Below are 57132 nucleotides of genomic sequence, written 5' to 3' on the forward strand. Positions count from 1 at the left end.
GTGCTCGATCTCCCAGCAAAACGTCGGCAAAGGCTTCCCCCAGCCAGCAGGCCGGTCGCGCAGAAGGCCGCCGGGCCGCGACCTCGGGCGGCCGGTGGTTCGGCGCTTGCCTCGTGGTTGGTCGCCACGGGGTGGATCACCGCCTCGAAGTCGGCCAGTGAGCCGTCCGCCATCATCAGGATGGCGCTGATGCCGACCTCCTTCGGCTGCAGCGTGGTGGACGTCATCGGAAGACCCTTTCCGTGCAGAAGTTCCGGCGGATGTCGTGAGCATCACTTTCCGGCCCGTTTCCAGGCGGCACATCGGTGACGGACTGCCTATTTCTGCAGGCTCGACTGCCCACTCGTGGCCGTACCACCGGCCGGGACGTCGTACCGTATTCGGATGCCCGAAAAGCTGGTCAGCGCCGTCGAAGGAGCTGAGGTGGTGTTCCGCCTCGGCGATCCGGGGCATGCCCTGCCCGGCGTTCGGCTGTGGGAGGAGCTCGGCCTGGCCGCCGAGTTGCTGGAGTTCAAGCCGGTCGACTACGGCTGGGAGTTGCGCCTGCCGCGACCGTCCGTGCACCGGATGGAGTACCTGTTCGACATCCCCGAGGCCGGCATGCGGACCGACCCGACCAACCCGAGGGTGGTCGGCGGCGCCTTCGGCGAGCACTCCTGGTTGCCTCTGCCCGGGTACGTCGAGCCCGCCTGGATCTCGGTCGAGTCGATCGCGTCGAGCCTGACCCCGCTGCCGGTGGACCCGACGCCGGTCGGCCCGGTGGGCGTGCAGGTCTGGGCGCCGGACGGGATCGCGCCGGGCTTCGAGCTGCCGTTGCTACTGGCCCACGACGGCTCGGAGTTCGCCTCGTACGCCGGCCTCACGCACTACGCCGGCGCGATGGTTGCCGACGGCACCTTACCGCCGTTCCGCCTCGCGCTGATCCGCCCCGGCTCGAGGAACCTCTGGTACGCCGCCAACCCGCAGTACGCGGAGGGTCTGACGGGTCACGTGCTGCCGGCGGTCACCGCGCAGTACAAGAGCAGGCTGCCGGTCCTGATGGGCGCGAGCCTCGGTGCACTCGCCGCCCTGTACGCCGAATGGAACCACCCCGGCACGTTCGCCGGGCTCTTCCTGCAGTCCGGGTCGTTCTTCACGCTGGAGACGGATCCGCAGGAGGCGAAGTTCGAGTACTACGCCGAGGTGACCGGCTTCGTCCAGCAGGTGCTGAAGGCAACGGAGTCGCCGTCCCAGCCGGCCATCGTCATCACCGCGGGAACTCCTGAGGAGAACGTCCACAACAACCGGGTGATGGCCGCCCACCTGGCCGAGCTCGGCCTCGACGTGGCGTTCGACGAGACCCCCGACATGCACAACTTCACCGCCTGGCGCGACGTCCTCGACCCCTGCCTGACCGGATTGCTGAACCGCGTCTGGGCTTAGGGTCGACCGGGTGCTCAGAACACTCGGTGGATTCGCCGCCTTCGGTCTCTTCTGGGGTGCGTGGGGCGCGATCCTGCCTGCGGTGAAGTCGGAAGCAGGGGTCAGCGACGGGCAACTCGGCGCCGCACTGCTGATGGTCGGCCTCGGCGCGCTCGTCTCGATGCGGCTGACCGGCTACCTGATCGACCGGTACGGCGGTGTCGTGCTGCCGGTGGTCTTGGTGCTGTTCGGGCTGTGCGGCGTACTCCCAGCTCTGGCCGGCTCTGCCGTCGCCCTGGGCGCAGCGCTGTTCCTGCTGGGAGTCACCTCGGGTGCGGCCGACGTCGCGATCAACGCGACCGGCTCCACCGCAGAGGCGGACACAGGCAAGCCGTTGATGAACCTGGCCCACGGCCTGTTCTCTATCGCGGTAGTGGCAGCAAGCCTCAGTACTGCGGCATTACGCGCGACCGGAGCCGGTGCACTCCCTGTACTGGGTGGTGTCTTCGTCCTGATCCTCCTCATCACCACCGTGCTCCTCGCGCCGGGCTCAGGAGCCATCACCCCGCGAGTGGAGAAGGACAAGCCACAGCGCAAGCTGGAACCGGCTTTGCTGGTCTTCGGCGGCCTCTGTGCTCTTGCCTATGTCGTGGAGAACGCCTGGCAGAGCTGGGGCGCCGTCCACCTCGACACGTCGCTCCACGCGGCCCCCGCCCTCGCCTCAAGCGCCCCCGCCGTCTTCGCGGCGGCTGCAGCAACCGGGCGGATCAGCGGCAACGCAATGCTCAAGCGAGTCCGTCCGGCTCAGCTACTGGTCGCCGGAGGAGCCGTCGCCGCCGTCGGGACGGTCATCGCGGCTGCTGCGGGAAACGCCTGGCTCGCACTCATCGGGATCGGCATAGCCGGCCTCGGTACGTCGGTCTGCGCGCCGACCATCATCGGCATGGCAGGCGCGTGGGCCGGGCCCGACCGGCGAGCCGGGGCGATCTCCACCGTCACCACCATCGCCTACCTGGGCTTCCTGCTCGGCCCGGCCGCCGTAGGTGCCGCCTCAAGCGCCTGGTCGTTGCCCGCGGCACTTGGCGGCGTCGCAGTACTGGCTGTGCTCGTCGCGGCCCTCGGGCCGGTGGCGGGACGCGCACAGACGAGGCAGACAACGTAAAGACATGTAAGGGTGGCCGCGAGACACTAGTGCCCCGCACTAGGACAGGGGTGAGGCTGGATGGAGCGTGAGCAGGTCGAACTGGAGGCTCCCGGGTTGGACCGACCCGGCACGCTGATCCGCTATGGCCATTACGGTCGTCCGGTCCTGGTGTTCCCCAGCGAGCAGGGCCGTGCCTGGGACTACGAGAACAACGGCATGGTCGGAGCCGTCGCCGATCTGATCGAGGCAGGCCGGGTCAAGCTGTACTGCGTCGACTCCTACGACCACCAGAGCTGGTCCGACCGCAGCATCCCGCTGGAGGACCGGGCTCGTCACCACGGCCGCTACGAGTCTTGGATCCTCAACCAGGTCGTCCCGGCGATCGGCAGCGACACCCCGGGCGCCTCCGACATCATCACCACCGGCTGCAGCCTCGGGGCGTTCCACGCGCTCAACTTCGCGCTGAAGCGGGCCGACCTGTTCCCGATCGCGATCTGCCAGTCGGGCAACTACGACGCGTCCGCCTGGCACGCCTGGGGCGAGCGTGGCGACGCGATGTACTTCAACAACCCGGCGGACTACCTGCCCAACCTGGACGGCGACCACCTGGAGTGGCTGCGCAGCCGCGTCTTCCTGCTGCTCACAGTCGGCCAGGGCGACTGGGAGACCAACCCGACCGGTTCCCTGCCGTCCGCCCGAGCCACGGCCGCAGCACTGGCTGCCAAGGGCATACCGCACGAGCTGGACCTCTGGGGACACGATGTAGCTCACGACTGGCCCTGGTGGCGCAAGCAGCTTGCCCACCACCTTCCCCGCTTCTGTTAGGAGTCCCACCGTGGCTGACCGCTCACAGCATCTGATCGGCTTGTTGCTCGGCGCCGAGGAGGACTGGCCGCAGGCGTTCGAGGCGCTGCTGCGGCAGGTCGGCCCGGTCAAGGACGCCGCCGGCACCACGCACGAGTTCGGCACCGAGCGGCTCACCATCGAGCCGTTCGACCTGAACGACCCGGTCCGGGTCGGCCTGGTGATCGACCGGCTGGCGTACTGGTACTACCACCCGCGCGAGTGGCTGAAGAAGGCCGCGCTGATGAACGGCACCTACCTGCTGAACTCACCGTTCACCTTCCAGGCGATGGAGAAGCACAGCGCGTACTGCGCGATGCTCCGGCTCGGCCTGAAGATCCCCCGGACGGTGCTGGTGCCGTACAAGAACCCGGTGGACAACGTGCGCTGGGCGTACACGTCGGCGAAGTACAACAAGCCCTTCGACCTCGACGCGATCGCGGACGACCTCGGCTACCCGATGTACATGAAGCCGTTCGACGGCGGCGGCTGGCGCGGAGTGTCGCGGATCAACAACCGCGACGACCTGCACCAGGCCTACGACGAGTCCGGCGAGATGCTGATGCACCTGCAGGCCACGGTCGAGTACGAGAAGTTCGCCCGGGCGCTGTCGATCGGCGCCGAGACGATGGTGATGGACTTCCAGCCGGACGAGCCGATGCACAACCGGTACGCCGTCTCGCACGACTTCCTCAGCCCGTCCGCCGGTCACCAGGCGGTCGCGATCAGCCGGATCGTGAACGCCTTCTTCGGCTGGGAGTTCAACTCCTGCGAGATGCTGGTGAACGGCGATTCGGTGCACCCGATCGACTACGCGAACGCCTGCCCCGACGTCGCGGTCACCTCGCTGCACTACTACTTCCCGTGGGCCATCGGCGCCTTGGTGAAATGGTCGATCTTCTCCCTCGCCACCGGCCGCCGGACCAAGGTCGACCTCCACACCGAGCGGTACTTCGCGGTCGCGGACGACGACTCCCTCGACTACGACGCCAAGATCGAGGCCTACCTGGCCCTGGCCGACGAGTACTTCGAGACCGCCAGGTACCAGGAGTGGTGCGCCACCAACCTGCCCGACTTCGACGAGCAACTCGTCGCCTGGGTCTCCGGCCCGGACTTCGACCGCATCCTCACCGAGACGGTCGCGGCCACCTACCCGGCCCACGAGCAGGACAAGTTCCTGGCCCACTTCCGCGGCCTCACCGGCCTCTGGGTCACCGACCAGTCGAAGTAGGCAGCGTCAAAGGAGTACTGCCACGAGGGCGGCGGCGATCACCAGTTGGAGGGTGGCTGAGAAGGCGGGAGCTGAGGGCGTTTCGAGCTGAGCCAGGTGAGGTGGGGCCAGGCTCGGCCGGTGAGGGCGACTGCCACGGCGAACAGGCCGAGGCCGATCAGCCAGAGCCACGGCGGGAACTCGTGCCAGTCGACCGTAGTACGGGCGAAGAGCAGGAAGAGGACGCCGGCCGCCAGCACGATCAGGAGGTCGAGGCGGTCGCGGAGCCGCTTCGTGGAGATCTGCAGCGGATAGGCGATCACCAGCGCCGGCAGGATGATGTCCCTCATGACGCCGCCAGCAGTTCCTGGGCGAAGTCGTCGACGTCGGCAGCGACATCCGACAGCACGACCACCGCTCGTTTGCGTTCCAGGTCGAGGCCGACGAAGGAGCGGTAGTCGCCGGTGCCGCCGTTGTGCCAGACCATCGCGTGGTCGGTCCCGCGCAGCGGGCTGGTGATCCAGAACATGCCGATCTTGTCGCCGCCCTCGAAGTCCCGTTTGGGCGCCAGCGCCTCGACGCCGATTCCGCGCAGTCGTGACTGCAGCAGCAGCACGGCCACCGCGACCAGGACGGCGATCAGTTTCATGCTTACCTCTCCAGGGCCACCAGGATCGCCAGCAGGGCGACGACCCGGGTCGGGGGTACAGCGAAGCTGCCCCGACCCGGACTGTGCAACCAGCCCTCGGCGGTCAGCTGCCGAAGATGGTGGTAGATCTGCCCGCTCGTGCCAAGACCTTCGACCGCACTGAGCGCGCTGACCGTGGTCCGGCCGTGCACGATCTCCCGCAGCAGCGTCAGCCGCACCGGGTTGCCGAGCGCCGCCAGGGCCGAAGCCCGCTGGGACCAGTCCGCCTCCAGTACTTCGGGCGTCGTGCGGCCGTACTGCCAATCGATCTGCCGGTCGTTCGGCAGGGTCACGCTGCCGGTGTAGAGCACAGCGCCGGGCGGCGGCACTCGCTCCTTCAGCGCCGCGAGCGCGAAGAAGGCCTCAGGATCGAGGCCGGCCGGCAGTACCTCCCCGTCGTCGGGTCGAAGGCGTGGCCCGGCCGCGGACTCCAGAGCGGCGATCCGCCGCTCCAGCTCCTCGAGCCGGTTATCCACAGCTTCTTCCACATTGAGGATAGTACGTAGTTACGTAGCTATTGCAAGTACCAAAGCTCTCTAAAGTAGGCGGGTGCGTGATGACGAGGTGCCGGGCTGGTGGCAGCGGTTGGGGTTGAGCGGACTCGTGGACGTGCACGTCCACTTCCTGCCGGACTCCGTGATGAACGCCGTCTGGTCGTACTTCGACCAGGCCGAGGAGCACTACGACGTCGCCTGGCCGGTGAATTACCGGACGCCGGTGGCTGATCGGCTCGCCACGCTCGAGGCGTTGGGCGTCCGGGCCTTCCCGGCGCTGGTGTACCCGCACAAGCCGGACATGGCCGCATGGCTCAACACCTGGGCCCGGGACTTCGCCGCGCAGACACCCGGCTGTGTTCCGAGCGGGACGTTCTACCCGGAGCCGGGCGCCTCGCAGTACGTGAAGGAGGCGTTGGAGCTCGGGACGCGGATCTTCAAGGTGCACGTCCAGGTCGGGGGCTACGACCCGCGCGACGAGGAGCTCGACGCGGTGTGGGGCCAGCTGGCCGAGGCCGGAGTACCGGTGGTGGTGCACTGCGGGTCCGGGCCGATCCCCGGTCGCCATACCGGTCCCGGGCCGATGGGCGAGGTACTACGGAAGCACCCGCGCCTGACCGCGGTGATCGCGCACCTGGGGATGCCGGAGTACGCCGAGCACCTGGCGCTGGCCGAGACCTATCCCAACGTCCACCTGGACACCACGATGGCCTGCACGCCGTTCACCGAGGCGATGGCGCCGATGCCGCGCGACCTGCTCCCGCGCTACGCAGCCCTGCAGGACCGGGTCGTGCTCGGCTCGGACTTCCCGAACATCCCGTACGAGTACGCGGTACAGCTGGAGTCTCTGGAACGGCTGGACCTGGGTGACGAGTGGTTGCGAGCCGTCTGCTGGGAGAACGGAGTACGGCTACTCGGCGGGTAGCTGCGCGGCGAACCAGGCCAGGGTGAGTCCGGTGAGGATCGCGTCGCGGTCGAGGTCCAGGTTGACCAGCTGGGCGTTCCAGGCGAGCAGTGCGGTGCTCAGGACCAGCGCAGACACCCGCTGACCCTCGTTGAACGCGGTGAGGTTCTCGTTGAACCAGCGCACCTCGGCCAGCTCCGACGCGTCGAGCCCACGCTGCTCGGCCCGCGCCTCGGTGACCTCCGTGTACGCCGGGGTCGCGCTGACGCCGAACCGGTCGTCGCCGACCTGGTAGTCGTCGTACCCGAGGCGGCGCATCAGCTCGTCCCAGCCGGCAGCGCTGCGCTGGCTCGGTGAACCTTCGGGCGGTCCGGCCAGAGCGGTCCAGGCGATCGAGGGGATGACCAGGTGGAAGGTCCCCTGCGCCTCATACGGCACCGCGGCGTCGAGGACGTCCATTACGCCGCTGGGCCAGGCGTGGGTGAGCAGCACCGGCCTGGCGTCGGGGTCGGCCGAGCGGAGGTGCAGGAAGTGCAGGAACTGCCCGGCGATCTCGGTGGTGTAGTGGTCGTAGGTGTTCAGCCGGGCCTCGTGCTCGCGCCAGTCGTAACCGTTGAGCCAGTAGTCGAGCAGATCGTCGGCGTACACAGCGGGCACGATCCGATCCAGGCCGGCCGCGATGTAGTCGCCACCGTCCCGGAACGCGCGCAGCCGCTGGTACAACGCTTCGAGATCCCCTTGCGGCACGCGCAACCGCAGCTCGCGTATCTCTGCCGTCTGCTCAATCCCCACGCATCGACCTCGCACTCCCCCGCCTCGACCCCGGCACGCCGACCGCGCCGTCTCCCAGCATGACGCCTCCGACCGACGGTTTGTTCTGGGTCTCAGGCAATCTGTCGACGATTTGCAGCTTGTTGCAACGAACAAAGCTCGCGAACCCTCTCGCCAGGTGACGAACGGGACGGGCCCCGGGTTACGCGGCCGGCTTGGCAACAAGGCGACATCTGGTCTGCACCAGAGTTCAGCAGAGTCCGCGAGAGCCCGTCCGAGGCTTGGCCAGGACCATTGCTGGCGCTCATTCCAACGTTGTACTGTCGTCTGCGACCGCATCCCTCCACCTCTCGGGAGTCCTCGATGCCCAGCACCCCGCCCAGCTCGCAACCTCGCTCCGAGCACCCCCGGCCGCAGTTCGTCCGGCCCGACTGGCTCTGCCTGAACGGCGAGTGGCAGTTCGAGATCGACCGGTCCGACTCCGGGCTGGAGCGCGGTGTGGCGAATCGCGAGCTGCAGCAGCGGATCGTCGTGCCGTTCGCACCCGAGACCGAGCTGTCCGGGATCGCGAACGTCGACTTCCTCGAGGCCGTCTGGTACCGGACGACGGTGACCATCCCGGCCGGCTGGGCCGGCAACCACGCGATCCTGCACTTCCAGGCCGTCGACCAGGACGCCACAGTCTGGGTCAACGGCGTCGAGGTGGTCCGGCACCGCGGCGGCTTCACCCCGTTCAGCGCCGACCTGTCCGGCGTCGCGTCACCGGGCGAGGAGGCCACGATCGTGGTCCGCGCCCGCGACAGCCGGTACGGCGTACAGGCGCGGGGCAAGCAGACCACCAAGTACTTCAACTCCGGGTGCCACTACACCCGGACGACCGGCATCTGGCAGACCGTCTGGCTCGAGGCGGTGCCGGAGGTCCACTTGCTGCGCCCGCGGATCACCCCGGACGTGGCCGGCTCGACCTTCCACGTCTCCATGCCGATCTCGGCCAACAAGCCCGGCTGGAAGGTCCGGGCGATCATCTCCGACGGCACCGGCGAGGTTGCCACCGCCGAGGTCCGCGCCGACCTCGATCTCGCGCCGCGCCTGGTGCTGCCGATCCCCGCCGACCGCGTTCGCCTGTGGGACACGACGGACCCGCACCTGTACGGCGTACGACTTGAACTGGTGGATGCCGACGGCTCCGTGGTGGACGCGGCCGACAGCTATGCCGGGCTGCGGTCCGTGTCGATCAACGGCCAGGCCGTGCTGATCAACGGCAAGCACGTGTTCCAGCGGCTCGTGCTGGACCAGGGCTACTGGCCGGAGAGCTTGATGACGGCTCCTTCGGAGGAGGCGCTGGTCGCGGACATCGAGCTCAGCCTGGCCGCCGGGTTCAACGGCGCGCGGCTGCACCAGAAGGTGTTCGAGGAGCGGTACCTGTACCACGCGGACCGGCTGGGCTACCTGGTCTGGGGCGAGTTCGGCGACTGGGGCGGGAACGTTGCCGAGGGCACCCAAGAGGACAACCAGCAGCCGACCGCGTCCTTCGTGACCCAGTGGCTGGAGGCGGTCGAGCGCGACTACAACCACCCGTCGATCATCGGCTGGTGCCCGCTGAACGAGACGCACCAGTTGCTGCATGACCGGATCACCCAGCTGGACGACGTGACCCGGGCGATGTTCCTGGCCACCAAGGCGGCGGACGCCACCCGGCCAGTGCTCGACGCGTCCGGCTACTCGCACCGAGTGCCGGAGACGGACATCTGGGACTCGCACAACTACGAGCAGGACCCCGTCGAGTTCGGCAAGCAGATGGCGGGCCTCGCCGACGGTACGCCGTACGGGAACACGGGTTGTTCGGAGGATCGGCCTATCTCGCAGGTGTACAACGGGCAGCCGTACTTCTGCAGCGAGTTCGGCGGCATCTGGTGGAACCCGGAGGCAGCCGCGGCGGCCGCCGGCAACAACACGAACGAGTCGTGGGGCTACGGCCAGCGGGTCAAGGACGAGGGTGACTTCTACGAGCGCTTCACCGGGCTGGTCGACGTACTGCTCGACAACCCGCTGATGTTCGGCTACTGCTACACCCAGCTGACGGACGTCTTCCAGGAAGAGAACGGCATCTACCGCTTCGACCGCTCCAACAAGCTGGACGTGCCTCGCATCCAGAGCATCCAGACGCGGGCTGCGGCGTACGAGAAGGACTGAAGCTCTAGACGGTCCCGGTCGCCCACTGCAGGCCCAGGCTGCTGAGGGCGACCGAGACCCAGAGGATCGCGCCGAGCAGGACTGGACGGAAGCCCGCGGCGCGGAGTTCGGCCGGGCGGAGGGAGAGGCCGATCGCGACCAGGGCCGAGGTGATCAGGAAGGTGCCGAGCAGCGAGAGGTTCTCCTGCCAGCCGTCCGGGACCAGGCCCGCGCTGCGCAGACCCGCGGCGGCGATGAAGCCGATCAGGAACAGCGGGACCATCCGGCGCCACGGCAGGCGCTTCTGCACGCCCACACCCGCTGAGGACGCCGAGGTCGCCGCGAGCGCCGCGGCCGCGCGGGCTTCGCGGCGGGACTTGAGGATCACCAGGCCGAGCACGATCGGGACCAGCATCAGCGATCGGGTCAGCTTGACGACCAGCGCCTGATCCCCCGCCTCCTGGCTGTACGCGTAGCCGGCGGCGACCACCGATGAGGTGTCGTTGATAGCGGTTCCGGCCCACAGACCGAAGGACTCGGCGCTCAGTCCGAGCAAGTGGCCGAGCGGCGGGAACAGCAGCACGGCGGCCACGTTGAAGGTGAAGATCGTGGCCAGCGCATAGGCCACCGAGGACCGCTTCGCCCCGATAGCTGCCGTCGCTGCGGCGATCGCCGAGGCCCCGCAGATCGCAGTACCGACTCCGATGAGGGTCTGGGTGTCGCCACGCACACCCAGCAGGCGGCCGAACAGCCAGGCGCCGCCGAGAGCCACGGTCAGAGTGCCGAGCATGACCGGCAGCGAGCTACCGCCAACGCGGACCACCTGCTGCAAGGACAGGCCGGTACCGAGTACGACGATCGACAACTGCAGGAGACTCTTCGAGGCGAAGTCATAGCCGGGCCGGCAAGCATCCGCTCGCAGCGGGCGGACGAGCAGGCCGGCGAGCACGCCCAGCACGATCCCGAACACAGGACCGCCGATCACGGGAACCAGGCGGCCGAGCGGAACAGCCACGGCGGCCAGCGCCAGCACGATCAGCAGACCGGGAACCCGAGCGAGAAGGCGTTCAGCGAAGCTCGGAGCCTTGTCTACGTGCGCCGTGACAGCAGTGGAGGGCACACCTGGTGACCTAACCTCTGTGTGCAGCACGCGCCGGACCCCCTCGAGACTAAATGTGCGTACATTTAAGTTAAGAGATGACCGGACATTTGGCAAGACGGGCAGGATCCGACTCGACGCAAGGACCCCGATGAGCGAGCGCAAGCTGGACCGCACCGGTGGACAGCCGCTGTGGAAGCAGTTGCAGCAGGAACTGGTACGCCGCTTGCGCGCGGGCGAGTTCGACGACCTCTTCCCCGGGGAGCTCGCGCTGGTCGAGGAGTACCAGGTCAGTCGGCACACGGTCCGGCAGGCGCTCAGCAAACTCCGGGCCGACGGCCTGATCGTCGCGGAGCGCGGGCGGCAGCCGCGGGTCGCCACCTCGCCGGAGATCCGCCAGCCGATGGGAGCGCTGTACAGCCTCTTCTCCTCGGTGGAGGCGTCGGGCCTGACACAGCACAGCGTCGTACGGGCGCTGGACGTGCGGGCGGACGGGGTCATCGCCACCCGGCTGGATCTGGAGGCGTCGAGCCCGCTGGTCTATCTGGAGCGAGTGCGATTCGCGGGAGACGAGCCGCTGGCGATCGACCGGGTCTGGTTGCCCGCATCACTCGCCGAGGGCCTGCTGGACGCGGACTTCAGTCACACCAGCCTCTACAACGAGCTGGCCGAGCGGACCGGGCTCCGGCTCGACCACGGGCGCGAGGACATTCGCGCGGTGAACCCGACCCCGGCGGAGCGCGCGTTGCTGCACTGCCCGGCGGACGCCGCCGCGTTCTCGATCAACCGCGTCGGGCACTCGCAGGGACGCAAGATCGAGTGGCGGCACACGATCGTCCGCGGCGACCGGTTCGCGCTGGCCGCCGAGTTCTCTGCGCACGAGGGCTACCGCCTGGCGCCCGCGTCGACCGGTACCGCGCTTTCCTAGCCCTCGCACTCCCAGGACAAGGGGAGCCTTCTTCAGCCAGGTCGCGCGACGGAGAGTCGGAGCAGCCTGCAGATCGATCGGTCCGCCGGTGGCAAGCGAACTAGGAGAAGTTGCAGATGACCACGACTGTTCCCGGCGGCGCCCTCACGCTCGCGGACAACCTCACCATCGGCCGGATGGGCTACGGCGCCATGCAACTGGCCGGCCGCGGCGTCTTCGGTCCACCGAAGGACCACGCCCAGGCTCTCGCCGTACTCCGCGCGGCGGTCGAGCTCGGCATCACCCACATCGACACCAGCGACTTCTACGGCCCGGCCGTTACGAACGAGCTGATCAGGGAAGCCCTGCACCCCTACCCGGCCGACCTGCGCATCGTCACCAAGGTCGGCGCCCGGCGCGGTGCCGACGCCAGCTGGATCCCGTCGCTGGATCCTGTCGATTTGAAGGCGCAGGTTCGCGAGAACCTCGAGCACCTCGGCCTGGAGACGCTGGACGTGGTCAATCTCCGCGCCCCGGGACACGAGGAGACTTCTGACGTGTCCATCGCCGAGCAGTTCAGCGCGCTCGCCGAGTTGCAGGAGGAAGGGCTGATCAGGCACCTCGGCCTGAGCGGCGTCTCCGACACCCAGCTGACCGAGGCGCTGACCATCGCGCCGGTCGTCACCGTGCAGAACCTCTACAACCTGGCCAACCGCCAGGACGACGCGCTCGTGGATCGCTGCGCCGCGGAGAACATCGCCTTCGCGCCCTTCTTCCCGCTCGGCGGCTTCACGCCGCTGCAGTCCGAGACGCTGACGAAGGTCGCGACCCGGGTGAACGCCTCGGCGCAGCAGGTCGCCCTGGCGTGGTTGCTGCAGCGCTCTTCGACCATCGTGCTGATCCCCGGCACTTCCTCGGTGGAGCACCTTCGGGAGAACGTCGCCGCGGCCGAGCTGGTGCTGCCTGAGGATGCCGTCGCGGAGCTGGACACCATCGGCCGGTAGGGACGCTCAGTTCAGAGGGTGGTGGATTGCAGGTGGTCGACCACGACGAAGGACGAACCGGCAGCGGTGGCTGAGGCGCGGAGCTTGGTGAGACCGCCCCAGTCGACCGCCGGCTTGTCCAGCGGCTGATCGAAGTCGTCCCAGTGCGTGGCGATCACCGTCTTCACCGGCTTGATCGTCTGAAGCAGCCGGTCCGTGACTCCCGGCTCGCCGCCCGGCGCCGCCAGCACCACGTCCACCTGCAGGTCCTTGAGAGCCACCGGGTCGAAGCCCGCAGTACTGAGACTGAGGATGCGCAGGCCGCCGATGGTGATCACGTACGCGAGCGTGCCGCCCTCCACCAGGTCGTCGATCGTCCGCGGCTTCGGCGGTACTGCGCCCGGCCGGGTGCCGGGGTAGGCGAACTGGTGCCGCGTCCCGCCACACGAGTGCAGCGACCTGAACACCTCGATCGTGAAGCCCTCGAAGGGCAGGTACTCGCCGCCCGTCACCTGGGACAACTGGTCCGACGGCGCGCGCAGTGCCCGCAACAGGTTGAGGTGGGTCTCGTTGCCGAGCACGGTCGCCTTGGTCTTCCGGGCGATGTACGGCACGTCTGGCAGGTGGTCGTAGTGGCCGTGGTGCACGAGGATCGCGTCCGCGGTGGTGACGTAGCGGTCGATGACCGACGGCTTGCTGATGATCTTCGTCTTCGGATCGGCGCCTTCCGCCGTGTAGGTGCCGGTGTGGAACCGGGTCAGCCACGGATCGGTCAGCACTACCTTGCCGCCGCTGCGGATCTGCCAAGCGTGGTTGCCCCACCAGGTGAACTCCACCGGCTGCCGCTCGGCTCCAGCCTCTGCTTGTGCGCCTGCTTGTGCAGCCCCTGTTTGTGCGGCATCGGCTGAGCCGGCTGCGCGCAGACCGACGGCTCCGGCAGCGCCGACCGCTGCCGCCGTTGCTCCCGCGAGCACTCCTCGTCGACTCAAGGTCACGTTGTCTCCCTCGTCTGGTACGCCGGTCGCGCGACCGGCCTGGTCGCCCAGTCAAGGCGAGGCGCATCCGCCATGTCGAATATGCTCTTACATATGAGTCGATCCTCTGGTGATATCGCCGCAGGTCAGCGGGGTTCTACGCCGTGCTGACCGAGCGATACCTGCAGATCTTCGTGGCGCTCGCCGACGAGCAGCACTTCGGCGACGCCGCCCGAGTCATCGGAATCACCCAGCCTCCGCTCTCCCAGGGACTCCGTCGGTTGGAGGCTCTTGTCGGCGCGAAGCTGTTCGAGCGAGGGCCCGGCCGGGTGGAGCTCACCCCGGCCGGCAAGGCCCTGCTTCCGCACGCCCGGCGAGCTCTGAACGCGATCGACGAGTTCCACCACGCCGCGAGCGCGCAGGACCCCGAAGGCGTGGAGATCCGGCTCGGACTCGCTCCCGAGGTGCCCGCCGCCGTCGGCGCCGCAGTGGCAGCCGCCTGCAGCGCAGCAGTACGCGGTAGCAGGGTTTCGGTGATCTCTGCGCCGACCAGTTCGCTCGTGCAGCAGGTATCAGCCGGGCGGCTGGGGCTGGCCGCAGTACTGCATCCGGCCGTGCTCGACGGGCTCGAGGCTGGGCCGGTCACGTTGATGCCTACCTCGGCGTTAGTGCCTACTGCGCTCTATCCGGACGACGGCGCTGCTTTGCCGCTCGGCAAGCTGCAGGGGCTGCCGATAGCCGTACGGCCGCGTGCGGAGGCTCCTGCAGCTCGGGACCTCTTCCTGGACACGCTTGCTCTGCACCGCCCGGGTGGCGGCACAGTGATCGTCACCGACGAGCGGGCCGGCCTTGCGATGGCTGCGGCCGGTCAGGCGATCGTCGTGACGCCCGAGCCGTCCTTGGCGGCCGCAGGAGTTGGCAGGCACCCCTTGATCGACGACCCGCTGCCAGTGCGGCTACGGCTCGTCTGGCCGCAGTCCCGTACTCCGAACGCGTTGCCGGCTGAGGTCATCGCGCAGCTCAGCCGGGCCCTGGAGACGCCGTGAACGCCCGGATCCGCGCGGTCTTCGACGACGCGGGTGCTCGAGGCTGGCTGCATGCGATCTCGCTGGACCGCCCGGAGGACAGCGTCGAACTGGACGCGGACGTGGTCGTGCCGATCGCGTCGGTCTACAAGTTGCCGCTGCTCGCCGGGTTCTGCCGGCTGGTCGACGCCGGCGAGCTCGATCCGTGCGAGCAACTCACGCTCTCCCCGGAGTCCCGCATCCCCGGGCCGACCGGGCTGTCGATCCTGGCCGATCCGGTCACCATGTCGTTGCGCGATCTGGCCGTCACGATGATGAGCGTGTCCGACAACGCGTCCGCGGACGCGTTGCTGAACAAGGTCGGGCCCGGTCGGCTGGCGGAGCTCCTGCAGTCCGTCGGGTTGGAGCACACCCGGGTACGGCGAGGGGCTGCGGGCAACCTCGTCGAACTCGTCCGGCGGACCGGGGCGAGTGACCCGGACGCGGCGTTCGCAGTACTGGCTGATAACGATCAGACGGATCCGGCCGGGGTGTATGACGCGGCGAATCTGTCGGCCGGCTCTGCTCGGGACATGACGTTGCTGCTGCGCGAGGTATGGGGCGGGCGGTTGTTGTCGGAGGGGCAGACGGCGTTCGTGCGGAGGGCCATGGAGCAGCAGGTGTTCACGCAGCGGATCGCGGCGGGCTTTCCGCATGACGGGGTGCGGATCGCGGGGAAGACGGGGACGTTCGGAGCCCTGCGGCACGAGGTCGCCGTGGTGACGTTGCCAGGCGGCGACGCCTACGCGGTGGCCGTCTTCACCCACGCGGCCCGAGGTGATCGACGGCTTCCTCGCGTCGACGCCGCCATCGGCGAGGCCGCCCGCCTGGCCGTCGACCACCTCCGCTGAACGCCTTCCGTTGGACGCTTCCCGCTGAGGCTTGGCCGGCCTCTCGGTCTCAGTCCACGACGACCGCGTAGGCCTCGATCTCGAGGAGAGCGTCGGGGCTGAAGAGGGCGACCACCTGCACCGCAGTACTGGCCGGTGGGTTGGCAGTGTCGACGTACGCGTCGCGGGCCGTGCGGACGGCGGGCAGGATGCCGATGTCGGTGACGTAGAAGTTCAGCTTCACCACGTCCGCGAAGGTCGCGCCGGCGGCGGTCAGGCAGCGGTCGAGGTTCGCGAAGACCTGCTGGGCCTGGGCCGCAGGGTCCCCGAGACCGACGAACTTGCCGTCGGCGTCGAGCGACACCTGGCCGGCGATCGCGACCCAGCGACCGGGCCCGGTCGCGACATGGCTATAACCGTTGCCCGGGGCAACACCTTCGGGCGACGGATGGGAGATCGGACTCACAACACACCTCCAGTGATCAGACCCCCATCCTCCCCCGCCCCCGGTCCACCATCTCTTCCGCCCTTGACTTCGCAGGCGCCCCGTGACGCTGCACGAGTCAACACTTTCCGCGACCTCCGGCTGGTGCTAGGTCAGCGGTAGGCGTCTCGGTGCGGAAGCTCTCGCCGAGCTGCGACCCGAGCGCGAAGTAGTGGCGGAAGTTGTAGATCAACGGCGACCAGGCGCCCGGATCGACGTACGACGTGCCCGGTACGACGACGCGGTGGTCGGCGTGGACGCGGAGGACCTTCGCCTGCACGATCAGGAAGTTGCCCTCGGCATCTAGATCGGCATGGACGGCGTGTGCCTCGAACTGCAACGGGCACTCGGCGACCCTCGGCGGACGGACCAGCTCAGACTCCACCGGCGTCAGCCCGGCGGCCTCGAACTTGGCCGGCTCGTGGCGGAACCTCGCCCGCTTGTGCTCGGGAACGGGGTCACGCCCAGTCACGCCGGCGATCCGCTCGACCGACTCCCAGAGTTCTGGCGAGGGGAAGTTGATCACCAGGTCCGGCCGCCGCTGCAGGTTGTACGCCGTCTGGCCCTCCGCGCCGAATCCCAGCACCACCACGTCCCCGAGGGCCCACGCGGACGACATCGGCGCGAGGTTGAAGGTGCCGTCGCCGTTCTCGGTGGAGATCAGCTCGACCGGCGTTCCGACGTACAGGATGGACGGTTCGATCGTCAGGTGCGTCATGCCTGCGACGCTAGGAGCGGGTTGCTTCGGCCCGCGCCGAACTGACCGCGAGGCAGGATGGTGCTGTGAACACATCCACCGAAGGGCAGGAGCTGGCCGCCTGGGCCAAGATGCTCGCGGATTCCACCCGGGCGACGGTGTGCCTCGCGCTGCTCGACGGACGTGCCTGGACGGCGACCGAACTCGCCAAGCTGGCAGGGGTTTCCCGGCCGACGATCAGCGAGCACCTCAACCTGCTGGTCGACGGCGGACTCCTGTCCGAAGTACGGCAGGGCCGGCATCGCTACGTGAAACTGGCGGGGCCGGAGACGGCCGAGCTGCTCGAAGGACTGGCCGCGCTGGCGCCCCGGCGTACGGAGGTCGCCAACAGCCTGTCGGCGGCGAGCAAGCGTGACGCGTTCGCGCGGGCTCGCACTTGCTACGACCACTTCGCGGGGAAACTCGGGGTCGCGTTGACCGACGCGATGACGGAGCGCGGCCTGCTCGACTGGTCCGACGGGGTCGCGCTCACCCCCGAAGGCGCCCGCTGGCTGGACGAACTGGGCATCGCGGTCGAGTCGCGGCACGGGCGCCCCGCAGTACGGTCGTGCCTGGATGTGACCGAGCGACGGCCGCATCTGGCCGGTGCCGTCGGGGCCGCATTGTGCACACACGCTTTGCAGCAAGGCTGGGTGACACGCATCACGGGTGGGCGGGCACTCAAGGTGACCGGTTCGGTGGAAACTTTCGGCCTGTCTGTTGGAGTGGTGCGAGAACTACTCTCCAGATCGTGAGACCGACGGCAGAAAACACACCTTGGACAGGCAATTGTCGGTGAAACCGCTTAGCCTTCGGCCATGACTGAGTTCGAGCCCGACACCGAGCTGGTGTCCCGTCTCTCGCTGCCCAGCCACGTCATCGTCCTCGCGGACGGCCAGTGGCGGCCTGCGTGGCTGATCGGCCGCGAGCACGAGGAGACCGGATGGACCGGCATGGTGCAGTACGAGGGCGACGACGGTATCGAGCGAACCGAACGGCTGCCCGCCGACCGGATCGCGCTGCCGGAGTCGGACCGACCGACTGAGCGAGCGTCGTAGAAACCACGGCGTAGGAGGAAGAACCGCGAGAAGGCCCCCGGAGAGTTCTCCGGGGGCCTTCTCGCGTAACGACTGGAGTCGGGGCGCCTCAGGGCGACAGACGAGAACCCCGTCCCAGGCCCTTCGGGCGGTTGGCCTGGGACGGGATCCTCAGTGGCGTTACACACGGTGTATCGCTCGTCACTACCCCGGCGTTACAGACTCGCGGAGATTTCCTTTGCTCAGCAGAGTTCCTGAATTGTTCAGGAGAGTTTCCGGGTGGCGATCAGCCGCTGCGCGACGTCGCGCAGCTTGACGTTGGTGTCCTGCGAGTAGCGACGCAGTACGGCGAACGCCTGCTCGTCGGTCAGGTCGAACCGTTCCATCAGGATGCCCTGCGCCTGGCCGATCAGTTTGCGCGCCTCGATCGCCTGCCACAGCGTCGACTCGCTACGGGCGTTCGCGACCGCCACCGCCGCGTGGTCCGCGAAGACCTGGGCGATGGCCTGGTCCGCGGCGGTGAACCGTTGCTCGGCCTTGTCGTAGAGGTTCAGCGCGCCGATCGTCGTCGTCGGCGTACGGAGCCGGACACTCAGGACGCTGCGCAGACCGACGATCGCGACCTCGGCGGACCAGGCCGGCCACCGGGCATCGCTCGCCGCGTCAGCGCAGACCACGCTCTCCTCGTCGTGGATCGCGGCGTAACTGGGGCCTTCCCCCGTCTCGACCTGCAGCCGGTCGGCCTCCTCGACGAGCGCATCGGTCGATGCGGCAGACTCCAGGCGGCCACCTCGGTGCAGCAGCACGACACTGGCGTGCTGAGTGCCGATCGTCGACTGGACGTAGTCGAGGAACCGCTCCGCGGTCTGCTCGACATCGGGTTGCTCGTGCAGGGCCAGCGCCATCTGAGCCAGTTCCTGGGCGAACTTGTCCTTCACTCGGCAGTCACCGAGCAGGGCAGGGGGATTCTCACCGTCGGTGCATCCTCGCGGGTCGGTACCGTCTATCGCGGGCGGCATGCTGCGCCACCGGCTGACTTCCCAACCGAGGAGAACCATACCCCGGCCGCCGGGAGATATGCGGCGGTCCCGGCGCACGTCTCTGAACGCCGGGACCTGGAGTGGCCAACCTCTCGAGCGACCGGACGCTCCTGACCCTCAGGTGCCCCTTGAACCGATGGCCAATCAGGTTTTCGGCTACTGTCCGCCCAGATTTTCTGTCGCTGTGCGATCAGATTTGCTCGTGTCCCTCTAGAAGTGCTCTGGTCCTTCTAGAAGTGAACGGCGAGCAGGACCCGGCCGGACTCGGAGCCGCGGATGTCGAGAGTCTTGATCTCGTTGCGGTGCAGCTTGGTCGTCGCGGCCGGCTTGACGGTCGTACCGGGCGCCGCGGTCCAGCTGGCCAGCAGCGTGGCCTTGCCCGCCTGGTCCGTGACGTACAACTCGTAGCCCCGGGCCCGCTCGCTCGGGGTGGCGAGCTGCTCGTACCGGCAGCTGATCTCGATGGTCGTCCCCCACGGCTCGTCCACCAGCCGAGCGTCCGCGGACAACTTGCTCGAGACCGTCTGCGCGAGCACCACGGTCTGGCCCGGCGGCCCGTCGCCGCCCAACTGCCCGGCCACGATCGCGCCGGTGACGGCCGCCGTGGCGGCGACGCCCGCCACCACAGCGGCGTACAGGCGCCTCTTCCTGCGCCGGTCGCGTTGCACCCCGCGGATCAGCTTCGGCAACAGGTTCGGCGGGGCGGCGGTGATCGTGGCGAGCGCCCGGTCGTCCGGCAGCATCGCCAGAGTCCCGGGTACTCCGGCCAGCGACGCCACCTCCGCCGAACAGTCGGGACAGCTGTGCAGATGCTCCTCATAGGCCCGCCGGTCCTTCGCCGACAGGGCCCCGAGCAGGTATGCCGCGTCCCACTCCCGGTACGGGTCGCTCATTCCTTCGTCACCCCGCTCTCCTGCAGCGCGAGCCTCAACGCCCGCAACCCGTAGTGCAACCGCGATTTCACCGTGCCAGCCGGGATGTCGAGCTCCTCGGCGATGTCGGTGATCGTGCGGCGTCCGTAGTACGCGCGCACGATCACCTGCCGGTGATCGTCCGACAACTGGGCCAGCGAATCCGCCACCAGCCACGCATCCAGTACTGCGTTCGCGTGGTCGGCGCTCGGTCTCTCCGGCAGGTCGTCACTGGCCACCTCCCGGGTGACGCGCGCACTGCGCCGGTCGTCGATGACGAGGTTGCGCGCCACCGTGAACAGCCAGGCCCGGGCCCTCGCCTCGTCCTCGGTCAGGATCTGCGGGCGCCGCCACGCCCGCAGCAGGGTCTCCTGAACGACGTCCTCGGCGGACCGGTCGTCCCCGGTCAGCCGGACCACGAACCGCCACAGCGCAGGCGCGTGCACGTCGTGCAGCTCGCGCAGCAGCGCCGTCGGCCATCGGCACTCCCTCGCTCGCGTACGAGTCATCATCCTGGCCCTGATCCTGGCCACTGAACAGGGTCGCTGCAGTCGGTCACTCGATCACTCGGTCGCCGGCTCGAGTTGCCGCGACTCCTGTGCTTTGAACACCGGGAGCCGCTCCAGGGCCCACGCGCCGGATCCGAGGAACGCGATCAGCAGGAACGCGAACGAGAACAGCGCAGCCTTCTCCCCACCGTTCTGCACCGGCAGCAACGCGCCTGCCTGGTGCACAGTGAAGTAGGCGTAGGCCATCGAGCCCGAGCTGAGCAGAGCGGCGTACCGGGTCCCCAGCCCGACCATGACGAACAGACCACCGACCAACTGGGTCGCCGAAGCCCACCAACTCGGCCAGACGAAAGCCTGCACCTTGTCGTCCCCGAACACCCCGAACAGGGCGGCGGCCCCATGAGTGGCGAACAAGAACCCCACTACGATCCGGAAGACAGCGAGTACATGGTCCTGCCAGCGCTCCAGCACAGTCATAGCTCACTTCTCAGGTGAACGGACGGATTCACGCACCACCGGCAGAGGTCGGCCACCGGCAATGCCCTCACCTCTCCAGAACGGGCGAGGGGTCCATCCGGTTCAACCCCGAGTGATCTTCCGATCACCCTCCGGCACCAGCTGGCGCACTGGTCTACCCACCAGCAGGTCGTTTAGCGCCCCACCCCCAAGACCTGACACACTGTTCCCCACACCCAGGGCCTCTAGCTCAATTGGCAGAGCAGCGGACTTTTAATCCGCGGGTTGTCGGTTCGAGTCCGACGGGGCCTACCAAACACCCAGGTCAGGGCGCACACGCCCGCAGCGGCCACCCACTCAGCCCACACCTTTGCCACCTTTTTCGCTGTCCGGCTGACCCTCCACAGCCTTGCCGAACACCGCATCCATCGCCTCGACCACCTGCGGATTCCGGATCTTGCGGCCGAGATACCCGTCCTGCGTCATCGAGACTCGACTGTGGCCGAGATGATCAGCGATCTGACGAGCGCTCTGGCCCGCGTCGTCCAGGATCGTCGCCAGCGTCTTCCGGAAATTGTGTGACTTGACCCACTCCAGGGACGCCACCTCCGCCCTGACCTTCCGCAGTTCTCGCAAGGTATTGGTGGGGTCGCGAAACCCGCCGACGCTGTCTGGGAACACAGGCCAATCGAGTTTCACCCCCGCATCGAATCGACGGCTCAACATGTCGCGGACTCGCTGAGGAAGACCAAGCGACCGCTCCCCCGCTTCAGACTTGGTTGGCCGGCGCACGAGGCCCTGGCCCGTGATTCGACTGATCGTCCATTCGATCTCGACCATCCCTACCGACAGGTCGACCTCGCTCCAGGTAAGAGCGAGGGCTTCACCGATTCGAACCCCGGTGCCGAGCATGAAGATGCTCAAATCGGGGATGTCCTTTCTGATCGCACGCTCGTTTTCCGAAACCGCCTGGAGCCAGAGTTCCACCTCTTCGACGGTCAACGACCGGGCCAGCTTCTTCTGACGGGGTCTCTCGATGCGGCGGATCTCACGCACGGGGTTGACGGCGATCGGCCCGCTCCGAACGGCGAGACCCATCACCCCAGATGTCACGCTCCTGCACAGTTTCGCCGTCGGCACGCCCGTGTCCGTCTTGACCTTGCGGATGAAGGTATCGACCCGCGCCGTGGTCACCTCCGCGAGCCTCAACTCCCCCAAGGCAGGACGGACATGCTTTTCCAGAACGGACTTGTAGCTCTGAACTGTGCCCGGCGAACGAGATCCGTCCCGCACCAGTTCCTCGATCTCCCGGACCCATTCATCGGCAATCTCACTGAACCGATGACTCGGTGTCCAAGTGCCGGCCTTGCCCATCTTGGCGCGCTCACTGAGTGCGCTCTGGAGACTCGACCTCGCGGCACCCTTGGTCTTCCCTCGACGTTCGACACGAACAAGCTTGCCATTGAAGTCGCGAAAGTTGGTGATAGCTCGGTACGCCTTACGCCCATTGGCATCGGTGATCTCGTGCGTCCTGATGAGACCCCAAGTGCCGATCGAGAGTGGCTGGCGGGGCATGCCTAAACAGCTCCTTCCAGCGACTTGAGCCAGCGGTGAACGACTTCCCGCTCATAGCGCACGTATCTGCCGATCCGGACGCCCTTGGGTCCGTACCCGGTCGTTCGCCAGCGATACAGAGTCGGCACCGGGATGCCGAGGAACTCAGACAAGTCCTCGATGCTCCAGAGCCGTTCATCACGATGCTTCGGTACAGACACTTCACTCCTCCTTCGTTGACAGTTAGGTGTCAGTCCTCGTTGATCTCGGCAATCAGGTCCTTAACGAGCCGTCGGTGTTCACGTGCTTTGGCGGCGGCGGTGTTGGCGAGGAGTGCGTCGCCGATGGTGCGCCAGCCGGTGTTGGCGTAGGTGAAGTTGCCAACGATGAGGGTGGTTTCGGTGTCGCCGGTGTGTTCGACGGTGCGGTGCCGGTCGCGTCGCCAGTTCGCCCGTGCCTCTCGCAGCGCTTTGAGGGTGGTGGAGTACTGGCGGGACTTGGTGGAGAAGTGGCCGCCGAAGCCGAGCATGTGCGCCCACCGCTGCAAGCGGCGGTAGGACAGGCGTCCGGAGTTCTTCGCGGCTTCGGCTTCGTCGAGGTCGGAACCGGGGCGTCCGAGCCGCCAGCACGCGTCGACCAGTCGGCCGGCATGGGTGTGCCGGGTGGCGTACCGGTTGACGGTCGCGTTGGTGAGCCGTGCCGATGAGTGGCCGCTGGCCTCGGCGCCTTTGGTGGCGTACTTCGCGAGGTATCCGGCCACGGCGGTTTCGGTGATGACACCGTCGACGGCTTGCCGGACGGGTTTCACGTCGAGTTGCTGGCCCCATTGGATGAGCCACCCGTCGGGGTTGTCGGGGTGCGGCAGGGACCGGAAGCGGGTGGTTTCGACGGCGTGCCTGATGGCCGCGGCCAGCAGGGTGAAGTCGGCTGCGAGGTGGGGCACGACCAGGAGCTTGGGGTCGAGGGGGTTGGTGCCGTCGAGGCGGATGAGGGCGTGGAAGTGGGCGACGCCGCGGGCCTGCATTTCGGCGACCTTGCCGTAGGACAGTTTGAGGGTGACGCGGTGTTTCTTGGCCCAGGCGCGGAGGGTGTCTTTGGCGCGGTCCATGGTGCGGCGCCACAGTTCGCCGGACAGGACGTTCCAGACGACCTGGTGGTCGTGGTCGTAGCAGTCCAGGCACAGCGGGGTGCCGAGGATCTTCTCGCCGTCGCGGTGGATCTGGGTGCAGCGTTGGTCGATGCCGTGGGGGCACGGGTCGGGTTTGCGGCGTGGCCGGCAGATCTGGTTGCGGAGTTGCCCGTCGTGGCCGCGGGTCTTGCGGGCGGAGTGGACGGGCCCGAAGGAGGGTGCGGTGAAGGTGACGAACGCGCACGGGTGTTGCTGGACGGTCGTGGGGATGCCTTTGCCTCCGGTGAGGCCTGCGAGGACGAGTTGGTAGGTGTCGCCTCGGTAGGTCCCGGCGCAGGAGGGGCAGACGGCGGCGCGGCGGTTGCCGCAGGCTTTGTAGATGACGCCGTCTGGCATCTGGTCGGTGTGGCGGGTGGAGATGATCCGGCCGGTGCGTTCGGACACGATGTGCGACTCGCCGCGGAGTTGGATCGGGCGGGAGCATCCGGCGGCCGAGGCGGTGTGGTCGAGCCAGGCGTCGTAGTCGGCGGTGGTGGCGGCGCGGTGGATGGCTTCTTCGAGCCCTGAGGCGGCGTTGTAGCGCTTGCCGGGGTCGACGGCTGGGCGGGTGTTCCCGGTGGCCTGTGCTAGCCCTTCGAGGCCGCTCAGGACGTCTTGGGTGTTGGCGCGGGCGGTGGTCATGTTCGGCCTCCTTTCGAGACTGGCGGGTGACGTTTCGAGCGGTCGGTGGTGGGCACTGAGGTGGGATCGGCTGGCTCCGATCTCGAGCGGATCCAGACGGGCGCCGCTGGTGTCAGGGAGCCAGGCGTCGGGCCGCGAGTTCTTCCGGTCGGTCGTAGGTCTGGGGCGCTACGGGGGAGCTGACCGGAAGGACTTGCGGTTGACAGTTACGTGTCACGCGATGCCGGCCGGAGCTGGTTCGAGTGCTGGGGTGCCGAAGAGGTGGTAGCCGCAGCCGACGCAGTAGCGGCCGACGGTGGTTTCGCCGAGGACGACAGCACGGAGGCCGGCAAACCATGTCCGCTGCTGAGGTGGTTTGCCATCTGACCGTTGGCTCCCGCATCGCCCCGCTAGCGATGATGGGAAGTGCGGTTCGGCCCGGCACGCGTCAAGGGCGCCTCCGGCGTCGCTCCGCGATCGAGCAAGCTCGCCCCCTGACCCGCACCGACCCGAACCTAAGGTCGGCAGCTATCGGGGCGATGCGGGAGGACTGCCCGCGCCCTTGACACGTAACTGTCAGCTGGTTGCACTCGATATCGCGCCGGTGTATCGGCGATCTATGGTGCGTCCCGAGGAGTTGAGGAACCATGGCTGACACCCGATACCGGGTCACGGCGGCATCCATCATGCTCTATCCACGCCACATGCTGGCACCCGAGGAGATCCCGCATGTCCGACCGGCGTGGACTCTTCCATCCGAGACCGAGTGGCTTGTCAGGGAAGTCCATGTGACCAAGGGGATGCTGCTACCCCCCAACGTGAACCCTCCCGACGTCGCGCAACTATTGAACGCCGGCCTCATCGAGGCGGTCGAGCCCGGCCTCCCAGCAGAGCCTTAGAGATGCCCTCTTCGCCTGGGCCAACAGCAACGCCCAACTGACCGGCCGAATCAAAGAACTCGCCCTGACGGAGTCCGATGATGCGGACCCGACCAACACGCGCCGCCAAGCAGCTGTCACCGCCACCGTCGAGGCGATCCGTATGGTTCAAGCCGCTCGCGCTGAGGTCGCTGGGGTTTACCGAGATCTGCACGTGAAAATGCCGCAGGAGTTCGAAGCCGGCCCATCCACGTAAACCACGCGCCGTGACGGATCCGCTTGACACGTGGGTGTCAAACAGCGCTAGTATCTCGCGCTCTGTGGGTGCAGCAGTAAAGTGCAGCAACCGGAGCAACCGGGACCGGCCACGGTATACCAGCCACGACCTCAGCAAAGCCTGGAATAACCGACTGTGACTGTGTTGCCCCGAGTTCGCAACGAGGAGGCCAGGGGTTCGAATCCCCTCAGCTCCACCCAGATCGGAGGCCCTTTCCGATTCGTCGGCGAGGGCTTCTCCTGTCCGGTGCAGCAGTAGGTCGTAGAGCAACGGGAGAAGAAGTGTCGGAGGGCTGCCGGACCGCCTTACCGCTGGCAACCGGTGTCGCTCAGGTACATCACCAAGTAGAGCCCGGATAGCCAGACGCTGGACGGTGCAGCGACGCGACTGCACACTCATGCCAAGGCGGCAATGCGTGGCGCCGAAGCTGCGCTGATCGGTTCACCGGCAAACACGTCCCGGATGGAGGTGGTTGGTGTGTCGTCGGATCGACAGGAGCCACCCGAGCCGAACCTGCCCGGCCCGCTGGCACCGCTCGCTGACAAGGACGGTCGAACGGTGCTCGATCAGGACGGCAACCCGGTGATGATCCCGGTCACACCGCCGGACGAGACTGTTGCCGTGCTGCCGCCGGGGACGGTGCGTCGGACGGTGACCTTCCCGGACGGTTCGGTGGGCGAACAGATCAGCATCGTCCTCAAGTAGTCGCACTTCCAACGTAGCGGCCCTCCGAGGGTTTGCTCGGGGGTCGCTGTGTCTTGTGGGGCGGTGGTTGTCAGTAAGGTGATTGCGCGAGGACCAAGGCCGCCAGGCCGGCTGGTAGTTGCAGCCGCAGTTGCAGTTCATCCAGATCCGCAGGTGTCCCCCGAGGTACAGCAGTCGGAGTAGGAGCCTGAGATGAACTACAGCGAACTCCAACGGATAGGGGATGGGCGAACTTGAACCTCGCTGCGCTGCCGCACGGGACGGATCCTCTCGCCCGTCGACCACAGTCGCGCTAGTCTTCGCGGGCACACCTGCGGCAGGGAGGAGGTACCGATGAACATCAGCGCCGTCGTCGAAGTGAACGTCTGGGATCGGATGCGTAACTCGAGGCGCCAATCGCCCCCAGTGGCTTGGCTTTTCCGGCTGGTCGGCGTCGGATACCTCGTCTGGGTCATCGCCTTCGACCTCCCCACCCCATACATCCTGGTCGCAGTGTTGGCCGGCCTCGCACCTGAGTCGCGCGGCATCTTCATGCATCTGAGTTCGCGGAAGTATGGGCGGACGTACAGCTACGTCCTCTCCGACGAAGGCATCAACATCCGTACACGCCTCACCAATCTCGATGTCGCCTGGGACGGGATTACCCACTGCAGGGAGACCAAACGGCACTGGATCATGCGCTTTCCCGGCGGTGGAGTCCTGCACGTGCCTAAGCACGCACTCACCCCCGTGGACAGGCAGGCCGTCCGAGAGGTGCTCGCCCAACACCGGCTGATCAAGGACGAGCAGCCGCGGACCACGGCCTAGTGTGGGTGAGCCCAGCACAGAGCCGGGCGGTGACGCGGCACGACTTACGGGTCGGGATTCGACGGGTAACGTCCGGGAACGAGCAGCAGCGACGAACCACCGCCACGCGGCGGATGCCCTAGAAATAAAGGGCTTTCGGGCAACAAGGAGCAGCATCGAGTAGATCAGCCCGATTATCAGCGGGTACGGGGTCCGAGTCCCTAACGCCGTTCGTTCGGCCGTCGGCTGCGCAACCAGGGTGGCCGGCGCGTCCCCAGTAGGCCCTCAATGCGACCCCCGCCCATGGCAGGAAGAGTCAGGGGTCGATCGGCGATCCGGAGGACTGCCCAGGTGCTTCATACGTAACCGTTGGTCAGTGACGCGAGTCCTCGCAGGATCGGCCACACTTAGCCTCATGCATTGGTTGCTCCGAGCTTGGCGACGCGGGTGGTTGGTCCCGGTCTTCGTCGGGGCTGCCGCACTTGCACTGGCCGGTGCATTCATGAGCAACGTCATCGACGAGTACGACGCTCGGGCAATCCTTAGAGCGAGAGGCCAGCATGTTACGGCCACCGTAACCGAGGTGACCGAGTACAACAGATCGAAGCAGTCGCTTGGCGTTCGCGCCGCCCTGCCAGATGGCCGGCTAATCGATGTGGATTTTGCCGAAAGCAGCCAGCTCGGCGCCACGGTCGGGCAGCCCATCCAGGTCACAATCGACCCCCGTGACATACGCACCAGCATGCCCACTGACCAGTTGAACAACGGACAATCCTTCGCGACCGGGCTGGCTGCACTAAGTGGCCCCCCGGCTCTATTCGCAATCGGCTGCTTCGTGTTTGCCTTCATCAGAGCCAAGGAGACAGCCCGCCGCACTGATACGTAGGCGTGAGGTATCGCTGGATCAGGCTGCCGGTCCCCATATGCGTCCTGTCGCGGCGGCGGTATCTGCGCAACGGACGCGGGAAACACGGCAAGTAGTGAGGACTGAGGCCCACCTCTTTGGCCACCTCTTTGGATACGAAACACCGCAACATGACGGCGAATGGCAACAACTACACTGTGTGAGAGTTCCCAGCTCAGGCGGCGATATCGGCGATCGACGCGCATCAACTGCAGGTGTGGATTCCCAATCCGCGGTTTGTCGGTTCGAGTCCGACGGGGCCTACCACGTACCAACGGACCCACGCAGCTCCTACGAAGTGTTGCGGCGGAAGGTCTGATGCCTTCGTAGCGGCCCGCGTGGGTGCCCCACCGCCGCGTGACACGGTTCGTGACGCGAACTCGAATCAACTGACGCTGGAGAGCCGGAGGCCTCCAGTTGGTCGACAGGTTCACGTCCTCCGGCCAGCCCTCGACCCGGGCGCAGGAGGTCCGGGCGGCTGGAAGTCGTCGAGCGGAACGACCCGTTGGTGGGCTTGAGGCCGTAGACCTCGCAGTACGCCGCAGGGAGGCGGATCGAACCGCCCATGCCCACCCGTGGCGGCACACACCAGGTAGACCCCGACCTGTGCGTTCTCGATCCGGCCCGCGGTCCCGGTGTACTGGCGCTGCACCCCGACCGTGTGGACGCCCTTCTTCAGTTCGCCGGTCTCATCGACCACCAGCACCGCGCCCGGGTCACCGAGATGATCCACCACGTAAGTCCGCAGGTCGTCACGCACAGCGTCGGCGTCCCACACCGCCCGAGCCAGCAGATGCTGCATGCCGTCCGGGGACGCCTCACCGGCGTGCTCGGCGATCGTCCAGCAGTTCACCCGCGGCAACCCGGCCAGCAACCCCAGCAGGAACAACCCGGCCCGCCGACGCGGCTCAACCTGGACGAACTGCGACGCGATCCGCCCCACCAACTCGTCGAAACCACGCCGCCACCGATCAGGGTCTACGCTATGGCACGCAGCCACCGCGCGACCGTCTTGAGTCCACACAACCCGAGATCATCAACCGGTGGCTGCGCTACGTCCGGGACCGCCACACCGCCAGATCACGAACTACGGCTGGAGTACTAGGGCACGCCTGTCAATCGGAGGCGGATTCGCACAGGTGGAAGTAGTGCACATTCCCTGTCCTGTCGCCAAACTAAAAAGCGTTTCATTTAGGCGCGTCAGTCGTTTGGTGTTCGTCATCAACGGCCAACTGCGATTCCCTTGACCATCTGAGGCTGGGCTGCCACGGTTAAGTTGACCGGTCTGGGGACACGGTGGGCCTCGGTCATCGAGGGGTGTGGGGACGGCCGGTCGCCGCGGTGTGGGGGACGGTCAGATGGCAAGTCGTCAGGTCTGCGTGTGGTGGACAGCGGTCTCGGTGATGCTCCTGGTCGGCTGCGGGTCCGATCCCGGAGCCGGCACGTCGGCTACTCGATTCCCGACGAGTGGGGCGACGGCCAGTGCGACGGTTCGCGGGCCGCAGCCGATCGAGGTCCAGTACCTGCAGAAGTTCGACACCGACGAGGGCGGACCACAGGTGACGCGCTACCACGTGATCACCGACGGCGGCAGCAAGGTTCGGCTCAAGATATCGATCTACGGGGATCCGGAGGCCACGGTTGTCGGCGAGGAGTACCTCACAACCTGGGATGGCAATCGCGTTTTGGTGTTCTCTCAGTCGAACGAGCCGCCGTACACCGTCTACGAGGCTCCGGGTGAGCACCCGGACGAGGTTCAGGGTGTGATGTCCTGGGCCAGCCTCATCTGGTCGACAACACAGTCCTCAGGATGTACCGATCTCAAGACCACGAAGACCATCATCGGCCGGGCCGCGGCCGGATATCGGTGCGTGGAGCCGAGTCCCGAGCCGGGTGCCCCCGCCACGAGTGAGGTCTGGTTCGATCAGGCCACCGGTATCCTGCTGCGGCATCCACTCATGGTGGCAGAGAAACTGGTGCTCAACCCCGCGATCACCGCGACGACGTTTTCGACCGAACCACCGCCTGGCGCGCGGTCGGTAGTCGTCGCGGCCGAGCATCCGGCGTCCGGGAAGTCCAAGCAAGCACCCGACTTCACACTGGAGTTGGTCAAAGGCGGTCGGATCGGACTGAAGGATCTTGCCGGCCAACCGTTCGTACTCGCGTTCTTCCCGTCGGACCTGGCCTTTGACGAGAGCGGTGATGCGTTCCCCGGCCACCGGGAAGCGTTGCTGAAACTGCAAACCCTGAGTGGCAACGGCACGAAGCCGCGAGTGCTCGCAGTCCAGGAGGGGAGCCTGGGAAAGCCCGGGTACCCACTGGCTGTCCCCGGCCTCACACTCCCCCTCGCCCACGAAGACACCCCGACTGTGAACGGCCTCTTCGCGCTGGCGAGTTTCGCCTTCGTTCGCGCTGACAGCACAATCGTTGCCTCCTACAACCGCGTGCCGACCGAGCAGGAACTGACCCAGAGCCTCGCCGCCCTCCGGTGAATGGCCTGCATCGGAGGGAAGCGGCTTCCTAAACCGCGCGTCCGCTGCTGAGCGGATGCCAGTGCACAGCTTTAGCTGCCACCCCGCTCCAGGAATGCTGTGCCGTCGGCCGGCGCTAGGGCCGGTCAAGGAGGAAGGTCTGCATCGGGCCCTTTCCCTTGACCTCGATGGTGCCGCGCGGACGTACGGCGAACTCCGGGCCGAGGGCGGCGGCCACCCGTCCCGTGACCTGGATCTCGCCGGGTGGGCCGTGGGACTCCATCCGGCTCGCAGTGTTCACGGTGTCGCCCCAGAGGTCGTAGATGAACTTGCGCCGGCCGATCACGCCGGCCACCACCGGTCCCGAGTCGATTCCTATCCGGACCGCGAGCCAGTCCTGCCCGGGCTGGGCTGCGATCCGGGCGACCTCGTCGCGCAGCGCGAGCGCGGTACGGGCGACCGCTGCGAGGTGGTCCGGCCGCGGCTTCGGCAGGCCGCCGGCCAGCATGTACGCGTCGCCGATCGTCTTGATCTTCTCGACCCCCTCGGCATCGGCGATGCGGTCGAACGCGGAGAACACCTGGTCCAGCAGCTTCACGACGTCCGCCGCCGCCATCACCGCCGATCGCGCCGTGAAGCCGACGATGTCGGCGAAGAGCACGCTCACCGCGTCGTAGTGTTCCGCGATCACCCTGGCTCTGTCTTGAGGCGCTCGGCGATCGGCTCCGGCAATACGTTGAGCAGGAGCCGCTCCGAACGCTCCCGCTCGGCCCGGAGGTCCCGATGGGCTCGTTCCCGCTGCTCCACGAAGTAGCTGAGCATGACGTACGCGCTCACCATGACGCCGGCGATGTTCAGTACCAAGAACGTGACCACGAAGCCGAGTGGCAGCGCCGACGGGGATTGTGCGAGTCGGGAATCGACCAGGGCGAGCGCGGCCAACTCGACGAAGACCGCCACCAGCCACGGCACGGAGCGCCGGATACCGAGCAACGCGAGCGCCGCCAGTGGCGCGAAGACCGTCCAGAGGACCATCGCGCTCGAGGCCACGAAGCCGCCGAGCGAGACCTGCAGCAAAGCCGGCAGCACCAGGAACGCCAGCAGCTGCGTGTTGCGGAACGTGGCGAAACGCCGCGTCCGGGCCAGGACGGCCAGCCCGATGACGGTGATCACCTGGTAGAAGCCTGGGATCGCCGCCGAGACCGGGTCGCCGTAGGCGAGGTACGTGGTCACCCAGATCGTGGAGATCGCCGTGATCAGCAGCGACGAGAAGATGAGCGTGCCCTGTCGGAGCCGCTCGTCGTGGGTGTTCTCCGGGCGAGCGCCGAGATCGGCCAGCCGCTCCAACCCGCGGACGACAGCCCGCCCCGGGCCACGCCCGTGGACGCCAGCCTGGAGCCAGGACCCGGTCACCTGAGGATCGTATGCGCGCAATCCCCTGGCGACATCCTCCGAACAGGTATCGGCAGTCAGGGCGGGGGCCATCTGGGCCGGGCACTTCGGCGAATACCGCAGATCGACAGCGGGCTCCACGAACTCCCTCGGGCTGAATTCCAGCCGTGCGCCTTTCACCTCGCCGCCAAGAGGGAGATCGTGGTCATCCTTGCTCCGTCCCCCTAATAGCTGCCACCCCAGGCGAGCGCGATCCATGCCAAGAGTCGGCTTGCCGATCCCGTAGGGACGCGAAGCGCTCTCGACGTGGGACGTTGTGGCCGGCCATTCGAGCGGCCCCTTGATGATCAAGAGGCCAACTCGGCAGTGTCGCGGACTCCGGGTCTGTCCTACGTCGACTGAGGTGCGACTGTCGTCCGACAACTGATCTGCGCCGGCTTGAACGCGCTGATCGCGTCATGTGAATGCGTTTGCGTCGCGCGATGCTCGGCACAGAACGGTATCGTCGCCGGATGGCGGGTAAGGGACTCCGGGGCAGGCTGGGCAATGCCGCGGGCGCGTTCACCAGCAACGCCCGGAACCCCAACCTACGGCGCGCCCAGCTCAGCTTCCTCGGAGCCTGGACGGCGGAGTGGGCGTTCACCGTGGGGCTCGGGATCGTGGCTTACCGGGACGGTGGTGCGACAGCCGTCGGGCTGGTGGGACTCCTTCGCATGGCCCCGTCCGCGATGCTGACCCCCCTGTTGTCGCCGCTGGCCGACAAGGGCCGCAGGGAGCGCGTACTGATCCTGGTCTCCGTGCTGCGTGGTGTCGCCACGGGTGCGGCTGCGGTCGTCGTGGGCGTGGGCGGACCGCTGCAGATCGTGTATGTGCTGGCGGTGTTGTCGACCATCGCTGCCACGCTCTACCGACCCGCGCACTCCGCATTACTCCCGTCGCTCTGCCATACCGGATACGAGCTCGCCAGCGCCAATGTGGTCCGTGGGCTGCTGGACGCCGCCGCGACGTTCATAGGTCCGCTACTGGCAGCGTTGCTGCTGCAGTTCACCGGCGTGACCGTCGTGTTCGCTGTGGCTGCGGGCGCCTCGTTGTGGGCTGCAGCCTTGCTGTTGCGGCTGAACTACGACGCACCTCCGCGGCCGGCTGCCCCGAGAGAGACCAGCTGGATGAGGTCGGCCGCCGAAGGCATTCGAGTCGTCAGCCGGAGCCGCGACCTTGCACTCATCATGGGCCTTGCGGCGGCGCAGTCATTCACCCGAGGGGCGCTGACCGTACTCAACGTGGTGGTCGCCATCGAACTGCTGCGGACCGGCGAACCGGGCGTGGGCATCCTCACCGCTGCCATCGGGGCGGGTGCGGTCCTAGGTTCACTCGCCGCTTCGTTGCTGGTCGGCACTCGGCGCCTCGGCGCGTGGTTCGCCGTTGGGGTGGCCCTCTGGGGTATCCCGGTCACGCTGATCGGCGTCTTCCCACAACAGATCGCGGCGTTGGGCCTGCTGGCCTGTGTCGGCGTCGGGAACTCGCTGATCGATCTCGGAGGTTTCACGCTGCTGGCCAGACTAGCCGCGGACGAAGTGCTGGCGCGGGTCTTCGGAGTGCTGGAGAGCTTGGTCGCCCTGTCCATCGGGGTCGGAGCGCTGGTCGCCTCGCTGGTGGTCGACGGGGCCGGCGTACGTCCTGCGCTCGTGACTGTCGGTCTGCTATGTCCTGTCCTTGCCGTGGCGTCATGGCAACGGCTGCGAGGAATGGACCGGTCCATCGGCGTGCGAGATGACGACATCGACTTGTTGCACAGGGTGGCCATGTTGAACGTCCTGCCCCTGCCCGCCATCGAGCAGCTCGCTCGCGGCCTGGAACCGGTGGACGTGCCCGCTGGTCACGACGTCTTCCATCAGGGCGATGTCGGGGACCGCTACTTCGTGATCGAGTCGGGCGAGGCCGATGTGATCGGGGACGGACAGGTCGTGGCAACGCTCGGTCCGGGGCTGGGGTTCGGAGAGATCGCCCTGCTCCGGCGGATCCGCCGGACCGCCACCGTCCGAGCCACCAGCGAGCTCCGACTGAAGGCGCTGCGCTCCGACCACTTCCTCCCGGTCGTGCTCGGCTACACGCCGAGCGCCCGCGAGGCGGGGGTGGTGGTTGACTCGATGCTCGACCGCTTCACGCCCCGTGACGACCCTGAGCAACCGCCTCAATAGCCGGAGCTCAGATTCCCGCGGGCTGGTCTAGGAGCGGTTCCCGAATGCGTTTGACGACACGTTGATAGTCCGGGGTGTTGGTACGGTCTTGTATGACGTCTGGGCGTTCGCTTCTCCTTATCGCCGACATCGGCGGCTACACCGAGTACATGCGATCCCATCGAATGAGCCTTGCTCATGCCGAGGTCAACACCGCGCGGCTTCTGGAGAAGGTGATCGATGCCGTGCCCGACTTCGACCTGATCGAAATCGAAGGCGACGCAGCCTTTCTCGCTCGTCAGGCCGACACGTTGGACAGTGACGCAACGGTCGCCCTGACTCTCCAGGCCGCAATGGCCATGCACCGGGCGTTCCACCTCGAGCGGCACTATGTCGCGACCAACCTTTGCCCGTGCAACAGTTGCAGCCAGGCGAACAACCTGAAGCTCAAGTTCGTCGCGCACATCGGCGAGGTCGCCACCCAGACCATCAGGCAGCGGCGCAAGCTCGTCGGGATCGACGTCATCCTCGTCCATCGGCTGCTGAAGAACCCTGTCAAGGTCCCCGAGTACCTGCTCCTCTCCGATGAGCTCTACCACACCGCAAACACCCCGATGCCTGGTCCAGCGCACGAGGTGTCTCAGAACCTCGAAGGGATCGGCCCGGTTCGGGCGTACTTCGTCAACTTGGCGGGCGTCCCGGGTGCACTCCCTCCCCTGCCGGAACAATCCTTGCTCGGACGCGTCGGGAGGACCCTGGCCGTCGCCGGCTCCGGCCTGCCGCACATGCTGGGCCTACGCCGCCGACGTCGTACCGCCTCCGCTTTCTGACGTCTGCCAAGTGGGTGGTCCGGCAGAACCAACTGGTGGGCAGTCGAGCCGACCGGATCGCTGCGCCCGCGCCTTCCACTCGAGGAGGCACGCCATTCGGACCTCGGCTGGAGCGCGAACTGACAGCGGCATTTGAGGGCGTTGCCGGTGCCCGCGCTGGTCCCGCTCACTGGCCGGGCCGGCCAGGTACATGTCGACCTCGGCCGCCAACGCCGCGGCCGACATCCGCCGGCACCCTCAGTTACGATCTCATCCAAATGCCGTCGGCCTCGCCCCGTGCGTCGTCGGCCACTACCCTCAACATCGGCGTCACCTTCCTCACCGGCGCGCCAACGGGGGTGCTCGCTCGTTTGCTCCGGCGAGGAAGTTACTGCGCGCCATCGACCAGGTGGCCGATCCACAGGTGCAGGTCAAACCTACGAGAAGATTCGATGGTGATCGTGGCGCACAACACCTCCGTGAACGCTTCCAGTCGGCAGCCTCCGCGTGTGTTGGGAATCTTCGCCCATCCCGATGACGAGACCCTCTGCGCCGGCGGCACCTTCGCCAAGTACGCGAGTGCCGGCGCCGAGGTCCGCGTGATCTCGCTTACCAAGGGCGGAGCCGGCCAGATCAGGGACGCGAGCGCGGCGACCCGGGCGACCTTGAGAGCAGTTCGGGAGAAGGAACTTGATGCGGCAGGAAAGGAGCTCGGGCTCACCGAGACGAGATGTCTCGATTATCCAGATGGCGGGCTCTCCGAAATCGACAGTCAGATCCTGGTCAAGCTCGCGTCGGAGCTGCTCAGCGAGATCGATCCCGATGTGGTGGTCACGTTCGGGCCTGACGGATTCTCCGGTCATCCGGACCACATAGCAGTAGGCGCGGCGGTCACCGCGGCCTGCTACGAAAGGCGATCCGCCAAATCGATCCGACTCTTCCATTGCCACCCGCCGCGAAGCAGGATGCTACTGCGCAACCGCCTGGCCGAGTGGGTCGTCGAGCTGGCAACCCGCTTCAAAGGCACGAACGAATTCGTGCGCGCACTGTGGGTCTTCTCGCGCGAGGCGACCGCGCTCGGATATGCGGGCGATTTCGTCAATGTCGAATGGTTTCCATCCGGCTCCTACCTCATCGAACAGGGCGAGGCCGCAACGATGATGTACTTCCTTCTGTCCGGTCAGGTGGAGATCCGGCGAGAGGGCGAGGACGGTCGTGTGCGAGTGGTCGACCGGTCGGGCCCGGGGGAGTTCATCGGAGAAGAGGGCATCGCCACGGGCCAGCCCCGCAACGCACATGTGGTTGCCCTGGATGACGTCACAAGCCTGACGTTCTTAGCATCTGACCCCGTCCCTATCGACGGATCGGCGGAGCAGGCCCAGCCTGTCGTGACCAGATCGCTTCCGTCAGGCGATCAGATCGACGCCAGAGTGAGCACGTGCATCGACGTCTCCGACTTCGTCGGCCACAAGATCCGCGCCACGGCCGCACATCGCACTCAGTATCCAATCGATCCGAGCATGTTCGCCGATCCGATCCTCCGAGAGATGTTCGGCGTTGAGTACTTCGTCCAGGTCTTGCCGGAGCGGGAACTCCACAGTTCGCTCCTCGACGAGTAGGCCAGAGCACCCCGCGACGTCGTGTCCGCGAGCGCGCTAAAGCTCCGCTGTCACGTCGTCGAACAAGGCAGTTGAGAAGTACCGCTCCATACGGTCTGGCAGAATTGTGCCCACGTGGTGCCCGGGGCCAAGGCGGGCGGCAAGCCGCCGCGCTGCGGCGATGTTGAGCCCGCTCGACGGGCCAATGCCCAAGCCGCGACGACCGAACTCGCGCGCTGTAGCCATTGCCTCCGGCTCCGGGACCAGCACCGGGTCCTCGAGTCCAACGGCGTCAGGGTCGATGAGCTTGCTCATGCCCTCGACGATGCCCGGTATCCCCCCGACGACCTCTGGGTCGCCCTCCGCAGTGAACGTCGCAGTCGGCATCGCTCGAGCGATGATCGTGTCGTAGCCGTGATCCCGCAGCGCGTGCGCCACGCCCATCAACGTGCCGCCAGTGCCTACACCGGCGACAAAGCCGTCAAGCCGCACGCCGACCTGTTGGATGAGCTCGGGCCCGGTCGAGTGCTGATGCGCGAACACGTTGCGCGGATTCTCGAACTGCCGGGCGGCGTACAGGTCCGCCTCTGTTCCTGAGTCGTGGAGCAATGCGGCGACCGCTCCATCCATGCCCTGTCCAGCAGGGGTGAGAACCACATCGCCACCGAGCCGGCGGATCATCAAGACCCGCTCTCCGCTGACTGTCTTGGGCATGTACGCCCGGAACGGCACACCGACGGTGGCGCAGACCATGCTCAACGCGATCGAGGTCGACCCGCTCGACGCCTCGACCACGACGGTGGAGGGAGACACTTCGCCCGATGCGATCGCATACGCGACGATGTTCGTCGCCATCCGATCCTTGGTGCATCCGCTTGGCAGCAGGTAGTCGAGTTTCAACCAGAGAGTGCATCCGGTCCGCACATCCTCGAACGGGATGGTTGGAGTTTCGAGTGGAAGCCGCAACAGCCATGACGCACGCTCGATGAACCTCGATTGACCTCGACCCATCACCGCCTCCTGTCGACCCATGATCCCAACCCTGATCCTCCACGGGACTGAGGCCACTCGAGGGTGAGCATCCGCGGATGCTCACCCTCCTGGCAGGGATTCTGACGTTCTTGACGCGACGGATCCTCGAGCCAGGAGCGAACTCGCGACTTGAACGGTAACAGCACGGTCCGAGTGCAGGTGGGACGCGGTAGCGACCAGGCCGTGGCGCATGTCAGGCTGCACACGTCGGGCGCATTCGCGGACCGGCTCGGCCCCGGTGATGTCTTGTCGGCGCGCATCCGCCCGCGGAGAGCGGGTCCGGCGGCGCGACCGATCCACGCAGCCATCTCCAAGGCGGTGGTCCGGAATCACCCTCAACCGTCGCCCAAGAGCACGCGAAGCCGGCCAGTTGACGCAACGTCCATCTCATGAAGGATCAGGGCTAAGGTGGTGCCTAACGACCCTGCCCTCGCGTCCTAGGATCGTTCTCGCCGATCCCATCGACACTCACGGAGAACGCGCTTGAATGCGGAGCGATCAGCAGCGATTCGAGACGTGTGCCCGTTTCGACTCGTCGTTGACGAGGACATGGACCAGCTCATCCGAGAGACCACGATGAGCGACGCGGCAGCCGGCTCGACGCTCTTTGAAGAAGGCGACCCAGCAGACGGCGTCGCAGCCATTCTCGAAGGAACTGTCGAGGTCCTCAAACAGGGCCGGATCCTCGCGACGCTCGGCCCCGGGTCGGTTCTCGGCGAACTCTCGGTGTTCGTGCCATCCGCCTCTCGTACTGCTACAGCCAGAGCGAACTCTCCGGTGCGAATGATCAAGTGGCGTGCGGACGATGTTCGTGGCCGCCTCGCCCGCCACGAACGCCTCGCAACGGCAATCGTGGCCGATATGGCCTTCGTGCTCGCGGAACGGCTCGACCGGCGCACGCAGGATGTCGTCTCGCTGCTCAAAGCCGCCGGGACACGCCTACCGGTGTCAGAGCTGGAGCGTTTTCGCAGCCGTGCCGTGGAGTAGCCTGCCGCCAGCCCTCGGTTGATCGCCGCACGCTTACACATCGTGTGTGCGTGGTTGAACAGACGTCGTCGCGGCGGATCCATAAGGTCGACTGCCCGCTAGCGGTCATCGCGGCGACGATGGGCCGTCCGGGTGAGACGGCCGACGAGGTCCAACACGAGTTGAGCTTCTCCCGTGAGCATGGAGCTGCGCGGCCCGCACACCTACGTGGTCCACGCAGGAGCGGGACGGGACGGCCGCCGTGGGCCACCCCGCCCCGCTCCTGACCGGTTCAGGGCAAGGACGGCAGCTGCATCAGCACCTCACCTGACGCCGAACCGACGTAGCCGTACACCACGACCTCGTGCTTGTCGTTGATGGTCATCGGCTGCAGCGGGTAGATGGTCCCAGGATCGACCATCCGCGTCACGTCGTAGACGCGACCCTGGGGGTCCCACACGACCGGGACCGAGTCGCGCGGCTGCACCTCGGCGCTGCCGAGGACCCATCCGTCAGCGGTCACCTTGACAGCGCCCGCGTCGAAGCCGTAGTCGGCCAGCCGATGCATGCCGCCGGCGCGGGTCCAGACGAAGGCGTCGTCACCGCTGGCGCCGACCACGGTGCCGTTCTGGCTGATCGCCGTGGCGTCCGAGTCACCCATTCCGGGCAGTACTCCGAGGTCTTCGATCGTGCCCTCCGGACTCCACATCACGGCGTGCTTGGTGCCGTTGATCTTCGAGCTGCCGACGACCCAGCCGGCGTCGTTGATGGCGTGTGGCAGCGTCTCCGACGTGTCGTCCGTGAGATGCGGCAGCTGCCGGAAGCCGTCAGTGGCAGACCAGACGTATCCCTCGTCCCATGTGTGGCCGACGCCGTTGACGGTGACCAGCAGGCGCGCGTCGCCGACGACCTGGCCGGCGTCGTTGAGGGCCGAGGCCCGGGCCGAGGTGTACGCCCGCCAGGTCGGCACTCCGATCGAGGTGAGGGACCCGTCCGCCTTCCACAGGGCGGGCACGAGCTTCCCCGTGGTCAGGGTGATCTCGCCTGCTATCTCGCCGGTCTCGTTGACGTCGTATGCCGTTCCCGCGCGTCCGGTGTCACCGATCGGCAGCGGTTCGACGCCGCCGTCCCGCGTCCATCGGATGGGCTTGGTCCTGGCGGAGATCTGCTTGTCACCCACCATGACGCCGGCGTTGTTCATGTCCGCACCCACCATTGCGGTCATGTTGGCCAGCACCGTGCCGTCGGGCGTGCTGACCGACGTTACGAGGACGTCGGCGTAGCCGATGGTCGTGCCGTGGTCGTTCGCGACCGGCACCATGGCGACGAGGCCCTCGTCGTTCATCGGCTCGGCTGCCACCGTGACCGTGGCCTTGATCGGCAGCCGCTGGCCCGGCGGGAGTAGCTGGGGCTGGCTGCTGTCGACGGCGACCGTGCCGATGCCGCGCGAGAAGAGCCGCTCGTGGTAGTCGAACTGCGTCGTCCCCGACGGGACGTCCGTGCCACCGACGACGACGGCATACGTGCCCGGCAGCCTGTTCCTGAGCCGGATGTGCTCGCCGCCCGGACCTGGGCTCACGAGGCGGGCCACAATGTTCGCCACGTCGCGTGGCGTCAGGGTCGGCGCAGCCAGCCTTTCTCGTATGCCGCCCAGCCCAGCTGGATCCGGCTGCTGGCGCCGGTGGCATCCATGAGCGAACGAACCCGGCGCTGGACGGTGCGCAGCCCGACATCGAGCTGCCGCGCGACCGAGGCATCAGAAGCGCCGGCGATGAGAAGCGAGAGCACCTGGATGTCGAACTCATCGGGCCCGGGCGGTGCCTGCACGACCTCGTCGACATCGGGGGAGGCGAACATCAGTGGCCAGGCGTCACGCCAGACGAAGTCGAAGAGCGACAGGAGGGACTGCACGAGGCCGGTCGAGTGGATGACCAGGGCCGCCGGGTCCGGGGAGTCCGCGTCGAGTGGAACCATCGCGGTGCGACGATCCGCAATCACGAGCTTGGTGGGGACGCGGTCGCTGACACGCACCTCTTCGTTGCGGCGCATCACCGCCACCAGCTCGGTCTGCGACGTCTGTTCGAGCACGTCGCGCTCGAGCACGATCCGATAGCGAATGCCGCGGGCCGCTGCAATGTCCTCGGCCTGGTTCTCCGTCGCCGGCACAGCCGTGGGCTCGTCGGTGACGAGCACGCACACCTCCTGGACGGCGCCCAGCTGCAGCTGGTGGAACCGCTGACCGACAGCGCTGGCCCCGACGACGACCTCGACCAGATCATGGACGTTGCCCGCGGCATCGGTGCGGTGTACCTCGGCCAGCCGCGCGGCCACGAGCTCGGCTTGCTCCAGCTCGTGGCGTCGATCGTTGACCAGAGCCCGCAGCGCTATTCCCGGTGGTGCCGCCACCCAGCGGCCCGGGGTGGCGGCCGACTGCGCCACCAAACCCTGCCCCTCCAGCGCCACCAGACTGCCCCCGACCTCCGCGCTGGAAAGCCGGCATCGATGGGCCAGGTCATCGACGCCCGTCCCGCCCAGACCGACGAGCGCGCGGTAGAGCTTTGCCTCCAGGGGACTCAGTCCCAACGCTGCGAGCGCTTCCACACTCGCTCCTTTCGCCCGCTCTGTCGCTCCACTTGGCTGATGGCGCACCTCCGCCATGGCAAATATCCGCCGCCCTGGCATTCTTCCCGACGAACCAGCGCCTCGGGCACTCTGGCTCGCGGGCGCCGACATCCAACCCGGCGTCTCCCCCCATGCAGCGTGGACCCGAACAGCGGGCTCGCGCACCACGTCCCGGAGGACCAGCATGCGCCCCATTTGGCGTAACGCCCTAGGGGTGGCGACGGTTGCCATCGTTGCCGCCACCGCGGCCGCCCCGCCCTCGGCCTTCGGCCAGGACCCGGCTGCCCAACCCCGCCCGATCGTCGGATCATCGGCTGCCAAGACGGCGACCGGCTCCCCCAAGACGGTCACCCTCATCACGGGTGACAAGGTCCTCGTTGCCGGGGCCGGCACCAGTTCGCCGGTCGTCACCGTGCTCCCGCGCGAGGACGGCTCAGTGCCGTCCGTCGAGACCCGACGGGTCGGCAAGGACGTCTACGTCTACCCCGCCGACGCCGCCGACGCTCTTTCCGCCGGCAAGGTGGACGAGGAGCTCTTCAACGTCACCGGCCTGGTCGCGATGGGCTACGACGACGCGAGCACCGACACTGTTCCGGTCATCGCGCGCTACACCACGGACCTCAGCCGGGCTCGTTCGGCACCCACCACGCCCAAGGGCGCCGCAAAGGGCCAGACGCTGCACTCGATCGACGGCATCGTGCTCAAGGCCGACAAGGACCAGGCGAGCGACTTCTTCGCCGACGTGGCAGACCCCTCCACCGCTGCCGGCGCCAAGATCGAGAAGATCTGGCTCGACGGCAAGGCGCACGCCAGGCTCGACAAGTCGGCCAAGCAGGTGAACGCCGACAAGGCGTGGGCCGTCGGCCTCACCGGCACCGGCACCAAGGTGGCCGTCCTCGACACCGGCGCCGACGCCGAACACCCCGACCTGCAGGGCCGCATCGTGGCCTCCCAGGACTTCACCGGATCACGCGGTGGTGCGCTGTCGGACGTGCACGGACACGGCACGCATACCGCGTCGACCGTCGGCGGCTCCGGCGCAGCCAGCGGCGGTCTCAAGCGCGGCGTGGCCCCCGGAGCAAGCCTGCTCATCGGCAAGGTGCTCGGTGACAACGGCGGCGGCTACGACTCGGGCATCATCGCGGGCATGGAGTGGGCGGTCGCGCAGCACGCTGACATCGTCTCGATGAGCCTGGGCAGCAGCGCCCCTCCCGGAAAGTGCGACGACCCGCTGTCATCCGCCGCTCAGGAGCTCGCCACGACCAGCACGACCCTCTTCGTCATCGCCGCCGGCAACACCGGTTCGGCCAACAACACGGTCACCGCACCCTCGTGCGCTCCCGCCGTGCTGACGGTCGGTGCGGTGGACCGGCAGGACGTGCCGGCTTGGTTCTCCAGCCGCGGGCCGGCGGCGTTCACCCACACCCTCAAGCCAGAGATCTCGGCACCCGGCGTCGACATCTCCGCGGCACGCTCCGGCGGACGCGGCGACGATGCCTACCAGTCCATGTCGGGCACCTCGATGGCGACGCCACACGTCGCCGGCGCCGGCGCCATCGTCAAGCAGGCCCACCCGACCTGGACCGGCCAGCAGCTCAAGGCAGCCCTCGTGTCGTCCGCCAAGTCGGACGTCCCGGGCGACGTGCGCGCGCAGGGAGCGGGCCGTCTCGATGTCATCGATGCGGTCAATGAGGTCGTCACCACCATGCCCGTGCAGGGCGGCACCTTCGCGTGGCCACACACGAGCGCCCAGATCACGACGCTGGACGTGCCCTACAGCAACGTCTCCGACAAGCCGGTCACGCTTCAGCTGTCCAGCACTGCTGTCACCGGTGACGACGGTTCGGCCGTCAAGTCAGCGCCGGTCACGCTCGGTGCGTCGACGGTCACCGTTCCCGCGGGACAGACCGTGACGGTCCCGCTGAAGATCGACCCGACCGCGAAGCTCGACGCCGGGCAGTACGGCGACGTCACGGGCCGCATCCTGGCCACCGGCGACGCCACGGTGTCGACGCCCTTCTCCCTCTACGTCACTCCCGAGACGGTGCAGCTCACGGTCCGGATGACGGACCGTCTCGGCAAGCCGGCGAATTCCGGTTCGAGCATCGACGTGGTGAACATCGACTCCTTCAAGGGCCAGCGCGCCTTCAACAACGGCGCCGCGGAGCAGACGTTCCAGGTGCGTCCCGGCACGTACTTCCTGTCGAGCTTTGTCAGAACGCCGGACCCGACCTTCCTGACCCCGAACACGCTGGGCTCCATCGCCTACTTCGGACGCCCGGAACTGAAGATCACCGGCAACCTGACGGTCGACTTCGACGCGACGAAGGCGCACCTGCTCTCTGTCAAGACGGACCGACCGAGCGTGGCCAGGGCCTCCGTGTTGGCCTTCTCCCGCACCTGGGACGACACCTGGATCCACTCCGGCTCTCTGGGCGTCGGTTCGACGGCGACCGCCGTGTATGCCGACGTGCAGGGCAATCCGCAGGAGGGCACATGGGAGTTCGGTGACTGGTCACGTCGCTACGCGCCCACCGTGGAGTCCATGTCGGTCGTCGGTGGACCCGTGCTGCACCCGATCGCCGCGGACTGGGCCGTGGCCGGCCTCGACGGCGTCGGCACCGCGCCGCTCGTTGACGGTGGCACCGGACTTGCGACGGAGCTGACCCCCGCCCGCGTCGGTGGCAAGGTCGCGCTCGTGAAGGTGAGCGGTCCGGGATTGTCCCTGACGCTGCTCAACCGGGCCGCTGCGGCCGGTGCCAAGGCGCTGGTCTTCTACGCTCCGGCTCCAGGTAAGTGGATTCCTTCCAGCGGCTTCTCGCAGCTGCCGGTGGCCTCCTACTCCCTGCCCATGGCCGAAGGCGACCAGGTCAAGTCGATGCTGGCCTCCGCGCCCGGTGGCGAGCTCGCACTCGCCTACAAGGCGACGGCCAAGAGCCCCTACGTCTACAACCTCGGTTTCACCCAGTCCACTCCGTTGACCGACGACAAGACGTTTGTCGCGCAGGACAAGACGCTGGGACGCACCGAGGCCAGTTACACGGGCATGGGTGTCGCCAGCCCGATGCTCGACTACGTCTACGCGCAGCGCGACAACGGCTTCACCTTCGGCGTCTCGGGCTACGAGGCCATTACGCAGCCGCAGAAGCGCACCGAGTTCTACACCGACGGTGGCACCAAGTGGCTTCACTTCCTCACGTCGAGCCTGCCCTTCGGCGAGGCCATGGGTGAGGCGTGGCGCACCTACCCTGCCGGCAGCGTCCGCACCGACAGCTGGTACGGGGGCATCGTCGCACCGGCCGCCATCAAGAACGACCAGGGCGTCGAGCAGCTGACCGCTGAGCGGCAGGGCGAGCTCATGGGCTTCGCACCGCAGATGTGGGGCGACGACTTCGGTCACGTCGCCTACGCCGGCTCGTTCGGCGACGAGGGCAACCTCACGCTGCGGCGGAACGGCGTCGTTGTGGGCACGAGCGCCTATCCCAGCGGCGTCTTCACGGTCCCGGCCGAGGACTCGCAGTACGAGCTGGAGATGAACACCGGCAAGTACGGAACGCCCTCGAAGTGGTGGGCTCGCTCCACCGAGATCAAGACGACGTGGGGCTTCCGTTCGACGCTCGACCCCGACACGTTCTCGGTCGGCCTGCCGCTGCTCTTCCCGCGCGTCAGCCTGCCCGAGGACGGCAACAAGACCTTGGCGTCCTCGGCCGGGCAGGTGCTCCCGATCCGGGTCACGGGTCACGGGGGCTACGCCCCTGGTGACATCGTCTCGGCGAAGTTCGCCTACTCCTACGACGGCGGCACGACGTGGACCGACGCGGCGACGTCAAGCACAGGTGGCGCCTGGGCCGCGACGGTGGACCACACCGGCGCGAGCGGCAAAACGGTCGCCACCCGCGTCGAGGTGGCCGACAGTAAGGGAGCCACGGTGACGCAGGTCGTCAAGGCGGCCTACTCGGTGCGCTGACCAGGAGACCAACAACAATCGTCAGCGTGGCGGATGCCGTCCCCTCGAAGGAGGTGGGCGGCATCCGCCTTTGCCGGGTCTTCGAATCTGGCTGGGCATCGTCTGGTGGTGGCTGGCTGTGCTCCGGCGTACCTGCCGGCTGCAGAAATACCGCACTCGGCTCAGCTTCGAGCCAACGGGACGCCGTAGAGCACCAGGTTATGGGTGTAGCGGCGTGCTGAGTGGTCGTACGAGCCGATGCAGGTCACCAGCGCCAACCGGGGCTTCGAGCCACCGCGGAAAAGGTCGGTGGGCAGTTGTTCCTGCCGGTAGATCCGGCGAGCCACAATTCGGTACCGGCGGACGCTTCCATCCCCGGCTGTCACCGTAACTTTGGCGCCGACCGGCACGTCCCACAGCGCGGCGAACACCCCGCGCCCGTGGCGGGCGGTGTCCACGTGGCCGACGAGCAGCACGGTGCCACCCGCCGAGCCCGGCGCCGCACCCGCCGCCCACCAGCCCACGTTGGTCGGCGACTTCGGCACCTGCATCAGGCCGTCGCGACCGGTCGCGACCGGCACCACAGGGGCATCCACGAAGCCGGGCAGCGCTAGCCGGATCGGTGGAATGGCGGCTTCCCGTTCCGGCGCTGAACGGCTGCCTTCGGGAACATTCCCGGTGTCACCGGGCGGCCCTCCGAATATCAGGACGATCCCTATTGCCAACGCTGAAAGGCCGAGGAGGCATCGCCGCGCTCGGGTTGGCTTGCTGGCGAGGAGGAGCACTCCGAGGCCGAGCAGGACCCATGCTGTCCGCGAGCGTAGCCGCTGGGCGTCGGCCAGCTGGCCGCCGTCGCCAGTGGGCACCAGTGGGTGGTCGGTCCCGACGCGACAGGTCCCTTCCACCATGTCCAGATGCATCTGGATCACGCTCTGGGCGCCTTGAGCCACTGACTTGACGGCAGGCACGCTGCCCTTCGCCAGCTCGCCTTTGATAAGCGTCAGGTACTGCCCGTGCTCCTGCCGCTGCAACGCCAGCCAGGCGGCGTCGTACCCAGATGTCCCGATCTTGGCCGTGACGGCGTCGAGCTTCTGACGCTGCGCCAGCGAAGGTATCGGGACCAGCCCGTAGCCGAGTTGGCTAGCGGCCTCGAGCTCCTGCGCAGCCAGCTTGCGATGGTCACTTTCCAGCAGCGCGCCCACGCGCCGCACGCATGAACTCCGGCCATGGGCCTGAGCCTCCTCAGCGGCCTGAACGATCGTCAGATTGATCTGGTGGGCAGCGTTGAGGTAGGTGATATCTGTTTGCGTCGTAGTCGCGATCGCCGCCTGCGCCGTTCCCAGCAATCCCGCCACGACAAGAAGCAGAAACGCCGACATACGGGCAACCGCCACTTGTAGGCGAGGAGCCGAGCCTTCGTCCTGCCGCCGAGGCACCCGTACCTCCCTGCGCTCAGACGTCGGCGCCTAGTTCGGCGTAGCGCACTTGGCGGATCACGACACTTTATCTGCCGCAATTCGCCCGGCTCGAGGTCCGATTCGACCGGTGGCCGCCGACACCTCCAGCGTCATTCGTCGTTACCGATGACACTAAAGGGGTGGACTGTCCGGGTCCATGTTTGACCTGCTGAGGCGTCGCGAGGTTTCACCCGTTGCCGGCACCGACAAGACTCCTACGCTCGGCTACTTGGCGGCGTCGAAGGCTGTCGACTGTGATCGCCTTGGGGGAAGGCTCGACTCGGGTGCGGAGGCGGAGGAGACTGCTGGTTGAGGGGAGGGGTCGTAATGATCGGAGCGCTCCTGTTGGGTCTGTGCTGTGGGGTTCTGGCGCGCATGCTTGTTCCGCGGGATGCCTTTCGGCATATGAGTGGGCCGAGGTCCTGGCTTGTGTCGATCGGGCTTGGGCTGCTTGGAGCCGTGGTCGGGTACCTGATCTTCACACTTGGTTTCGGCATCGGGGACACCGATATCTTCGACTGGGGTGGGGTTCTGAGTGCTCTGATCGGGACGCTCATCGTGCTGCCGATCGCGACCTGGATCCTGCGGCGAACCTCTCGCCAGCCGAACTGAGTTTCGCCGCCACCGCCGCACCCACCTGGCCCGCACGAGCGACGCGGAGTCAAGGCGGCGCCGTCGCGTCGTCGGCAACGTACTCGATGCCAGCGCTCGTGCTCAGCTCGGTGCTGGACGGCATCACAGGGTGCTTCTGGTCGGCCTAACGCTGCGGCCTGCCGCTACTTGCCGGCCTGGTGCGCGGTCCGGCGTAATGCCCGCACGCGATCATGGCGCGGTCGGCGGCGGTCCGCCATCTGGCCCAGGGGAACGCAAGTGCGACTCGCGGCCTCATGGGTCGTGGAGATGGCTGATCGGTCGACAACCGGCGGCGTGGAAGGCGCCGCGGTCTCACATCTGCGCAGGTCCCGACGACGTACTCGATGACGGCTTGGTGCCGCTGCGCGGCCGGGCGTGGGCGGCGGGGTGTCACAAAGGTGGGGTGGTGTGTGGTCATTTACGAGAGGCGGTCGTTTGGGCCGGCTTCGGCTCTGACTTCGGTTGTGGCGTGGGCAGTGGGTCCTCGGCATGGGTTGGCTTGGGGGTGCTGGGTGTTGGGGTCACCGATTCGACAGACAGGACAGATCATGAGCAGTTCCCGCAGTTTCGCAGTACTCCATGCGAGGAGACGGCCCGCTGGTGCGGCGGTTCTTCTTGCTGCAGTTGCCCTTGTGATGGTGAGCCTCAGCTCGGCGGAGAGTGCCGCTCAGGGGAGTCGGTCGGGGAAGCCGACTGTCGTGCTCGTGCATGGGGCCTGGGCGGACGCTTCCAGCTGGAATGAGGTTATTGAGAGGCTTCAGGAAGAGGGGTACACGGTTCGGGCGGTCGCCAATCCTCTGCGGTCACTGTCGGGCGACGCTGCGTACGTGAAGGCCATTCTGGACACGCTGACGGGACCGATCGTCCTCGTCGGACACTCCTACGGCGGGGCCGTGATCAGCAACGCGGCCACGGGAAGTCCGAACGTCAAGGCACTCGTCTACGTTGACGCCTTCGCGCCCGACACAGGCGAATCCGCGACCGCGCTCGCGGGGCCGGACTCCGCGCTCTCAGTCGACCCGACGACCATCTTCGACTTCGTTCCCGCCACCCTCCCGCCCACCGCGGACACCGACATCTACCTCAAGAAGTCGACCGTCTTCGCATCGTTCGCGAACGGGCTGAGTGCCGATGACAAGGCAGTCCTGTCTGCTTCCCAGCGACCGGCCACGGTCGGGGCGCTCAACGAGCCGTCCGGAACTCCCGCCTGGCAGACGATCCCGTCCTGGTACCTCCTCGGCACCGAGGACAAGATCATCCCGCCCAGCGTCCAACGGTTCATGGCCGAAAGAGCCGGCTCCACCATCACCGAGTTCGACGAAGGACACGTCGGTCTGATGACGGACCCCAAGACCGTCATCCGAGTCATCGAGAGTGCCGCGAAGAGCATTCGCTAGCAGACAGGTCGAGGACGCCGAGGTCCAGCCAGGGCATCGAACCACCACGGCTCGGTGCCCTGGAGGAGGACGGCCATTCACAGGTTGTCGGTGCGAGCATGCGGCGTATCGTCAACCTCGGGAGGTGGGGGTGTTATGGGGTCGTTGAGGGTTGCGGCTGTCCAGGCGGCTTACGTGCTTATGAATCGGGAGGCCACGCTCGCCAAGGTGGAGGAGGTGTTGGCGGGGCCGGAGGTTCGGGGAGCTGGTTTGGTGGTGTTTCCGGAGGCGTTTGTGCCGGGGACGCCTTTTTGGATTGATGCCGTGCCTATTTGGGACGGGGACGAGCAGTGGTTTGCCCTGCTGGCTGAGCAGGCTGTGGTGGTGCCTAGCAAGGCGACCGAGCGTTTGGGGGCTGCGGCTCGGAAAGCTGGTGTGTACTTGGTGATCGGGGTCAATGAGCGGGAAGCCACTGGAAGCACTATTTACAACACGTTGTTGTACTTCGATGCTGAAGGCAAGCTTCTTGGGAAGCATCGGAAGTTGATGCCTACCGGGTCGGAGCGGACCGTCTGGGGGATGGGGGACGGGTCGACGCTCGAGACCTACGCGACGCCGTTCGGGCGGATCGGGGGGTTGATCTGCTGGGAGAACTACATGCCGTTGGCTCGGTTCTTCCTGTATTCGCAGGGGGTTGACGTGTGGGTGGCGCCGACGTTGGCCACAGGTGACGGCTGGATCGCGACGATGCGGCACATTGCCCGGGAGGGACGGTGCTACGTGATCGGGGCCAATCCCTGCCTTCGCGTCGACCAGATCCCGGCCGACTTCCCGGATCGGGAGCGGGTGTGGCGGATCAACCCGGACAATCCTGAGTGGGTGGAGCCTGGGAACACGGTGATCGTCGGGCCCAACGGCGAGATCCTTGCTGGGCCCGCGAGGCATGAGGAGACTGTGCTGTTCGCTGACCTGGATCTGAACAAGGTTCGGTCCGCGCGGCGGCTGTTCGACCCGGTTGGTCACTACCACCGACCCGATGTGTTCCGGCTTGCCGTCGATACGGCGCCGCGGCCCGTTGTCACGAAGCTGCGCAACGAGCTTCCTGATAACTGACAACGCCACAGCAACTGGGGATGAGCGTCGCGCTCATCCCCAGTTGCCAGGCCGGAAGGTCAGTGGTGGTGGCCCAGTTGGGCTCTGATCTCACCTCCGGGGAACGATGAGCTGTGCACGTTGACGTAGGTCGTGCCGTTGCGGATCGCCTTGACGAAGTCGTCGTACTGGCCGGCGGTCAGGCTCTGGTTGGCTGGGCCGATGACGTCGGCGGCCTTGATCGTGCCGGTCACGGTTGCCGGGGCCGCGGGGCACAACTGGGTGCCGACCGGGCCGTTGCCCAGGTTGGTGCAGAGGAACACGCTGATCCCGCCGCTCTGGGCTTTCCCACCGAAGTGGATGTGAGCCTGCTGGACCGTGCCCTCCAAGCTGGTGTAGCTCAGCTGGTAGGTGATCTGCTGCAGGCGGTCGTCGATCTTCGCCTGGAAGCGACCCGTGCCGTTGGTCGAGATCGGGGCCGGGTCCTCCTCATAACCGGTCAGCTGCTCCCGCAGCATGTTCGGCGTAGTACCCGAGGAATCACTGCCGGCAGTCGCCACACTGCCTGTCGCTGTCACCGCCATTCCGATTCCGATGGCCACTGCCACGAGCCGCGCTCTGCTTGCCACCGTCTGTTCCCTCCTCATAGAGATGTGAACCTCGATCATGTGATCGTCGTCACAATCCGACGCCATTGGCAAGAGCTGAGGACGAGTACTGCGGATGCGCTACCCCGGGGTGGGTCGCTCGGGCGGTCGACCACTGACGTGTGTCACCCACAGAGGCGACTGACCGGACAGCGGTGATCGGAGTGCCATGGAGGCGGAAGCTGTCCCGGCCGATCGAGGAGGGCCACCATGGCGCGTCAGACCGCGGACCTCGAGGACGAGTTCGAGACCGAGTACGAGTCCGAATTCGAAACGGAGGACGAGTCCGAGTGGGAGGACGAGTGGGAAGAGGAGTCCGAGTACGAGGAGGAGTACGAGGACGAGTCCGAGGAGTTCTTCCCCGGCCTGGGCGGCGTCGTCAACGCGATCGGCGGCATGCTCGGTGAGGAAGAGTACGAGTGGGAGGACGAGGGCGAGGACGAGTACGAGGACGAGGCGTTCCTCGGACTGCTCGGACCCATCGCGAAGATCGCCGGCGGCCTGCTCGGCGGCGGAGGCGGTGATGGCGAGTACGAAGAGGAGTACGAGTACGAGGAAGAGGCGGAAGCCGAGGCCGAGGAGTTCTTCAAGAGGCTGAAGGGCGCCTTCCGCAAGGCCGCGCCGTTCCTCAAGAGGCTGGCCAAGACGGCCGGTCCGCTCGTCGCGACCGCCATCGGGGGCCCTGCCGCGGGCGCTGTAGCCCGAGCGGTCACGTCCCAGCTCGAGGGCGAATTCGAGGAGGAACTCGAGGTCGAGTTCGAGGAGATGGCGCGTACGCCGCTGGTCCCCTCGCAGACCTTCGCCGAGTACCTGGCGGGCCAGGCCGCGGCCACGGCGTCCGAGTCCGAGGCAGAGGCGCTCGGCGGCGCGGCGGCGTACGCCGCGATCAACCCCAGCGACCGACGCGAGCTCGAGCGACTGCTGCCACACCTGCTGCGCGGCGCCGCCACGCTCACCCGGATGCTGCACGGCAGCCGCAGCACGCGCCCGGCTGTACGGCTGGTCCCAGGGATCGCCGACGGCGCGGCCAGGACGGTCGCGAAGCGGATCGCCGCTGGTGAGCCGGTTGGGCCGGTCGAGCTCGGACAGGTGATGGGCGCCGCGGCGACGCAGGCGCTGACACCAGGTCCCGCGCGACAGGCCGTACTGCGTCGGCACGCGCGGGGTCTCGCCCGTAGCCGGCGGCGGTACCACGGTCCGGGTCGCCGCGGCTACGGGCGCCGTACGGGAATGCGCCGCCCGCGGAGCACCGGCGGCCGGTACGGCGCACGCCGGGCAACTGTACGGCGTCAGCCCGTCCGCAGCCGCACTGTCGGCAGCGGTCGGGTGCCTCGCCCGAAGCCCGGGTTCGTGCGCATCACCACCCCGCTGCGGGTTCCGCCCAAGGCCGGTCGGCCGGCCCGCGTGGTCCGAGTGGTCAGCGACGTCCGGGTTCCCCGTGGCGCGGTCCCGGCCGGACGCCCGAGCGCCGCCGGCCGCCGCAGGTAACCGACGCCCACCCAGAGCGCCACCGCCCCGTAGGCACCAACCGAAGCGCAGCCGGCGGCCGCAGAGACCAGAGCCCACCAGTAGATCGACGTCCGAACCGAGTGGAGGGACGACCATGGCGTCCGTACTGAACCGCAACTACCCCGCGATCCAGGGCGAGTTCGAACTGGAGGACGAGTTCGAGACCGAGGAGGAGTTCGAGTTCGAGGACGAATTCGAAGCCGAGGACGAGAGCGAGTTCGAGGCGGAGGACGAGGACGAGGACTTCCTCGGCGCGATCGGCGGCATCGGCAAGGCGCTCGGGGGCCTGCTCGGCGGCGGCGACGGCGAGTACGAGGTGGAGTTCGAGTTCGAGGTCGAGGCAGAGACCGAGGAAGAGTCGGAGGAGGAGTACGAGGACGAGGCGTTCGTCAATCCCGTACGGCGGATCTACCCCGAGGCCGAGCTGATGGCCTACCTCTCGACGAAGGCGGCGCAGACCCAGAGCGAGGCCGAGGCCGAGGCGTTCCTCGGCGCGCTGGTTCCGATCGCGTCCAAGCTCATCCCGCGCGCCGCAGGGGTCCTGGCCCGTAACGCGCCGGCACTGATCCGCGGTACTTCGGCGCTGGGCCGCCGGCTGCGACGCAACCCGGCGACGCGCAAGTACGTCACGGCGATGCCGGTGATCCTGCAGCGGACGGCGCAGAGCCTGGCGGACCAGGCCGCCTCGGGCCGGCCGATCTCGGCGAGCTCGGCGGTCTCGACGATGACCCGGATCGCGGGCCGGATGCTGCGCACCCCGCCCGAGCGGGACCGCGCCGTACGCGCGGTGAACACGTTCAACCGCCGGTACCGCCGGCGCGGTCGCAGGCCGTCCCCTGGTGCCACCTCACCTCGCCGACGGCGTCGGCCCGCCCCGTCGCGGGCCGCGCGGCGTTCGGTACGGCGCTGACGACCGGCTGACCCGGGATCTCGGAGGGAGGGACGATGCCGTACCTGACGGACCTCGCGGGCGTCGCCCGCAAGACCAACCTCGAGGTGATCGAGGTACCCGGCTGGGAGACCCGGGGACGCGGCGAGATGAGCGACGTCCGCGCCGTGGTCTGCCACCACACGGCGACACTGAACCGCACGGCGGACATGCCCTCGCTCGACATCCTGATCAACGGGCGGCCGGACCTCGCCGGACCACTCTCGCACTTCGGGCTCTCCCGCTCCGGGAAGGTCTACGTCATCGCTGCCGGCCGCTGCAACCACGCCGGGGCGGTGCAGAACCCGTCGTGGGGCAACAGCCACTCGATCGGTATCGAGGCGGAGGCGACCGGCACAGACGCGACCTGGCCCGAAGTACAGATGGCTGCCTTCGCCCAGCTCTGCAGGGTCCTCATCGACCACTTCGGGCTCAGTGTGTCGGCCGTCCTCGGCCACAAGGACGTTGCCGACCCGCCCGGCCGGAAGATCGACCCCAACTTCGACATGCCCGCGTTCCGCGCACGGATCAGTGCGCTCAGCGGTACGCCGGCCCCGGCGCCGACTCCCACTCCTGTACCGACTCCGGCTCCGGCACCCGCTCCGGCTCCGGCGCCGTCGTCGCCCTGGCTGTCCTGGCCGTCCTGGCTCCCGTCGATGCCGTGGTACGAAGGCGAGTCGATGAATGGCGCGGGTGCCGCCACACCGGTCGTGCGGCCGGGCACGCCGCGCGCCGGTCAGGACGTGCTCCCGGTCTACCTCTCCGGCCAGGCGCTCAACGTGCGCCGGCATCTGAACGCGCTGCGCGACTTCCGGCGGGACGAGTTCGGCTCCCAGCCGGCGCGGCCGAGCGAGGGTCACGTGCAGGCAGTGAACTCGCTGCTGGCCACGCTGCGCGGCCCGCTGAAGACCGTCGTCGAGCGGCTGGACCGCGCCTCGGATGCCGCCCAGACGCGACCCTCCGAGTCCCGGGTGGGCCTCGCGATGGAGCTCAAGACCCAGGCACACGATCTGGTCCGCGCCACCGAACGCGTGTGGGACTTCTACTTCGAGCTGTTCGGGCAGCGGCAGGGCGCGTTCGGCGAATGGCTCGACGCTTGCGACCGGATCACGCTCGACTGCTACCAGCACGTGTTCATGCACCTGGGCAACGAGCGCAGCATCCCGTCGCCGCCACCGTTCTGCTACATGCGGACCGGCTTCTCCCCGGCGACCTTCCGCCGCGGCATCCCCCTGCGCCGGCTCGGTCGGCAGGTCAACCCGTTCCCGCTCGTCCAACTCCCCTACCACCGGCTGGTCAATCCCTGGACGATGGGCGCGATCCTGCACGAGGTCAGCCACAACCTGCAGAACGAGCTGCAGCTCGAGCAGGCAGTCCCCTCGTCGATCGCGAGCCGGCTGCGCGAGGCCGGCATCCCGGAACCGGTGGCGTCGGTATGGGTCCGCTGGAACCGCGAGATCTTCGGCGACATGGTCGGCTGCCTGCTCGGCGGCGAAGCCTTCGTCGCCTCACTGATGGACGTGATCGGCCGTACGTCGGCGCAGAGCCTGGGGTACTCGCCGCGCAGCGTGCACCCCACGCCGTACCTGCGCACCTTCCTGTCGTGCGAGTTGTTGCGCCGGATGGGGTTCCCGGAACGCGCCGCGGAGTACAGGCGGGCGTGGTCGCAGCTGTATCCGTCGCCGCGCGAAGGGGCACTGCCGCCGAAGCTGCTCGCCACGGCGGACCGCACGATCCCCGCGGTAGTCGAGGCCGTCTGCTACACGCGCTTCAACGGCCTGGGCGGCAAGGCGCTGCGCGACGTCATCTTCTTCGAGCCACGGCACCAGTCGATGATCGAGGAGGCGGGGCGCCGGCTCGCGAAGGGCGTCGACCCGGGCGTCGTACCGGAGCGGTTCCTCATCGGCGCGGTGCGCTCCGCGCTCGACCAGGGGCGGGCGGAGCCCGAGCGGCTGATGCGCAACTTCTACGTCCAACTGGCCAGGAGGTGACGGCCATGACCGTCGACGACAGCCGCGCGGCGTTGCACCGAGCCGTACAGGAACTCTGGCTCGCGGTGGCCGAGCTCGTCCTCAGCACCAACGACGATCAGCCGGAGGAGAGCGATCTCGCCTCCGCCGAGCATGTCGCGCAGTTGGCCGTCGAGATCCAGGGCCGGCTCGCCGAGGCGCTCGAAGTCTTCGTCGGCAGCCTGCCGGCCACCACGGAGGGCGTACTGCGGGAACTGTGCGACCTCGAGCGGCTCGTCCGCGAGGCCGGACTCATCTACTGGCGAGACCTCCGAGCGCACGACCCCGTCTACCAACTGCGCGGCTCCACCCGACGGCGGAGCGGCGCCTGGCCCTCGTGGTGGTCCGGCGTCGAGCAGAGCCTCGAACGCTGCGAGGAACCACTCGTCGCAGCCGGCGAAGCGGTCGGTGCCGCGCTGCATGAACTCGTGACCTCACCGCCCACCGAAACGACCAGGACGAACACCTCCAGGAGGTCGTCGTGACGAAAGACAAGAAGCAGCCAGCGCTCCCGGTCGTCGAGGTCGACCAGGCCTTCCCGCTGATGACGACGGACGGGGTGTCCCGCGCGTCGACCTCGACCGGGATCACGGGCGACCAGGGGCCGGCGGTCAGCGCGGCGATCCGGGACGTGCTGGGCTGGCGGCCCCGCGTCCAGGACCCCAAGGCGTTCACGGCCGCCCTGTCGGCGTCCTTCGAGCTGTCGACCTTCGAGGACCACGTCATCGCCAGGTACGTGCCGCGCGGCGTCGCAGTACAGGCCGACCTCGGCGGCGTCACCGGCGGCCAGGCATCCCTGTACCTGCGGGCAAAGGCAGCCCACGAGCAGATCACCCGAATGCTGGATAGCCTGCAGCCACTGCGCACAGACGCCGACCCCCAAGACTGCGAGGCCTACCGCGGCCTGGTCCGCGACTCAGTCCGCCGAATCGTCCTGGAGCTTGGTCGCGAAGGCGGCCCACGCGTTCCCCTGGTGGACTCTGCCTTCTCAGTCCTGACGGGATACCAGCCGGCGACATCCGCCGCGTTCACGCAAGGCCCCGTACCGTCAAAGGCTCCCACGCTCGCCGCGATCATTGGGCCCACGACTTCGTACGGGCTTTCCGGCCAAACACCGGGCTTGGTGCCCACCGCTGTCGCCGAGATCGACCCGGATAGCGTCCCAGGTCAACTCGGCGCGCTCCGCGATCGGTTCGGCCTGGACGACGACCACGTCAACACCGTGGATGAGGAGAAGCAGCGGACGAGCTTCTGGACGCTGGTGGAACTCATCACGGACCTGCAGCGCTCGTGGGACACCCGACGGCTGGACTTCACCCTCGGCGCCGGGAACGGCTTCTTGGGCACGGATCTCGTTCAGATCAGCCGGCTGCTCGCGGCGGCTTCGGAACAGGTCGACGAACTCGAGGCGGTCCTCGATTCGGTCTTGGTTTCCTCCGCGGAGCGCCAGACCGTCGTACTGGACCGGACAACCGGTCTCACGCTCGACGACCTCGTGCAGTGGCTGCGGGTCTTCGTCACCGAGGACGGCCCGAACATCATCCGGGACAGCGGCCGCGACGGGCTCGTCTCGTCGTTCACCCCGACGGCTGTCGAGTTGTTGCTCACACTGCGCAACAGTCTTGTCCGCACAGTGGTCCCGTGCTGCGGCCCGTCGTGCGCCAGCGGCTGCCACTGCGGGTCGCGAGGCAAGGTCACCTGCATCCCGCTGGGCTGCTGCACACCGCTTCCTCCCGGTATGTACTCAGGCCGGGTCAAGATCGCGGTGTCCACACTCTGCGGACTGGTCGAGCGCCTTACAGCCAAGGCCATCCGAATCGGCCGCTACGCCGGAGTGGTCCTACTCGACCTCTCCGTCGTGCCCTACGACGACCTGCTAGACACCGGTACGGGCTCCGTCGCGAGTCCCTTCGTCCGGGTCGAGGTCCGCGGTCTGCACCTCCGGCCGACCTACATACCGGCGTTCATTGCTGATGCAGGCAACCCAGCGAACTTCGGATCGTTCGTACTCCCGCTGCAAGGTAGCGCCAGCGCGGACGACGACCACCTGTCGGGAATCTTCCAGCTGGCGGCGCTGCCAGAACCACTACGCGATCTGCTCAGCGGTGCGGGCGTAGGCGTACGGGGCATCCTGCTGGCCGCGAGCGAGGTGCCCCTCGCGATCGTCGATGGCGAGCTGGGCCGTGTGGTCCAGGGCCCAGCCGTGACGACCTGGCCGAAGCTGCGACCGGCGAACGTGGTCGAGGACGACGGTGGCCCGGACGACTGGGACGAGATCGATCCGAACCAGCGGTTCGTTCCCCAGTCCCCGCCCGATCCCGTGGACCCCGAGATCGTGGACGACTGCCTGGACGACTGCCTGGATGAGTGCAGTGACGACTGCCAAGGCTGCGACTGTGGCTGTCATGAGTACGAGGCCGGCGGCGCCGGTTCGCAGGGTGAGGGCTCTGCCTTCCAGGCCAGTAGCGCGGCCGCCGGCGGCTCGGGTGCCGCCGGAATCCAAGCGATGGTCGCCGACAAGCGCGTCCGGAGGCGAGCGGCCAAGGTCTTACCGGAGCTGGCGGCGAGCCGCAAACACCGAAAGCGCCTGCGCTCCGCCCTGAAAGGCAAGAAGCTCAAGCGGCTGATGAAGGCCGTCGCCGACGCCGAGGCGGATCGGACCCGAAACACGACGACCGAAGAACGTCTGATGCGCGAGGCGGAAACGCTGGACCAGCGCATCACATCGGCGCAGGACGGCGTGGCCGCGGCGAAACGCGATGTCAAACAGGCGAAGCGCAAGCAGAACCAAGCATCGCGCACAGTGAAGAACGCCAAGGCTGCGAAGACGAAGGCGCTACGCAAGGTCGTGCGTGAAGAGGACGCGCTGGCGAAGGCGCAACTCGAGGCCAGAGCTGCGGCCACGAAGGCTCGCGAGA

Annotated in this window: 54 protein-coding genes, 2 tRNA genes and 1 pseudogene (2 of these 57 running past the window's edge); 32 read left to right on the top strand and 25 right to left on the bottom strand. The window is 67.5% G+C overall.

Translation table 11 applies throughout. From position 1 onward, the window contains the following. Positions 1–227: the 5' portion of a hypothetical protein gene (locus EV644_RS45375; RefSeq protein WP_199239856.1), read on the bottom strand. 97 nt of this gene lie to the left of the window's left edge; the window shows 227 of its 324 coding nt (coding positions 1–227); its start codon is at positions 225–227; the stop codon falls past the left edge of the window. Between the two features lie 157 nt (positions 228–384). Between EV644_RS45375 and EV644_RS16705 the strand changes: the two genes are divergently transcribed. The 4 genes from EV644_RS16705 to EV644_RS16720 are packed head-to-tail and all read left to right on the top strand — an operon-like array spanning position 385 to position 4619. Beyond that, positions 385–1422, top strand: a complete 1038-nt coding sequence (locus tag EV644_RS16705) for an alpha/beta hydrolase (RefSeq protein ID WP_132189184.1) — start codon at positions 385–387, stop codon at positions 1420–1422. 10 nt (positions 1423–1432) lie between these two features. Next, positions 1433–2563: an MFS transporter gene (locus EV644_RS16710; protein ID WP_132189185.1), complete on the top strand. Its 1131-nt coding sequence runs from the start codon at positions 1433–1435 to the stop codon at positions 2561–2563. A gap of 60 nt (positions 2564–2623) precedes the next feature. Beyond that, positions 2624–3370, top strand: coding sequence for an esterase family protein (locus EV644_RS16715; protein WP_132189186.1), 747 nt, complete (start codon positions 2624–2626; stop codon positions 3368–3370). Positions 3371–3380: 10 nt separating this feature from the next. After that, positions 3381–4619: an ATP-grasp domain-containing protein gene (locus EV644_RS16720; RefSeq protein ID WP_132189187.1), complete on the top strand. Its 1239-nt coding sequence runs from the start codon at positions 3381–3383 to the stop codon at positions 4617–4619. 38 nt (positions 4620–4657) lie between these two features. Here EV644_RS16720 and EV644_RS16725 read toward each other — a convergent pair whose 3' ends face one another. Genes EV644_RS16725 through EV644_RS16735 form a run of 3 tightly spaced genes read right to left on the bottom strand, consistent with a single transcriptional unit; the run spans position 4658 to position 5774 of the window. After that, positions 4658–4948, bottom strand: a complete 291-nt coding sequence (locus tag EV644_RS16725; RefSeq protein ID WP_241998260.1) for a hypothetical protein — start codon at positions 4946–4948, stop codon at positions 4658–4660. Beyond that, complete coding sequence (locus EV644_RS16730) at positions 4945–5247, bottom strand: hypothetical protein (RefSeq protein ID WP_199239857.1); 303 nt, start codon at positions 5245–5247, stop codon at positions 4945–4947. Before EV644_RS16730 ends, EV644_RS16725 begins: the two co-directional genes overlap by 4 nt. A 2-nt stretch (positions 5248–5249) precedes the next feature. Next, complete coding sequence (locus EV644_RS16735) at positions 5250–5774, bottom strand: ArsR/SmtB family transcription factor (RefSeq protein WP_241998261.1); 525 nt, start codon at positions 5772–5774, stop codon at positions 5250–5252. Between the two features lie 61 nt (positions 5775–5835). On the opposite strand from EV644_RS16735, the gene EV644_RS16740 reads away from it, so the two are divergent. Beyond that, a complete protein-coding gene (locus EV644_RS16740; RefSeq protein ID WP_132189188.1) occupies positions 5836–6705 on the top strand; it encodes an amidohydrolase family protein in 870 nt (289 codons plus the stop codon). On the opposite strand, the gene EV644_RS16745 is transcribed toward EV644_RS16740, so the two are convergent. Then, entirely contained in the window at positions 6691–7476 is a 786-nt protein-coding gene (locus EV644_RS16745) for an epoxide hydrolase N-terminal domain-containing protein (protein WP_132333378.1), read from the bottom strand. The two genes, EV644_RS16740 and EV644_RS16745, sit on opposite strands and share 15 nt — an antisense overlap. 342 nt (positions 7477–7818) lie before the next feature. Here EV644_RS16745 and EV644_RS16750 point away from each other — a divergent pair, with 342 nt between their 5' ends. Next, positions 7819–9648 carry a glycoside hydrolase family 2 protein gene (locus tag EV644_RS16750; protein ID WP_132189190.1) on the top strand — a complete coding sequence of 610 codons (1830 nt, stop codon included), beginning with the start codon at positions 7819–7821 and terminating at the stop codon, positions 9646–9648. 4 nt (positions 9649–9652) lie between these two features. Here the strand turns inward: EV644_RS16750 and EV644_RS16755 are convergent, their stop codons facing one another. Further along, the gene (locus EV644_RS16755; RefSeq protein ID WP_132189191.1) at positions 9653–10747 is read right to left on the bottom strand and encodes a YeiH family protein; all 1095 of its coding nucleotides are present in this window, start codon (positions 10745–10747) and stop codon (positions 9653–9655) included. Positions 10748–10877: 130 nt separating this feature from the next. Here EV644_RS16755 and EV644_RS16760 point away from each other — a divergent pair, with 130 nt between their 5' ends. Together EV644_RS16760 and EV644_RS16765 are read left to right on the top strand one after the other, a co-directional pair. Next, positions 10878–11654 carry a GntR family transcriptional regulator gene (locus tag EV644_RS16760; RefSeq protein WP_132189192.1) on the top strand — a complete coding sequence of 259 codons (777 nt, stop codon included), beginning with the start codon at positions 10878–10880 and terminating at the stop codon, positions 11652–11654. 116 nt (positions 11655–11770) lie between these two features. Further along, a complete protein-coding gene (locus tag EV644_RS16765) occupies positions 11771–12637 on the top strand; it encodes an oxidoreductase (RefSeq protein WP_132189193.1) in 867 nt (288 codons plus the stop codon). A gap of 11 nt (positions 12638–12648) precedes the next feature. Here the strand turns inward: EV644_RS16765 and EV644_RS16770 are convergent, their stop codons facing one another. After that, complete coding sequence (locus EV644_RS16770) at positions 12649–13611, bottom strand: MBL fold metallo-hydrolase (protein ID WP_241998263.1); 963 nt, start codon at positions 13609–13611, stop codon at positions 12649–12651. Between the two features lie 143 nt (positions 13612–13754). Between EV644_RS16770 and EV644_RS16775 the strand changes: the two genes are divergently transcribed. After that, positions 13755–14636 carry a LysR family transcriptional regulator gene (locus EV644_RS16775; RefSeq protein ID WP_132189194.1) on the top strand — a complete coding sequence of 294 codons (882 nt, stop codon included), beginning with the start codon at positions 13755–13757 and terminating at the stop codon, positions 14634–14636. Then, complete coding sequence (locus EV644_RS16780) at positions 14633–15505, top strand: serine hydrolase (RefSeq protein WP_132189195.1); 873 nt, start codon at positions 14633–14635, stop codon at positions 15503–15505. The genes EV644_RS16775 and EV644_RS16780 overlap by 4 nt, the downstream gene beginning before the upstream one ends. A gap of 49 nt (positions 15506–15554) precedes the next feature. Here EV644_RS16780 and EV644_RS16785 read toward each other — a convergent pair whose 3' ends face one another. Both EV644_RS16785 and EV644_RS16790 read right to left on the bottom strand, forming a co-directional pair. Then, positions 15555–15950, bottom strand: a complete 396-nt coding sequence (locus tag EV644_RS16785) for a RidA family protein (protein ID WP_132189196.1) — start codon at positions 15948–15950, stop codon at positions 15555–15557. A 97-nt stretch (positions 15951–16047) separates the two neighbouring features. Next, on the bottom strand, positions 16048–16686 hold the full coding sequence (locus EV644_RS16790) for a flavin reductase family protein (RefSeq protein ID WP_132189197.1): 639 nt from the start codon (positions 16684–16686) through the stop codon (positions 16048–16050). Positions 16687–16751: 65 nt separating this feature from the next. Between EV644_RS16790 and EV644_RS16795 the strand changes: the two genes are divergently transcribed. Continuing rightward, the gene (locus tag EV644_RS16795; protein ID WP_199239858.1) at positions 16752–17459 is read left to right on the top strand and encodes an ArsR/SmtB family transcription factor; all 708 of its coding nucleotides are present in this window, start codon (positions 16752–16754) and stop codon (positions 17457–17459) included. A 63-nt stretch (positions 17460–17522) separates the two neighbouring features. Continuing rightward, positions 17523–17762: a hypothetical protein gene (locus EV644_RS16800; protein WP_132189198.1), complete on the top strand. Its 240-nt coding sequence runs from the start codon at positions 17523–17525 to the stop codon at positions 17760–17762. Positions 17763–18004: 242 nt separating this feature from the next. Here the strand turns inward: EV644_RS16800 and EV644_RS16805 are convergent, their stop codons facing one another. The 4 genes from EV644_RS16805 to EV644_RS16820 all read right to left on the bottom strand — a co-directional run bounded on the left by EV644_RS16805 (position 18005) and on the right by EV644_RS16820 (position 20678). Next, positions 18005–18679 (bottom strand): GAF and ANTAR domain-containing protein, encoded by a 675-nt coding sequence (locus tag EV644_RS16805; RefSeq protein ID WP_241998265.1) that lies wholly within the window; start codon positions 18677–18679, stop codon positions 18005–18007. A gap of 332 nt (positions 18680–19011) precedes the next feature. Further along, positions 19012–19674, bottom strand: a complete 663-nt coding sequence (locus tag EV644_RS16810) for an anti-sigma factor family protein (protein WP_132189200.1) — start codon at positions 19672–19674, stop codon at positions 19012–19014. Then, positions 19671–20204 (bottom strand): sigma-70 family RNA polymerase sigma factor, encoded by a 534-nt coding sequence (locus tag EV644_RS16815; protein ID WP_305000079.1) that lies wholly within the window; start codon positions 20202–20204, stop codon positions 19671–19673. Before EV644_RS16815 ends, EV644_RS16810 begins: the two co-directional genes overlap by 4 nt. A 51-nt stretch (positions 20205–20255) precedes the next feature. After that, complete coding sequence (locus EV644_RS16820) at positions 20256–20678, bottom strand: DoxX family protein (RefSeq protein ID WP_132189201.1); 423 nt, start codon at positions 20676–20678, stop codon at positions 20256–20258. A gap of 218 nt (positions 20679–20896) precedes the next feature. On the opposite strand from EV644_RS16820, the gene EV644_RS16825 reads away from it, so the two are divergent. Then, a tRNA-Lys gene (locus tag EV644_RS16825) sits at positions 20897–20972 on the top strand. A gap of 42 nt (positions 20973–21014) precedes the next feature. On the opposite strand, the gene EV644_RS16830 is transcribed toward EV644_RS16825, so the two are convergent. Genes EV644_RS16830 through EV644_RS16840 form a run of 3 tightly spaced genes read right to left on the bottom strand, consistent with a single transcriptional unit; the run spans position 21015 to position 24021 of the window. Further along, positions 21015–22232: a tyrosine-type recombinase/integrase gene (locus EV644_RS16830; RefSeq protein WP_132189202.1), complete on the bottom strand. Its 1218-nt coding sequence runs from the start codon at positions 22230–22232 to the stop codon at positions 21015–21017. 2 nt (positions 22233–22234) lie between these two features. Continuing rightward, entirely contained in the window at positions 22235–22432 is a 198-nt protein-coding gene (locus tag EV644_RS16835; RefSeq protein WP_132189203.1) for a helix-turn-helix transcriptional regulator, read from the bottom strand. A gap of 29 nt (positions 22433–22461) precedes the next feature. Further along, on the bottom strand, positions 22462–24021 hold the full coding sequence (locus EV644_RS16840; protein WP_199239859.1) for a replication initiator: 1560 nt from the start codon (positions 24019–24021) through the stop codon (positions 22462–22464). 626 nt (positions 24022–24647) lie between these two features. Between EV644_RS16840 and EV644_RS16845 the strand changes: the two genes are divergently transcribed. The 5 genes from EV644_RS16845 (at position 24648) to EV644_RS44560 (ending at position 27817) form a co-directional block, all read left to right on the top strand. Continuing rightward, positions 24648–24899, top strand: coding sequence for a hypothetical protein (locus EV644_RS16845; RefSeq protein WP_132189204.1), 252 nt, complete (start codon positions 24648–24650; stop codon positions 24897–24899). A 733-nt stretch (positions 24900–25632) separates the two neighbouring features. Then, on the top strand, positions 25633–25860 hold the full coding sequence (locus EV644_RS16850) for a hypothetical protein (RefSeq protein WP_132189205.1): 228 nt from the start codon (positions 25633–25635) through the stop codon (positions 25858–25860). Positions 25861–26193: 333 nt separating this feature from the next. Then, the gene (locus tag EV644_RS16855; RefSeq protein WP_132189206.1) at positions 26194–26667 is read left to right on the top strand and encodes a YcxB family protein; all 474 of its coding nucleotides are present in this window, start codon (positions 26194–26196) and stop codon (positions 26665–26667) included. 562 nt (positions 26668–27229) lie between these two features. Next, a complete protein-coding gene (locus EV644_RS16860; RefSeq protein WP_132189207.1) occupies positions 27230–27532 on the top strand; it encodes a hypothetical protein in 303 nt (100 codons plus the stop codon). A gap of 195 nt (positions 27533–27727) precedes the next feature. Further along, a tRNA-Gly gene (locus EV644_RS44560) sits at positions 27728–27817 on the top strand. 24 nt (positions 27818–27841) lie between these two features. Here EV644_RS44560 and EV644_RS47765 read toward each other — a convergent pair. Continuing rightward, positions 27842–28117, bottom strand: a complete 276-nt coding sequence (locus tag EV644_RS47765; RefSeq protein WP_132189208.1) for an amidase family protein — start codon at positions 28115–28117, stop codon at positions 27842–27844. Further along, positions 28104–28493 (bottom strand): annotated as a pseudogene (locus tag EV644_RS16870) (IS701 family transposase); the annotation flags it as partial. The gene EV644_RS47765 and the pseudogene EV644_RS16870, both read right to left, overlap by 14 nt. Before the next feature lie 631 nt (positions 28494–29124). Between EV644_RS16870 and EV644_RS16875 the strand changes: the two are divergent. Further along, positions 29125–30042: a redoxin domain-containing protein gene (locus EV644_RS16875; RefSeq protein WP_158292842.1), complete on the top strand. Its 918-nt coding sequence runs from the start codon at positions 29125–29127 to the stop codon at positions 30040–30042. A 115-nt stretch (positions 30043–30157) separates the two neighbouring features. On the opposite strand, the gene EV644_RS44565 is transcribed toward EV644_RS16875, so the two are convergent. Together EV644_RS44565 and EV644_RS44570 are read right to left on the bottom strand one after the other, a co-directional pair. After that, entirely contained in the window at positions 30158–30712 is a 555-nt protein-coding gene (locus tag EV644_RS44565; RefSeq protein ID WP_158292843.1) for an adenylate/guanylate cyclase domain-containing protein, read from the bottom strand. Continuing rightward, positions 30709–31434, bottom strand: a complete 726-nt coding sequence (locus EV644_RS44570; RefSeq protein ID WP_158292844.1) for a hypothetical protein — start codon at positions 31432–31434, stop codon at positions 30709–30711. The genes EV644_RS44565 and EV644_RS44570 overlap by 4 nt, the downstream gene beginning before the upstream one ends. Before the next feature lie 491 nt (positions 31435–31925). Between EV644_RS44570 and EV644_RS16885 the strand changes: the two genes are divergently transcribed. The 3 genes from EV644_RS16885 (at position 31926) to EV644_RS16895 (ending at position 36018) form a co-directional block, all read left to right on the top strand. Further along, positions 31926–33611, top strand: a complete 1686-nt coding sequence (locus EV644_RS16885; protein ID WP_158292845.1) for an MFS transporter — start codon at positions 31926–31928, stop codon at positions 33609–33611. A 149-nt stretch (positions 33612–33760) separates the two neighbouring features. Next, a complete protein-coding gene (locus tag EV644_RS16890; protein WP_199239860.1) occupies positions 33761–34420 on the top strand; it encodes a DUF2652 domain-containing protein in 660 nt (219 codons plus the stop codon). A 431-nt stretch (positions 34421–34851) separates the two neighbouring features. Further along, positions 34852–36018, top strand: coding sequence for a PIG-L family deacetylase (locus tag EV644_RS16895; protein WP_158292846.1), 1167 nt, complete (start codon positions 34852–34854; stop codon positions 36016–36018). 36 nt (positions 36019–36054) lie between these two features. Here the strand turns inward: EV644_RS16895 and EV644_RS16900 are convergent, their stop codons facing one another. Then, positions 36055–37029 carry a PLP-dependent cysteine synthase family protein gene (locus EV644_RS16900; RefSeq protein ID WP_132189214.1) on the bottom strand — a complete coding sequence of 325 codons (975 nt, stop codon included), beginning with the start codon at positions 37027–37029 and terminating at the stop codon, positions 36055–36057. 549 nt (positions 37030–37578) lie between these two features. On the opposite strand from EV644_RS16900, the gene EV644_RS16905 reads away from it, so the two are divergent. After that, positions 37579–38016, top strand: coding sequence for a cyclic nucleotide-binding domain-containing protein (locus EV644_RS16905; protein ID WP_132189215.1), 438 nt, complete (start codon positions 37579–37581; stop codon positions 38014–38016). A 271-nt stretch (positions 38017–38287) separates the two neighbouring features. Here EV644_RS16905 and EV644_RS16910 read toward each other — a convergent pair whose 3' ends face one another. Together EV644_RS16910 and EV644_RS16915 are read right to left on the bottom strand one after the other, a co-directional pair. Further along, positions 38288–39598, bottom strand: a complete 1311-nt coding sequence (locus EV644_RS16910) for a hypothetical protein (RefSeq protein ID WP_132189216.1) — start codon at positions 39596–39598, stop codon at positions 38288–38290. Positions 39599–39609: 11 nt separating this feature from the next. Further along, complete coding sequence (locus EV644_RS16915; protein WP_132189217.1) at positions 39610–40596, bottom strand: helix-turn-helix domain-containing protein; 987 nt, start codon at positions 40594–40596, stop codon at positions 39610–39612. A 235-nt stretch (positions 40597–40831) separates the two neighbouring features. Here EV644_RS16915 and EV644_RS16920 point away from each other — a divergent pair, with 235 nt between their 5' ends. After that, complete coding sequence (locus EV644_RS16920; RefSeq protein ID WP_132189218.1) at positions 40832–44584, top strand: S8 family peptidase; 3753 nt, start codon at positions 40832–40834, stop codon at positions 44582–44584. 161 nt (positions 44585–44745) lie between these two features. On the opposite strand, the gene EV644_RS16925 is transcribed toward EV644_RS16920, so the two are convergent. Next, complete coding sequence (locus tag EV644_RS16925; protein ID WP_132189219.1) at positions 44746–45942, bottom strand: DUF4142 domain-containing protein; 1197 nt, start codon at positions 45940–45942, stop codon at positions 44746–44748. 507 nt (positions 45943–46449) lie between these two features. Here EV644_RS16925 and EV644_RS45380 point away from each other — a divergent pair. From EV644_RS45380 to EV644_RS16940, 3 genes are all read left to right on the top strand, one after another. Further along, positions 46450–46632, top strand: coding sequence for a hypothetical protein (locus EV644_RS45380; RefSeq protein WP_199239861.1), 183 nt, complete (start codon positions 46450–46452; stop codon positions 46630–46632). Between the two features lie 656 nt (positions 46633–47288). After that, positions 47289–48050, top strand: a complete 762-nt coding sequence (locus EV644_RS16935) for an alpha/beta fold hydrolase (RefSeq protein WP_132189412.1) — start codon at positions 47289–47291, stop codon at positions 48048–48050. Positions 48051–48185: 135 nt separating this feature from the next. After that, on the top strand, positions 48186–49142 hold the full coding sequence (locus EV644_RS16940; protein ID WP_132189221.1) for a carbon-nitrogen hydrolase family protein: 957 nt from the start codon (positions 48186–48188) through the stop codon (positions 49140–49142). Positions 49143–49201: 59 nt separating this feature from the next. Here EV644_RS16940 and EV644_RS16945 read toward each other — a convergent pair whose 3' ends face one another. After that, positions 49202–49699, bottom strand: coding sequence for a CHRD domain-containing protein (locus tag EV644_RS16945; protein WP_158292847.1), 498 nt, complete (start codon positions 49697–49699; stop codon positions 49202–49204). A gap of 279 nt (positions 49700–49978) precedes the next feature. Here EV644_RS16945 and EV644_RS16950 point away from each other — a divergent pair, with 279 nt between their 5' ends. From EV644_RS16950 to EV644_RS16970, 5 genes are all read left to right on the top strand, one after another. Beyond that, positions 49979–51256 (top strand): hypothetical protein, encoded by a 1278-nt coding sequence (locus EV644_RS16950; protein ID WP_132189223.1) that lies wholly within the window; start codon positions 49979–49981, stop codon positions 51254–51256. A 115-nt stretch (positions 51257–51371) separates the two neighbouring features. Continuing rightward, a complete protein-coding gene (locus EV644_RS16955) occupies positions 51372–52187 on the top strand; it encodes a hypothetical protein (RefSeq protein ID WP_132189224.1) in 816 nt (271 codons plus the stop codon). A gap of 35 nt (positions 52188–52222) precedes the next feature. Continuing rightward, positions 52223–54196 carry a peptidoglycan recognition protein family protein gene (locus tag EV644_RS47515; protein ID WP_132189225.1) on the top strand — a complete coding sequence of 658 codons (1974 nt, stop codon included), beginning with the start codon at positions 52223–52225 and terminating at the stop codon, positions 54194–54196. Positions 54197–54201: 5 nt separating this feature from the next. Then, positions 54202–54699, top strand: coding sequence for a hypothetical protein (locus EV644_RS16965; protein ID WP_132189226.1), 498 nt, complete (start codon positions 54202–54204; stop codon positions 54697–54699). After that, positions 54696–57132: the 5' portion of an AAA family ATPase gene (locus EV644_RS16970; RefSeq protein ID WP_132189227.1), read on the top strand. The gene runs 11 nt beyond the window's last position; only the first 2437 of its 2448 coding nucleotides appear in the window; the start codon lies at positions 54696–54698; the stop codon falls past the right edge of the window. Before EV644_RS16965 ends, EV644_RS16970 begins: the two co-directional genes overlap by 4 nt.

Origin of the sequence: Kribbella orskensis, assembly GCF_004342085.1 — a bacterium.
Lineage (GTDB): Bacteria > Actinomycetota > Actinomycetes > Propionibacteriales > Kribbellaceae > Kribbella > Kribbella orskensis.

Bases quoted from the DNA above. Each gene is read 5' to 3' on its own strand.
- EV644_RS16705 (WP_132189184.1), top strand. From the start codon at position 385: ATGCCCGAAAAGCTGGTCAGCGCCGTCGAAGGAGCTGAGGTGGTGTTC.
- EV644_RS16715 (WP_132189186.1), top strand. From the start codon at position 2,624: ATGGAGCGTGAGCAGGTCGAACTGGAGGCTCCCGGGTTGGACCGACCC.
- EV644_RS16725 (WP_241998260.1), bottom strand. From the start codon at position 4,948: ATGAGGGACATCATCCTGCCGGCGCTGGTGATCGCCTATCCGCTGCAG.
- EV644_RS16730 (WP_199239857.1), bottom strand. From the start codon at position 5,247: ATGAAACTGATCGCCGTCCTGGTCGCGGTGGCCGTGCTGCTGCTGCAG.
- EV644_RS16750 (WP_132189190.1), top strand. From the start codon at position 7,819: ATGCCCAGCACCCCGCCCAGCTCGCAACCTCGCTCCGAGCACCCCCGG.
- EV644_RS16760 (WP_132189192.1), top strand. From the start codon at position 10,878: ATGAGCGAGCGCAAGCTGGACCGCACCGGTGGACAGCCGCTGTGGAAG.
- EV644_RS16765 (WP_132189193.1), top strand. From the start codon at position 11,771: ATGACCACGACTGTTCCCGGCGGCGCCCTCACGCTCGCGGACAACCTC.
- EV644_RS16790 (WP_132189197.1), bottom strand. From the start codon at position 16,686: ATGACGCACCTGACGATCGAACCGTCCATCCTGTACGTCGGAACGCCG.
- EV644_RS16800 (WP_132189198.1), top strand. From the start codon at position 17,523: ATGACTGAGTTCGAGCCCGACACCGAGCTGGTGTCCCGTCTCTCGCTG.
- EV644_RS16810 (WP_132189200.1), bottom strand. From the start codon at position 19,674: ATGAGCGACCCGTACCGGGAGTGGGACGCGGCATACCTGCTCGGGGCC.
- EV644_RS16815 (WP_305000079.1), bottom strand. From the start codon at position 20,204: ATGATGACTCGTACGCGAGCGAGGGAGTGCCGATGGCCGACGGCGCTG.
- EV644_RS16820 (WP_132189201.1), bottom strand. From the start codon at position 20,678: ATGACTGTGCTGGAGCGCTGGCAGGACCATGTACTCGCTGTCTTCCGG.
- EV644_RS16830 (WP_132189202.1), bottom strand. From the start codon at position 22,232: ATGCCCCGCCAGCCACTCTCGATCGGCACTTGGGGTCTCATCAGGACG.
- EV644_RS16840 (WP_199239859.1), bottom strand. From the start codon at position 24,021: ATGACCACCGCCCGCGCCAACACCCAAGACGTCCTGAGCGGCCTCGAA.
- EV644_RS16845 (WP_132189204.1), top strand. From the start codon at position 24,648: ATGGCTGACACCCGATACCGGGTCACGGCGGCATCCATCATGCTCTAT.
- EV644_RS16855 (WP_132189206.1), top strand. From the start codon at position 26,194: ATGAACATCAGCGCCGTCGTCGAAGTGAACGTCTGGGATCGGATGCGT.
- EV644_RS47765 (WP_132189208.1), bottom strand. From the start codon at position 28,117: ATGGGCGGTTCGATCCGCCTCCCTGCGGCGTACTGCGAGGTCTACGGC.
- EV644_RS16885 (WP_158292845.1), top strand. From the start codon at position 31,926: ATGGCGGGTAAGGGACTCCGGGGCAGGCTGGGCAATGCCGCGGGCGCG.
- EV644_RS16890 (WP_199239860.1), top strand. From the start codon at position 33,761: ATGCGATCCCATCGAATGAGCCTTGCTCATGCCGAGGTCAACACCGCG.
- EV644_RS16895 (WP_158292846.1), top strand. From the start codon at position 34,852: ATGGTGATCGTGGCGCACAACACCTCCGTGAACGCTTCCAGTCGGCAG.
- EV644_RS16900 (WP_132189214.1), bottom strand. From the start codon at position 37,029: ATGGGTCGACAGGAGGCGGTGATGGGTCGAGGTCAATCGAGGTTCATC.
- EV644_RS16905 (WP_132189215.1), top strand. From the start codon at position 37,579: ATGGACCAGCTCATCCGAGAGACCACGATGAGCGACGCGGCAGCCGGC.
- EV644_RS16925 (WP_132189219.1), bottom strand. From the start codon at position 45,942: ATGTCGGCGTTTCTGCTTCTTGTCGTGGCGGGATTGCTGGGAACGGCG.
- EV644_RS16935 (WP_132189412.1), top strand. From the start codon at position 47,289: ATGGTGAGCCTCAGCTCGGCGGAGAGTGCCGCTCAGGGGAGTCGGTCG.
- EV644_RS16940 (WP_132189221.1), top strand. From the start codon at position 48,186: ATGGGGTCGTTGAGGGTTGCGGCTGTCCAGGCGGCTTACGTGCTTATG.
- EV644_RS16950 (WP_132189223.1), top strand. From the start codon at position 49,979: ATGGCGCGTCAGACCGCGGACCTCGAGGACGAGTTCGAGACCGAGTAC.
- EV644_RS16955 (WP_132189224.1), top strand. From the start codon at position 51,372: ATGGCGTCCGTACTGAACCGCAACTACCCCGCGATCCAGGGCGAGTTC.
- EV644_RS47515 (WP_132189225.1), top strand. From the start codon at position 52,223: ATGCCGTACCTGACGGACCTCGCGGGCGTCGCCCGCAAGACCAACCTC.
- EV644_RS16965 (WP_132189226.1), top strand. From the start codon at position 54,202: ATGACCGTCGACGACAGCCGCGCGGCGTTGCACCGAGCCGTACAGGAA.